Origin of the sequence: Bradyrhizobium sp. S3.3.6 (assembly GCF_040546905.1) — a bacterium.
Taxonomy (GTDB): Bacteria; Pseudomonadota; Alphaproteobacteria; order Rhizobiales; family Xanthobacteraceae; genus Bradyrhizobium; species Bradyrhizobium cytisi.
The window spans coordinates 1-55,720 of sequence record NZ_JBEPOT010000018.1 but is presented as its reverse complement, the minus strand read 5'-3'; the positions used below and the strand labels follow the sequence as shown (position 1 = coordinate 55,720).

Annotated in this window: 55 protein-coding genes (1 of these 55 cut by a window edge); 28 read left to right on the top strand and 27 right to left on the bottom strand. The window is 64.2% G+C overall.

All coding sequences use genetic code 11. The features are described from left to right. From prfA to ABID59_RS34945, 3 genes are all read right to left on the bottom strand, one after another. Positions 1-219: the start of a peptide chain release factor 1 gene (gene prfA, locus ABID59_RS34955; protein WP_148756451.1), read on the bottom strand. Its footprint begins 867 nt before the window's first position; 219 of the gene's 1,086 nt are visible here — the first part of the coding sequence; it begins with the start codon at positions 217-219; the stop codon falls past the left edge of the window. 52 nt (positions 220-271) lie between these two features. Then, positions 272-2,539 carry a phosphoenolpyruvate--protein phosphotransferase gene (ptsP, locus tag ABID59_RS34950; protein ID WP_148756450.1) on the bottom strand — a complete coding sequence of 756 codons (2,268 nt, stop codon included), beginning with the start codon at positions 2,537-2,539 and terminating at the stop codon, positions 272-274. Positions 2,540-2,806: 267 nt separating this feature from the next. Further along, a complete protein-coding gene (locus ABID59_RS34945; protein WP_148756449.1) occupies positions 2,807-4,063 on the bottom strand; it encodes an aspartate kinase in 1,257 nt (418 codons plus the stop codon). A gap of 179 nt (positions 4,064-4,242) precedes the next feature. On the opposite strand from ABID59_RS34945, the gene ABID59_RS34940 reads away from it, so the two are divergent. From ABID59_RS34940 to ABID59_RS34930, 3 genes are all read left to right on the top strand, one after another. Continuing rightward, positions 4,243-4,710 (top strand): PH domain-containing protein, encoded by a 468-nt coding sequence (locus tag ABID59_RS34940; protein WP_148756448.1) that lies wholly within the window; start codon positions 4,243-4,245, stop codon positions 4,708-4,710. Positions 4,711-4,725: 15 nt separating this feature from the next. After that, positions 4,726-5,499 (top strand): bifunctional 2-polyprenyl-6-hydroxyphenol methylase/3-demethylubiquinol 3-O-methyltransferase UbiG, encoded by a 774-nt coding sequence (gene ubiG / locus ABID59_RS34935; RefSeq protein ID WP_187435493.1) that lies wholly within the window; start codon positions 4,726-4,728, stop codon positions 5,497-5,499. A 120-nt stretch (positions 5,500-5,619) separates the two neighbouring features. After that, the gene (locus ABID59_RS34930; RefSeq protein ID WP_354086381.1) at positions 5,620-6,519 is read left to right on the top strand and encodes an EamA family transporter; all 900 of its coding nucleotides are present in this window, start codon (positions 5,620-5,622) and stop codon (positions 6,517-6,519) included. A gap of 13 nt (positions 6,520-6,532) precedes the next feature. On the opposite strand, the gene ABID59_RS34925 is transcribed toward ABID59_RS34930, so the two are convergent. The 5 genes from ABID59_RS34925 to ABID59_RS34905 all read right to left on the bottom strand — a co-directional run bounded on the left by ABID59_RS34925 (position 6,533) and on the right by ABID59_RS34905 (position 9,387). Next, the gene (locus ABID59_RS34925) at positions 6,533-7,015 is read right to left on the bottom strand and encodes a DUF1178 family protein (protein WP_354086380.1); all 483 of its coding nucleotides are present in this window, start codon (positions 7,013-7,015) and stop codon (positions 6,533-6,535) included. After that, entirely contained in the window at positions 7,012-7,890 is an 879-nt protein-coding gene (locus ABID59_RS34920; protein WP_148756445.1) for a carbon-nitrogen hydrolase family protein, read from the bottom strand. The genes ABID59_RS34925 and ABID59_RS34920 overlap by 4 nt, the downstream gene beginning before the upstream one ends. Then, positions 7,887-8,162, bottom strand: a complete 276-nt coding sequence (gene grxC / locus ABID59_RS34915; protein ID WP_148756472.1) for a glutaredoxin 3 — start codon at positions 8,160-8,162, stop codon at positions 7,887-7,889. Before grxC ends, ABID59_RS34920 begins: the two co-directional genes overlap by 4 nt. 47 nt (positions 8,163-8,209) lie before the next feature. After that, positions 8,210-9,007 (bottom strand): ComF family protein, encoded by a 798-nt coding sequence (locus ABID59_RS34910; RefSeq protein ID WP_354086379.1) that lies wholly within the window; start codon positions 9,005-9,007, stop codon positions 8,210-8,212. Between the two features lie 65 nt (positions 9,008-9,072). Further along, entirely contained in the window at positions 9,073-9,387 is a 315-nt protein-coding gene (locus ABID59_RS34905; RefSeq protein ID WP_148756443.1) for an NIPSNAP family protein, read from the bottom strand. Between the two features lie 117 nt (positions 9,388-9,504). On the opposite strand from ABID59_RS34905, the gene ABID59_RS34900 reads away from it, so the two are divergent. Beyond that, a complete protein-coding gene (locus tag ABID59_RS34900) occupies positions 9,505-10,374 on the top strand; it encodes a methyltransferase domain-containing protein (protein WP_354086411.1) in 870 nt (289 codons plus the stop codon). Positions 10,375-10,437: 63 nt separating this feature from the next. Here ABID59_RS34900 and mutT read toward each other — a convergent pair whose 3' ends face one another. The 3 genes from mutT to ABID59_RS34885 form a co-directional block, all read right to left on the bottom strand. Then, positions 10,438-10,848, bottom strand: coding sequence for an 8-oxo-dGTP diphosphatase MutT (mutT, locus tag ABID59_RS34895; RefSeq protein ID WP_148756441.1), 411 nt, complete (start codon positions 10,846-10,848; stop codon positions 10,438-10,440). Between the two features lie 9 nt (positions 10,849-10,857). Next, positions 10,858-12,099 carry a bifunctional glutamate N-acetyltransferase/amino-acid acetyltransferase ArgJ gene (gene argJ, locus ABID59_RS34890; RefSeq protein ID WP_354086378.1) on the bottom strand — a complete coding sequence of 414 codons (1,242 nt, stop codon included), beginning with the start codon at positions 12,097-12,099 and terminating at the stop codon, positions 10,858-10,860. A 143-nt stretch (positions 12,100-12,242) separates the two neighbouring features. Then, positions 12,243-13,154 (bottom strand): peptidylprolyl isomerase, encoded by a 912-nt coding sequence (locus ABID59_RS34885; protein ID WP_148756439.1) that lies wholly within the window; start codon positions 13,152-13,154, stop codon positions 12,243-12,245. A 352-nt stretch (positions 13,155-13,506) separates the two neighbouring features. Here ABID59_RS34885 and secA point away from each other — a divergent pair, with 352 nt between their 5' ends. Then, positions 13,507-16,347: a preprotein translocase subunit SecA gene (gene secA, locus ABID59_RS34880; RefSeq protein WP_354086377.1), complete on the top strand. Its 2,841-nt coding sequence runs from the start codon at positions 13,507-13,509 to the stop codon at positions 16,345-16,347. Between the two features lie 171 nt (positions 16,348-16,518). On the opposite strand, the gene ABID59_RS34875 is transcribed toward secA, so the two are convergent. Continuing rightward, the gene (locus tag ABID59_RS34875) at positions 16,519-16,944 is read right to left on the bottom strand and encodes a MarR family winged helix-turn-helix transcriptional regulator (protein ID WP_148751963.1); all 426 of its coding nucleotides are present in this window, start codon (positions 16,942-16,944) and stop codon (positions 16,519-16,521) included. A gap of 188 nt (positions 16,945-17,132) precedes the next feature. Between ABID59_RS34875 and ABID59_RS34870 the strand changes: the two genes are divergently transcribed. The 7 genes from ABID59_RS34870 (at position 17,133) to ABID59_RS34840 (ending at position 24,631) form a co-directional block, all read left to right on the top strand. Further along, positions 17,133-18,317, top strand: coding sequence for a substrate-binding domain-containing protein (locus ABID59_RS34870; protein ID WP_246229934.1), 1,185 nt, complete (start codon positions 17,133-17,135; stop codon positions 18,315-18,317). A gap of 167 nt (positions 18,318-18,484) precedes the next feature. Further along, complete coding sequence (locus tag ABID59_RS34865) at positions 18,485-19,999, top strand: amidase (RefSeq protein ID WP_354086376.1); 1,515 nt, start codon at positions 18,485-18,487, stop codon at positions 19,997-19,999. 36 nt (positions 20,000-20,035) lie between these two features. Continuing rightward, complete coding sequence (locus ABID59_RS34860; RefSeq protein WP_148751960.1) at positions 20,036-20,893, top strand: branched-chain amino acid ABC transporter permease; 858 nt, start codon at positions 20,036-20,038, stop codon at positions 20,891-20,893. Positions 20,894-20,897: 4 nt separating this feature from the next. After that, positions 20,898-22,112, top strand: a complete 1,215-nt coding sequence (locus ABID59_RS34855; protein ID WP_354086375.1) for a substrate-binding protein — start codon at positions 20,898-20,900, stop codon at positions 22,110-22,112. 6 nt (positions 22,113-22,118) lie between these two features. Continuing rightward, positions 22,119-23,222: a branched-chain amino acid ABC transporter permease gene (locus tag ABID59_RS34850; RefSeq protein ID WP_354086374.1), complete on the top strand. Its 1,104-nt coding sequence runs from the start codon at positions 22,119-22,121 to the stop codon at positions 23,220-23,222. Beyond that, positions 23,209-23,943 (top strand): ABC transporter ATP-binding protein, encoded by a 735-nt coding sequence (locus ABID59_RS34845; protein ID WP_354086373.1) that lies wholly within the window; start codon positions 23,209-23,211, stop codon positions 23,941-23,943. The genes ABID59_RS34850 and ABID59_RS34845 overlap by 14 nt, the downstream gene beginning before the upstream one ends. Then, the gene (locus ABID59_RS34840) at positions 23,936-24,631 is read left to right on the top strand and encodes a branched-chain amino acid ABC transporter ATP-binding protein (RefSeq protein ID WP_354086372.1); all 696 of its coding nucleotides are present in this window, start codon (positions 23,936-23,938) and stop codon (positions 24,629-24,631) included. The genes ABID59_RS34845 and ABID59_RS34840 overlap by 8 nt, the downstream gene beginning before the upstream one ends. A 13-nt stretch (positions 24,632-24,644) precedes the next feature. Here the strand turns inward: ABID59_RS34840 and ABID59_RS34835 are convergent, their stop codons facing one another. The 4 genes from ABID59_RS34835 to ABID59_RS34820 form a co-directional block, all read right to left on the bottom strand. After that, entirely contained in the window at positions 24,645-26,153 is a 1,509-nt protein-coding gene (locus tag ABID59_RS34835) for a L,D-transpeptidase family protein (RefSeq protein WP_502916850.1), read from the bottom strand. 388 nt (positions 26,154-26,541) lie between these two features. Further along, entirely contained in the window at positions 26,542-27,504 is a 963-nt protein-coding gene (locus ABID59_RS34830) for an acetyl-CoA carboxylase carboxyltransferase subunit alpha (protein ID WP_354086370.1), read from the bottom strand. 314 nt (positions 27,505-27,818) lie between these two features. After that, a complete protein-coding gene (gene xerD, locus ABID59_RS34825; RefSeq protein ID WP_354086369.1) occupies positions 27,819-28,799 on the bottom strand; it encodes a site-specific tyrosine recombinase XerD in 981 nt (326 codons plus the stop codon). Between the two features lie 17 nt (positions 28,800-28,816). Next, on the bottom strand, positions 28,817-28,963 hold the full coding sequence (locus tag ABID59_RS34820; RefSeq protein WP_008144572.1) for a hypothetical protein: 147 nt from the start codon (positions 28,961-28,963) through the stop codon (positions 28,817-28,819). Between the two features lie 170 nt (positions 28,964-29,133). Between ABID59_RS34820 and ABID59_RS34815 the strand changes: the two genes are divergently transcribed. The 3 genes from ABID59_RS34815 to ABID59_RS34805 are packed head-to-tail and all read left to right on the top strand — an operon-like array spanning position 29,134 to position 32,252. Beyond that, entirely contained in the window at positions 29,134-29,760 is a 627-nt protein-coding gene (locus ABID59_RS34815; RefSeq protein WP_354086368.1) for a shikimate kinase, read from the top strand. Beyond that, positions 29,757-30,926, top strand: coding sequence for a 3-dehydroquinate synthase (gene aroB / locus ABID59_RS34810; protein ID WP_354086367.1), 1,170 nt, complete (start codon positions 29,757-29,759; stop codon positions 30,924-30,926). The genes ABID59_RS34815 and aroB overlap by 4 nt, the downstream gene beginning before the upstream one ends. A 21-nt stretch (positions 30,927-30,947) precedes the next feature. After that, positions 30,948-32,252, top strand: coding sequence for an HlyC/CorC family transporter (locus ABID59_RS34805; protein ID WP_148751950.1), 1,305 nt, complete (start codon positions 30,948-30,950; stop codon positions 32,250-32,252). 119 nt (positions 32,253-32,371) lie between these two features. Here ABID59_RS34805 and ABID59_RS34800 read toward each other — a convergent pair whose 3' ends face one another. Next, positions 32,372-32,647: a BolA family protein gene (locus tag ABID59_RS34800; RefSeq protein ID WP_148751949.1), complete on the bottom strand. Its 276-nt coding sequence runs from the start codon at positions 32,645-32,647 to the stop codon at positions 32,372-32,374. 188 nt (positions 32,648-32,835) lie between these two features. Here ABID59_RS34800 and ABID59_RS34795 point away from each other — a divergent pair, with 188 nt between their 5' ends. After that, a complete protein-coding gene (locus ABID59_RS34795) occupies positions 32,836-33,474 on the top strand; it encodes a J domain-containing protein (RefSeq protein WP_148751948.1) in 639 nt (212 codons plus the stop codon). Here the strand turns inward: ABID59_RS34795 and ABID59_RS34790 are convergent. Both ABID59_RS34790 and ABID59_RS34785 read right to left on the bottom strand, forming a co-directional pair. Continuing rightward, positions 33,471-34,514 (bottom strand): HWE histidine kinase domain-containing protein, encoded by a 1,044-nt coding sequence (locus ABID59_RS34790; RefSeq protein WP_354086366.1) that lies wholly within the window; start codon positions 34,512-34,514, stop codon positions 33,471-33,473. The two genes, ABID59_RS34795 and ABID59_RS34790, sit on opposite strands and share 4 nt — an antisense overlap. A 157-nt stretch (positions 34,515-34,671) precedes the next feature. After that, complete coding sequence (locus ABID59_RS34785) at positions 34,672-35,775, bottom strand: citrate synthase/methylcitrate synthase (RefSeq protein ID WP_354086365.1); 1,104 nt, start codon at positions 35,773-35,775, stop codon at positions 34,672-34,674. Between the two features lie 80 nt (positions 35,776-35,855). Between ABID59_RS34785 and ABID59_RS34780 the strand changes: the two genes are divergently transcribed. From ABID59_RS34780 to atzF, 3 genes are all read left to right on the top strand, one after another. Continuing rightward, on the top strand, positions 35,856-37,082 hold the full coding sequence (locus tag ABID59_RS34780; protein WP_354086364.1) for a citrate/2-methylcitrate synthase: 1,227 nt from the start codon (positions 35,856-35,858) through the stop codon (positions 37,080-37,082). Positions 37,083-37,164: 82 nt separating this feature from the next. After that, positions 37,165-38,559, top strand: a complete 1,395-nt coding sequence (locus ABID59_RS34775; protein WP_354086363.1) for a cytochrome P450 — start codon at positions 37,165-37,167, stop codon at positions 38,557-38,559. An 89-nt stretch (positions 38,560-38,648) separates the two neighbouring features. Continuing rightward, entirely contained in the window at positions 38,649-40,031 is a 1,383-nt protein-coding gene (gene atzF / locus ABID59_RS34770; RefSeq protein WP_354086362.1) for an allophanate hydrolase, read from the top strand. Here the strand turns inward: atzF and ABID59_RS34765 are convergent. The 5 genes from ABID59_RS34765 to ABID59_RS34745 all read right to left on the bottom strand — a co-directional run bounded on the left by ABID59_RS34765 (position 40,028) and on the right by ABID59_RS34745 (position 44,332). Continuing rightward, complete coding sequence (locus ABID59_RS34765; protein ID WP_354037521.1) at positions 40,028-40,753, bottom strand: Crp/Fnr family transcriptional regulator; 726 nt, start codon at positions 40,751-40,753, stop codon at positions 40,028-40,030. The two genes, atzF and ABID59_RS34765, sit on opposite strands and share 4 nt — an antisense overlap. Positions 40,754-40,822: 69 nt before the next feature. Continuing rightward, entirely contained in the window at positions 40,823-41,701 is an 879-nt protein-coding gene (locus tag ABID59_RS34760) for an ABC transporter ATP-binding protein (RefSeq protein ID WP_354086361.1), read from the bottom strand. After that, complete coding sequence (locus ABID59_RS34755) at positions 41,689-42,468, bottom strand: ABC transporter permease (protein WP_354086360.1); 780 nt, start codon at positions 42,466-42,468, stop codon at positions 41,689-41,691. The genes ABID59_RS34760 and ABID59_RS34755 overlap by 13 nt, the downstream gene beginning before the upstream one ends. Next, positions 42,465-43,466 carry an NrtA/SsuA/CpmA family ABC transporter substrate-binding protein gene (locus ABID59_RS34750; RefSeq protein WP_354086359.1) on the bottom strand — a complete coding sequence of 334 codons (1,002 nt, stop codon included), beginning with the start codon at positions 43,464-43,466 and terminating at the stop codon, positions 42,465-42,467. The genes ABID59_RS34755 and ABID59_RS34750 overlap by 4 nt, the downstream gene beginning before the upstream one ends. A gap of 203 nt (positions 43,467-43,669) precedes the next feature. Next, positions 43,670-44,332 (bottom strand): DedA family protein, encoded by a 663-nt coding sequence (locus ABID59_RS34745; RefSeq protein ID WP_148751939.1) that lies wholly within the window; start codon positions 44,330-44,332, stop codon positions 43,670-43,672. A 297-nt stretch (positions 44,333-44,629) separates the two neighbouring features. On the opposite strand from ABID59_RS34745, the gene cobS reads away from it, so the two are divergent. The 5 genes from cobS to ABID59_RS34720 all read left to right on the top strand — a co-directional run bounded on the left by cobS (position 44,630) and on the right by ABID59_RS34720 (position 50,457). Beyond that, entirely contained in the window at positions 44,630-45,628 is a 999-nt protein-coding gene (cobS, locus tag ABID59_RS34740; protein ID WP_148751938.1) for a cobaltochelatase subunit CobS, read from the top strand. A 92-nt stretch (positions 45,629-45,720) separates the two neighbouring features. Further along, complete coding sequence (gene cobT / locus ABID59_RS34735; protein ID WP_354086358.1) at positions 45,721-47,622, top strand: cobaltochelatase subunit CobT; 1,902 nt, start codon at positions 45,721-45,723, stop codon at positions 47,620-47,622. Next, on the top strand, positions 47,619-48,689 hold the full coding sequence (locus ABID59_RS34730; protein WP_354086357.1) for an esterase-like activity of phytase family protein: 1,071 nt from the start codon (positions 47,619-47,621) through the stop codon (positions 48,687-48,689). Before cobT ends, ABID59_RS34730 begins: the two co-directional genes overlap by 4 nt. Before the next feature lie 143 nt (positions 48,690-48,832). Next, entirely contained in the window at positions 48,833-49,945 is a 1,113-nt protein-coding gene (locus tag ABID59_RS34725; RefSeq protein WP_354086356.1) for an NADH:flavin oxidoreductase/NADH oxidase, read from the top strand. A gap of 104 nt (positions 49,946-50,049) precedes the next feature. Beyond that, positions 50,050-50,457 (top strand): hypothetical protein, encoded by a 408-nt coding sequence (locus ABID59_RS34720; protein WP_354086355.1) that lies wholly within the window; start codon positions 50,050-50,052, stop codon positions 50,455-50,457. A 7-nt stretch (positions 50,458-50,464) separates the two neighbouring features. Here the strand turns inward: ABID59_RS34720 and ABID59_RS34715 are convergent, their stop codons facing one another. The 3 genes from ABID59_RS34715 to ABID59_RS34705 all read right to left on the bottom strand — a co-directional run bounded on the left by ABID59_RS34715 (position 50,465) and on the right by ABID59_RS34705 (position 53,034). Continuing rightward, complete coding sequence (locus ABID59_RS34715) at positions 50,465-50,710, bottom strand: PilZ domain-containing protein (RefSeq protein ID WP_187434928.1); 246 nt, start codon at positions 50,708-50,710, stop codon at positions 50,465-50,467. A 314-nt stretch (positions 50,711-51,024) separates the two neighbouring features. Continuing rightward, positions 51,025-52,359, bottom strand: coding sequence for a T6SS phospholipase effector Tle1-like catalytic domain-containing protein (locus ABID59_RS34710; protein ID WP_354086354.1), 1,335 nt, complete (start codon positions 52,357-52,359; stop codon positions 51,025-51,027). Between the two features lie 330 nt (positions 52,360-52,689). Continuing rightward, complete coding sequence (locus ABID59_RS34705; protein ID WP_354086412.1) at positions 52,690-53,034, bottom strand: hypothetical protein; 345 nt, start codon at positions 53,032-53,034, stop codon at positions 52,690-52,692. Positions 53,035-53,233: 199 nt separating this feature from the next. On the opposite strand from ABID59_RS34705, the gene ABID59_RS34700 reads away from it, so the two are divergent. From ABID59_RS34700 to zorA, 4 genes are all read left to right on the top strand, one after another. After that, the gene (locus tag ABID59_RS34700; protein ID WP_354037508.1) at positions 53,234-53,509 is read left to right on the top strand and encodes a hypothetical protein; all 276 of its coding nucleotides are present in this window, start codon (positions 53,234-53,236) and stop codon (positions 53,507-53,509) included. Continuing rightward, entirely contained in the window at positions 53,506-53,802 is a 297-nt protein-coding gene (locus ABID59_RS34695) for a hypothetical protein (RefSeq protein WP_148751929.1), read from the top strand. The genes ABID59_RS34700 and ABID59_RS34695 overlap by 4 nt, the downstream gene beginning before the upstream one ends. Positions 53,803-54,047: 245 nt before the next feature. Then, a complete protein-coding gene (locus ABID59_RS34690; RefSeq protein WP_148751928.1) occupies positions 54,048-54,326 on the top strand; it encodes a DUF1488 family protein in 279 nt (92 codons plus the stop codon). A 273-nt stretch (positions 54,327-54,599) separates the two neighbouring features. Further along, on the top strand, positions 54,600-55,640 hold the full coding sequence (gene zorA / locus ABID59_RS34685) for an anti-phage ZorAB system protein ZorA (protein ID WP_354086353.1): 1,041 nt from the start codon (positions 54,600-54,602) through the stop codon (positions 55,638-55,640). The last annotated feature ends 80 nt before the right edge of the window (positions 55,641-55,720 follow it).

Genomic DNA, 55,720 nt, shown 5'->3' with positions numbered 1-55,720 from the left:
GGCATCGGTCGCAGGATCGGCGATCAGCGCCTCGGTGTCGGCGAGTTCCTTGAGCGCCGACCGATAAGTCTTCACCGCCTCGATCAGCGGGGTGATCTCGGCGAGCTCACGCGTGACCTGCACGTAGCGCTCGGAAGAGAGCTGTCCCAGCGATTCGGCCTCGAGCGAGGCGTGATGCGCGAGCAGGACGTCAAGTTTGGCTTCGGGGAGTGACGACATCGGTTTGGTCTCAAAAGGCGGAGGGGAGGCGAGGCGGCGAGCGGCAGGCCCGCTACAACGCCAAGCCTTCGGCCTCGGCAAATTCCGTCAATTTCTGCCGGATCGAGACGCTGCCGGTCGGCGCATCCAGCAGCGGCCCAAGCATCGCTTCGGCCTTCTTGGCGTCGAGGTCAATCACCATCGCCTTGACCGGGCCGAGCGCGGTCGCTGATAGCGACAGCGAACGGTAGCCCATCGCGATCAGCGCCAGCGCGCCGATCGGCTTCGAGGCCATCTCGCCGCAGAGCGACAGTGATTTCTTCGCGGCGAGCGATTTTTGCGCGATGTCGCGTAGCGCGCGCAGGATCGGCGCCGACATGGTGTCGAAGCGTTCGGAGACCTTGGCATTGCCTCGGTCGACCGCAAACAGGAACTGGAACAGATCGTTGGAGCCGACCGAGATGAAGTCGACCTTCTTCAAGAGCTCGTCGAGCTGATAGAGCAGCGCCGGCACCTCGACCATGGTGCCGATGTCGATGCGTTCCGGCAGCGTGTGGCCGTGCTGGCGCAGATAAGTCAGCTCGCGCTCGACCAGCGCCTTCGCCGAATCGAACTCGGCGACCTCCGAGATCATCGGGAACATGATGCGCAGCGCGCGGCCGCCGCCGGCGCGCAAGAGCGCGCGGATCTGGCCACGCAACAGGCCGGGACGGTCGAGCCCGAGCCGGATCGCGCGCCAGCCGAGCGCGGGATTCTCCTCGATCACCGTCTCCATATAGGGCAGCGCCTTGTCGCCGCCGATGTCGAGGGTGCGGAAGGTGACGGGTTTCTGGCCCGCGGCATCCAGGACGGTGCGGTAGAGCGCGAGCTGATCGCTGGTGCGCGGCAGGCTCTGGCCGACCATGAATTGCAGCTCGGTGCGGAACAGGCCGATGCCGGCGCTGCCGGTGTCCTCGATATGCGGCAGGTCGATGGCGAGACCGGCATTGATCAGCAGCTCGACCTTCTGGCCGTCCTTGGTGACGCAAGGCCGGTCGCGTAGCGCCAGATATTGCGCCTGGCGCCGGGCGCGGAAGCGGACGCGCTCGGCAAAGGCCGCCTCGATCTCCTGCGACGGCCGCACATAGATCGTGCCCGACGTGCCGTCGACGATGACGGCGTCGCCGGGATCGGCGATGCCCGGCGCATTCGGCACCTCGCCGACTGCGGGAATGCCGAGCGCGCGCGCCACGATCGAAACGTGGGAATTGGCGGTGCCTTCCTCCAATATGATGCCGCGCAGGCGCTTGCGGTCGTAGTCCAGCAGCGCCGCCGGTCCCATCGCGCGCGCGATGACGATGGCGTTGTCGGGCAGTTGCTCGCGCGAGGGCGCGTGGTCCTGGCCGACCAGCTGCCGCATCAGGCGGTAGCCGAGATCCTCGAGATCGTGCAGCCGGTCGCGCAGATAGGGATCGGTCACGCGCAGCATGCGGGCGCGGGTGTCGGACTGGACGCGTTCGACCGCGGCTTCCGCCGTGAGGCCGGTGGCGACCGCCTCATGCAGCTTGTGCGACCAGCCCTGGTCGTTGGCGAACATGCGGTAGGCTTCGAGCACGTCGCGATGCTCGCCGCCCTCGGCGACGTCGCCGCGCTCAAGCATCCGGTCGAGATCCGAGCGCAGCTTGGCGAGCGCGGTGTCGAGCCGCTTGATCTCCTTCGGCAGATCCTCGGCGATGTAGTCCTTGATGACGACGCGCGGCTCGTGCAGCACGACATGGCCGAGCGCAATGCCTTCCGAGAGGATAGCGCCGGCCTTCTGCGTGGAATGGCGCGCGGCCGGCTCGAGGCCAGGCTGGGCGAGCGCGGACAATTCGCCCGACGCAATCAGCTCCGCCAGCACCATGGCCGTCGTCTGCAGCGCCTCGAGCTCTTCCTCGACATAGGTGCGCTTGGCGCGATTCTGCACCACCAGCACGCCGAGGGTATTGCCGGCGCGCAGGATCGGCACGCCGAGGAACGAGTGGTAGATCTCTTCGCCGGTTTCGGGGCGGAACGAGAAGGCCGGATGGCTCTGTGCGTCGTTCAAGTTGAGCGGCGTCGCCTCGCTGGCGACGAGACCGACAAGACCCTCATGGGCACTCAGCACGGTATGGTGCACGGCCTCGCGGTTGAGGCCTTCGGTGGCGTAGAGCTCGAGGGTGTTGTCGACGCGCAGCACGTAAACCGAGCACACCTCGGCCACCATGTTGGCGGCGATCAGCACCACGATCTTGTCCAGCCGCTCCTGGGCCGAGACCTGCTCCGCCATGGTTTCGCGGAGCCGTCTCAACAAGACGCGGGGACCTCCCGACGCGCTCCGCATGAACCGTCAATCTCCTCCGTCTGCCCGACCCGGCGATATTGGCCGGCGGCTGGCCTAAAATTCCAGAAAAACAATCAAATTGTCCGTCCGGCGCAGGCGCAAGCCACCGCTTGCACCGAATCAGCAGCCTGAACTGGGACACAGTCTGCGGCAGCCCACCCTGTTCGCCGTATAGCGAATTGAGGCTTGTTTTGCCAAGCAAAACGCCTGCCAAACGCGAAGGTGTGTACACTTCGCGTTTGCTGCAACCGCTAAGAGAAAATTAGTCTAAACCTGATCGAGGCCGTAGAGTGTATGCAGGGTGCGCACCGCAAGCTCGGTATAGGCGGTGTCGATCAAAACCGAGAATTTGATCTCGGAGGTTGTAATGGCCCGGATGTTGATGTTCCGTCCGGCGAGGGCCGAAAACGCCTGAGCGGCGACGCCGGCATGGCTGCGCATGCCGCTGCCGATCACCGAGATCTTGGCGACGTCGGTGGCGGTATCAAGCCTGATATAGCCGATCTTGGCCTTGGCGGCGGTAATCGTGTCCTTGGCGCGGTTGTAGTCGGCGGCCGGCACCGTGAAGGTGAGGTCGGTGGTCTTGCCGTCCTCGGACACGTTCTGAACGATCATATCGACGTTGATATTGGCATCCGCGAGCGGGCCGAAGATCGACGCCGCCACGCCGGGCTTGTCCTCGATCTGGCGCACCGAGATCTGGGCCTCGTCCTTCGAAAAGGCGATGCCGGTGACGACGTGGCTTTCCATGATCTCCTCCTCGCTGCAGATCAGCGTGCCGGGCGGCTGGTTGGCATGCGGGTCGATGTCCTCGGGCTTGTCGAAGCTCGAGCGGACGAAGATCGGCATGTTGTGGACCATGCCGAGTTCCACCGAGCGCACCTGGAGCACTTTCGCGCCCTGGGAGGCCAGTTCCAGCATGTCTTCGAACGCGATCTTGTCGAGCCTTTTGGCCTTCGGCACGATTCGCGGGTCGGTGGTGTAAACGCCGTCGACGTCGGTGTAGATGTCGCAGCGGTCGGCCTTGACGGCGGCGGCGATCGCCACGGCCGAGGTGTCGGAGCCGCCGCGGCCGAGCGTGGTGATGCGGTTGGTCTTGGGATCGATGCCCTGGAAGCCGGCGACGACCGCGACCTCCTTGCGATCCCTGAAACGGGTGATGATCTCGCTGCCGTCGATGTCCTCGATCCGGGCCGAGGCATGGGCGTCGCTGGTCTTGATCGCGATCTGCCAGCCCTGCCAGGAGCGGGCCTGGATACCCATGCCCTGGAGCACGATGGCGAGCAGGCCCGAGGTCACCTGCTCGCCGGAGGCGACGACGGCGTCGTATTCGCGCGCGTCGTGCATCGGCGAGGCCTCGGTGCACCAGGCCACCAGCTCGTTGGTCTTGCCCGACATCGCCGAGACGACCACAGCCACTTCATGGCCGGCGTCGACCTCACGCTTCACATGGCGTGCGACGTTGCGGATACGTTCGATGTTGGCGACGGACGTGCCGCCGAATTTCATCACGAGGCGGCTCATGACGACGCGTGCATTCCCTCATAAGGATCAGTATGGTGACCCGCAATGGACGGGTGCTTGCGGACACCGACCGCGCGTATACATAGCGGCGGGGCCGGGGGCAAGCGGGTTCCTGCGGGGGCAGGCTTGAGGTCGCCTTTGGGGGCGTCGCCTTTGGGGGTAATGGGTTAACCGAGATCATGGCGCGTTATATCGACGAGATCCTGCAGCCGGGCGAGCGGGTGCTGTATTCGACCAATGCGCACTGGATCTTCTATTTTCCGGCGATTGTGGCCTGGATCGTAGTCTTGGCGCTGTTCGTGGCGTCCCGGCAAACCATTGTTGAAGGCCTCGTCCTGCTCTGTCTCGTCGCGTCCGGCCTCGTGGCTCTGGCAGCGCTCTACTGGACCGTGAAGGGCTGGTTCCATCGCTTCACCACCGAGACCGACGTCACCAACCTCCGGGTTGTGCACAAGACCGGCTTCATCAAGCGCCGCACCTTCGAGATGGCGCTGGACAAGGTCGAGAGCGTCGACGTCGATCAAACCATTCTTGGACGAATTCTCAACTACGGCGACGTGACCATTCGCGGCGTCGGCGAGGGCATTGAGACGATCAAGACCATCGCCTCGCCACTCGCCTTCCGTAGTTCGATCACCACGCGGTAGGACCGCGCGTAACCCATGAGCATGCAGCAAGATACTTCCGCAACCGCACCCCGCGCGCCGGGCTCGACCGTCGATGCCGCCGAGATCGCGAAATTCTCAAAGCTCTCGGCCGAATGGTGGGACCCCAAGGGCAAGATGGCGCCGCTGCACCGGATCAATCCGTTGCGGCTCGGCTATATCCGCGACGCCGCCTGCCGCAAGTTCGAGCGCAATGTGCGCAGCCTCAACTGCCTCGGCGGCCTCCGCGTGCTCGACATCGGCTGCGGCGCCGGCCTGTTGTGCGAGCCGCTGTCGCGGCTGGGTGCGCAGGTCATCGGCGTCGATCCGTCGGCCAGCAACATCGCCGCGGCGAAGCTGCATGCCGACAAGAGCCATCTGTCGATCGACTATCGCTGCACCACGGTGGAGGAGATCGATCCGCGCGAGCGTTTCGACATCGTGCTGGCGATGGAGGTGGTCGAGCACGTCGTCGACGTCGGCGTCTTCCTGAAGCGCTGCGCCTCGATGCTGAAGCCCAACGGCCTGATGGTCGTGTCTACCCTCAACCGCAATTGGAAGAGCTTTGCGCTCGCCATCGTCGGCGCTGAATACGTCCTGCGCTGGCTGCCGCGCGGCACCCACGAGTGGAACAAGTTCGTCACCCCCGACGAGCTGACCAAGTATCTCCTCGACAACCGCCTCGTCATCACCGAGCAGACCGGCGTGGTCTACTCCCCCTTCGCCGACAAATGGACCCTCTCGTTGGACATGGACGTGAACTACATGGTCGTGGCGGAGCGGATGGTGTGAGGGGGTGAGCGAGGCGCGAGCATCGCTCCTATGACGTTGCGCCGATTGACCTGTTGCCGCGCCCTCGGCAGTTTGCAGTCATCTACCCCGTAGTGCAGTCACCCCCCGCTCACACACCCCATGTTCACCGTCACCAGCCTCTGGATTCCCTTCACCGTCATTGCTGCGCTCGGCCAGGTCGCGCGCAATGCGATGCAGCGATCGCTGACGAAGCCGCTGGGGACCTGGGGCGCGACCAATATCCGCTTCCTGTTCGGCTTCCCGTTCTCGCTGCTATTCCTAGGGTTTGTGCTGGTCGCGACCGGCGATCGTCTCGGCATGCCGCCGACCGTGTTCTGGCCGTGGCTGCTGCTCGGTGCGCTCAGCCAGATCGTCGCCACCGGGCTGATGCTGCTCGCGATGAACGACCGCTCCTTCGTGGTGACGACAGCCTATTTGAAGACCGAGGCGATCCAGACTGCGATCTTTGGCTTCGTCTTCCTCGGCGATCACCTGACCTGGCTGAAGGTGTTGGCGATCGTGATCGCGACCGTCGGCGTCGTCATCACCGCGCTGCGGCCGGGCGGCGAGAAGAGTTTTGCGGAGCTGAAGCCGACGATCACCGGCCTGGTTGCGGCCGCGGCCTTCGCGCTCTCCGCTGTTGGCTTCCGCGGCGCGATCATCAACGTTCCCGGCGTCTCGTTCGTGACCTCGGCCTCGTTCACGCTGGTGCTCGGCCTGTTCGTGCAGACGCTGATCCTGACGATCTATCTGCTTTGGCGCGCGCCAAAAGTGCTTCAGTCGATCCTGGGGCTGTGGAGGCCGTCACTGCTGGCGGGCTTCATGGGGGCCTTCGCCTCGCAATTCTGGTTCCTGGCGTTTGCGCTGACGGCTGCCGCCAATGTCCGCACGCTCGCGCTGATCGAGGTGCTGTTCGCGCAAGCCGTGGCGTATTACTCCTTCAAGCAGCCGATCGCGCCGCGCGAGATTTTTGGCATCGTGCTGATCGTGGTCGGCGTGGCGCTGCTGGTGGGATTCTGACGCGCTTTGCGCGTCAATTCCTGTCTTCCGGCAGCGTCGGCAGCGGCGACACCTCGATACCCTCGTCGATCAGCGATTTTGCCTCGTCGGGCGAGGCCTCGCCGTAGATCGGACGGTGCTCCTTGTCGCCGTAATGCATCGCGCGGGCTTCGTTGGCAAAACGCTCGCCGACATTGTCGGCGTTCTTGACGATGTGGTCGCGCAGCTCTTTCAGCTTGGTGCGGAGCTCGCGCTCCTGCGCCATCATCAGCGAGGTGGATCCAGACTGCGCCGCCTCAGGCGTTGGCGTCGTGGTCGGCTCCGGCGGCGGTGTCGCGCTGCCGCGCCCCTTCTTGCCGATGATACGCGGCGCCATGATCGCCTTGTCGACCTTGGCCGAGCCGCAGATCGGGCAGGTCACGAGCTTGCGCTTCACCTGCGAATCATAAGCCGACGAACTCTGGAACCAGCTCTCGAACGCGTGCTTGCGGTCGCAATGGAGCGCGTAGCGGATCATACCGATCCCCGCACCAGGTGCAGATGATCCGGCCCGGCCTTGGGATCGGAGACGCCGAAGCGGCGGCCGTGCTGGAGCGAGGGGATCGCGCGGCGTGCGGTCTCGACCCTGGCCGGGTCAATCTTGGCCATGATGATGCCGGGCTCGACACCGCCCTCGGCGAGAATCTCGCCCCAGGGATCGATGATCAGCGAGTGACCATAGGTCTCGCGCTTGTTCTCGTGCAGGCCGGCCTGCGCAGCTGCGAAGATGAAGCAGCCCGTCTCGATCGCGCGCGACCGCAGCAGGATGTGCCAGTGCGCCTCGCCGGTCTTGCGGGTGAAGGCCGACGGCACGGTGATGAAATAGGCGCCACTTTCAGCGAGTGCGCGGTAGAGCGCGGGGAAGCGCACGTCGTAGCAGATCGTCAGCCCGACGCGGCCCCAGGGCAGGTCGGAGATCACGGCGGTCTCGCCCGGCTGGTAATTGGCGGATTCGCGATAGCTCTCGCCGTCCGGCAGCTCGATGTCGAACATGTGGATCTTGTCGTAGCTCGCGAGCACATTGCCCTCGGGCCCGATCAGGAAGGAGCGGTTGACCGCCTTCTCCGGCGAGAAGCGCAACGCCAGCGAGCCGACATGGATGTGGATCTTCAGCTCGGCCGCGAGCGAGCGATATGCCTTCAGCGAGGCGTCGTCCTCTTCGCTCTGGAGATGCTCGAACAGCGCCTTGCGGTTCAGCTGCATCATGTTGCTGACTTCGGGCGTCTGCACGTAGTCGGCGCCCTTGGCAGCCGCCTCCCGGATCAGTTTCGTCGCCTGTGCGAGGCTCGGCTCGGACATCAAGCCGGTGCGCATCTGCACCATGGCGGCGGTGAAGGTCCTGCTGTCGCTCATGAGGCCGCCTTGACGCTTTCGAGGAGGCCGTCCAGCTTGCCTTCGCGGTCGAGCGCGTAGAGGTCGTCGCAGCCGCCGATATGGGTTCCGCCGATCCAGATCTGCGGGAAGGTCGAGCCCTCGCCGGCGCGGTCGTACATCTCGTCGCGCCATGACGCGTCCTTGGCGACGTCGAATTCCGTGAAGCTCGCCTTCTTGCGGGTCAGAAGCGACCGGGCTGCGGAACAATAGCCGCAGCCCGGCCTGGTGTAGATCTCGACAGCAGCGGTCATGGCGTCCAGCGCTTTCATGTCATGAATTTGTTGAATTATATGGGAGTTTAGCGGCTCTCGACAACCCGGGCAAAGACCAGCACGTCGACCTGGGCTGCCTTGGCGCGCAGCAAGGCCCGCGCGCAGGCATCCAGCGTCGCACCTGATGTCAGGACATCATCGACCAGGACGATGCGCCGGCCCTGGATCTCGGCCTGACGGTCCGGGGATACCTGGAATGCGCCCTGCACGTTCGCGGCGCGCTGGGCTCGCGACAGGCCTATCTGCTGCTCCGTGTGGCGCACCCGGCGCAGCACCTCGCCCCGCACCTTGATCCCGCTCTGTCGCGCGATGATGTGCGCCAGCGCACCGGACTGGTTGTAGCGGCGGCGCCAGGCCCGGCGCCAATGCAGGGGCACCGGCACCAGCATGTCGGCGCCGGCAAGCAGCTCACCGCCCGCGCGTGCCATCCAGCGGCCCATGGCGGGCGCGAGATCCGTGCGGTCCTGGTATTTCAGCGCATGCACCAGCGTGCGCGCGACGTCGTCATAGCGCACCGCCGCGCGTGCCCGCTGGTAGGCCGGTGGACTCGCGATCGCCTCCATCGACAGCATGTCGGGGCCGGGATCATAGACAAAGGGAATACCGAGCCGCGGGCAATAGGGCCGCTCGATGAACGACAGCCTTGCCCAGCACGCCGCGCATACACCCTCGCCATCCACCGGCTCGCGGCAGGAGACGCACAAGGTCGGTAGCGCAATGTCGAGCGCGAGCCTTGGCAGATGCGCCAGCACACCGCGGCAGGCCTTGAGCGCGCCGCGCAGATGGCTGGAAATGGAGCGTGATGGTGATGCCTCGGCGTCCATTGGGCAAGGCTAGCCCCGTCCTGCGCCACGCTCAAGGCAATGGGCTGCTCTTGTCTGTGCCCGGCCTACGGCCCTTTCGGCAGCACGGGCCGGAAGAACGATCGCTCATAGCGACGGAAGCAGCGCGTTTGCCTTGCGAAGTCGATCGCCTTCTGGACGTCCGGATCTTCGGCGCTGTCCTTCCGATACTGTTCGTACGCCGCGAGGCTCGGGAAGCTGAACATCGCGAGGGCGACGTCGCTCGCCCCTTCCGATGGCAGGAAGTAGCCGTGGTGGATGCCGCCGAATCTTGGCACTAGTTCCAGCCACATCCTGCCATAAGCTTCGAATTCGGCGAGCTTGTCCGGGGGGATCTCGTATCGCAGGTAACAGGTGATCATCGTCTGATGCTCCAGTGCGCCACAAAGCTGGCGCGCATTGTTGGCTTGGAACGCGAGGGCCGGTGCGGCGTCCACGAGGAAGGCTAGCGCCACATGCAGTGGATTGCCAGAACCGGCATGATCGGCGTAACCAGCGCCATGGCCACAAACCCACAAACGCCGCCCGCCTTGTTCGATCGTGCTTTGCTGCACGCGCGGCAGCGCCGTGCGCAGGCGCAAGGTGCCGTGACCTTCCTGCTCGATCGGGTGGCCGAGGACATGTCCGACCGGCTGGCTGCGGTGATGCGCGAATTTCACGCGCCGGCTGATCTCTGGACGCCAGGCGAGGGGCTGGCGGCGTTACGAGCGCGACTGCCGTCATTTCAGCAGATCGCGCTTGGCGAAACCGGCGAGGAGAAGCTGCCCTTCGCTCCCGAAAGCCTCGATCTTGTCGTGTCGGCGCTGGCGCTGCAATTCGTCAACGATCTTCCCGGCGTGCTCGCGCAAATTCGCCGGGCACTGAAGCCGGACGGGCTACTGCTCGCCGCGATGATCGGCGGCGACAGCCTGACCGAGCTGCGCCAGGCGTTTGCTGCGGCGGAAGTCGAATGCGAGGGCGGCGTGTCGCCGCGGGTGGCGCCGTTCGCGGATCTGCGGGATATCGGCGCGCTGTTGCAGCGGGCGGGTTTTGCGCTGCCGGTCACCGACGTCGACCGCGTCGTGGTGCGCTATTCCAATGCTTTTGCCCTGATGCAGGATCTTCGCCGCATGGGTGCGGCCAATGTGCTGATCGAGCGGCGGCGCACGCCGAGCCGGCGCGCGACCCTGCTGCGCATGGCCGAAATCTATGCCGAGCGCTTTGCCGACGCCGACGGCCGCGTCCGTGCGACCTTCGATATCATCTGGCTCTCCGGTTGGGCCCCGCATGCGAGCCAGCAGCAGCCGCTGAAGCCGGGATCGGCGAAAGCGAGCCTGGCGGAGGCGGTGAAGAAGGCCGGGGAGAGCTGACACGTGTCCCGGACGCGCTGCAGCGCTCTTGCGCTGCTGCGCTGCGTCCGGGGCAGGCAAGCCTCACATCAGCAAGTCAATCAAATGCGGGATCAGCGGAATGTCCGCCGGCGGCATCGGATAGTCGCGCAGCTTGTTGGCACGGACCCAGGCCAGCTTCTGGCCCTCCCGCGCCATGACCTGGCCCTCCCAGCGCCGGCAGATGTAGAGCGGCATCAACAGATGAAAGGTCTCGTAGCCGTAGCTCGCGAAGGTCAGCGGCGCCAGGCACGGCTCGGCGACGGTGATGCCGAGCTCCTCATTGAGCTCGCGGATCAGGCTCTGCTCCGGCCGCTCGCCCGGCTCCAGCTTGCCGCCGGGAAATTCCCAGAGGCCCGCGAGCGTCTTGCCCTCGGGGCGCTGCGCGATCAGGACGCGCTTGTCGGCGTCGACCAGCGCGCACGCTACCACCAGTGTCAGTTTGAGATCAGCCATCAGCTTCAGCTACGACCTGTAATCGCCGTTGATCGCGACATATTCCTTGGTGAGGTCGCAGGTCAGCACGCGGTCGCGGCCCTTGCCGAGGCCGAGCGTCACCTTGATCGCGATCTCCGGGGCCTTCATCGCTTCCGACACCTGCGCCTCGTCGTACGACGGATCGCGCGCGCCGCTCTTGGCGACGCGGATGCCGTTGAAGGAGATCGAGAGCTTGTCGCGGTCGGCCGGCTCGCCGGCCTTGCCGACCGCCATGACCACGCGGCCCCAATTGGCGTCCTCGCCGGCGATTGCGGTCTTCACCAGCGGCGAGTTGGCGATCGACATCGCGATCTTGCGTGCCGAGGCCTTGGTCTTGGCGCCCTCGACAGTGATCTCGACCAGCTTGCGCGCGCCTTCGCCGTCACGGGCAACTTGTTCGGAAAGATTGGCGAGCACTTGGTTGAACGCCTTGACGAAGGACTTCAGGCGCGGATCGCTGGCACGGCCGATCTTTGGTGCGCCGTGCTCCGCGGCAGCGCCGGTGGCGAAAGCCAGCAGCGTATCGGAGGTCGAGGTGTCGCCGTCGATCGTGACGGCATTGAAAGTGTCCTCGACGCCGGCCTTGAGCAGCGCCTGCAGCGCAGCGGGCGCGATCGGCGCGTCGGTGAAGATGAAGGATAGCATCGTCGCCATGTCGGGGGCGATCATGCCGGCGCCCTTGGCCATGCCGTTGATGGTGACCTTGGCCTTGCCGAGCTTCACGGTCGCGGTCGCGACCTTGGGGAAGGTGTCGGTGGTCATGATCGCCTTGGCGGCAGCGAGATAATCGCCAGCCTCAGTGGTCTCGGCGAGGCGTTCCAGCACGCCGTCGAACTTGGTCGCGTCCAGCGGCTCGCCGATCACGCCGGTCGAGGCCAGAAAGATCTCGCTCTCGCTGCAGCCGACGGCCTTGGCCGCGATCTTCGCGGTCAGCGCCGTGGAGCTGCGGCCGGTCTTGCCGGTGAAGGCGTTGGCATTGCCGGAATTGACGACCAGCGCGCGTGCCTTGCCGCCTTTGAGCTTGGCGCGGCACCATTCGACCGGCGCGGACGGGCACTTCGACTTGGTGAAGACGCCGGCGACCGCGGTGCCCTTGTCCATGACCGCCAGCAGCACGTCGGTGCGGTTCTTGTAGCGGATGCCGGCCTCGGCCGTCGCGAGACGGACGCCCGCGATCACCGGCATGGCGGGAACGTTCTTCGGGGCGAGCGGGGAGGCGGTTGAGGACATCGCGAGGTGCCTTGGCTTGTGCCTTGGTGAGGTCTGGATATGCAGATGGCCGGGACATCAAGTGCGAAGACGTGCTTCGCACTTTCGGCCCGGCCATTGCGATGCTTAGATACTCTTGGCGTCACCGAAGTGACAGCGAATTTTTACTTCTTGGCGGGGGGCGCCATCTTGCTGTCGGAAGGCTTGGTATCGGCCGGCTTTGCGTCGGCCGCCGGCTGGTCCGTCCGCTCGACCTTGGCTTCGGCGCGGAGCTTGGCGACGTAGTCGGCCTGGGCCTTGCGGGTGACGTACTGCTCGATCTGGGCCTTGACCTGGTCGAACTCCGGCGCCTTGCGGTTGCGCTTTTCCTCGACCTTGATGATGTGCCAGCCGAACTGCGACTTCACGGGATCGGAGATCTTGCCCGGCTCGAGCGCGAACGCGACGGCCGAGAATTCCGGCACCATCTGCTCCTTGGTGAAGAAGCCGAGGTCGCCGCCGTCGGCGGAGCCGGGATCCTTGGACTTCTTCTTGGCGAGCTCGGCGAAATCGGCGCCCTTGTCGAGCTCGGCCTTCACCGCCTTGGCCTCGTCCTCGGTCTCGACCAGGATGTGGCGGGCGCGCACTTCCTGCTCGCCGGTGATCTGCTTGGAGGCCTCCTCGTAGACCTTCTTCATGGCGTCGTCGTTGGTCGCGGCCTTGCCTTCCTGGGCCAGCAGGCTGTCCATCAGCAGGCGATTGCGGGCGAACGCCATCCGCTTCTTGAATTCCTCGCCGTCGGCGACCTTCTTGTCCTCGGCGGCCTTGGACACGATCTTCATGTCGATCAGGAACGACAGGACATTCTCGTCCTTGGTCGCGGGATCCATCTGGGCGAGGCTCGGTCCGAGTTCCTCCTCGGCCATGGCGACGTCGCTCTTCTTGATGTCAACGCCATTGACCTTCGCCAGGACCGGATCGTCGGCGGCCCGGAGCGGACCAGCGAACGCCAGGGACAGCGCCAGGGCAAAGCAGCCAGCCAGGGCGGACGCGTGGCGGAAACGCTGGCCGGTGGTGACCGGGAACGAGGTGGTCATGCAAAATCCTTATGTTGAAGCAGGGGCTGCTTAAGCGGGGCGGACACTCGCCCAATTCAGGGGGGCTTGGCAACGCGAAAAGTCTGTCAAAATGATGAATTAGCCGCAATGCGCCTGCCGTTGACAAGGCCCTGACCGGGCCATATCTCTGCCCGGTCGCGACCATGGCGATGGCGTTTATTTTGCTGCGTTTTTGGCCGTTGAACCCAGACTAGCCCAATTCCCACCCATCTGGCGGATGACCCCCGCAGTCCGGGCTCTGACGCCGACAGGCGTCACGGTGAGTTGATAGGCAGGCGGGTGACAACTTCTTGGCTGCAACGCGGTTAAATCGCGAACACAGGAACTAGGCATGATCGGCGCGCTCGCCCGCAAGTTTTTCGGCTCCGCCAACGACCGGCGGGTGAAGGGATATCAGTCCCGCGTCAACGCGATCAACGCGCTGGAGCCCGAGGTCTCGAAGCTCTCCGACGAGGCGCTCAAGGCCCGCACCGCTGACTTCAAGAAGCAGCTTGCCGAGGGCAAGACGCTGGACGATTTGCTGGTGCCAGCCTTCGCCACCGTGCGCGAAGCTGCCAAGCGCACGCTCGGCCAGCGCCATTTCGACGTCCAGCTGATCGGCGGCATGGTGCTGCACGAGGGCGACATCGCCGAGATGAAGACCGGCGAAGGCAAGACGCTGGTGGCAACGCTCGCGGTCTACCTCAACGCGCTCGCCGGCAAGGGCGTCCACGTCGTCACCGTCAACGATTACCTCGCCCGCCGCGACTCCGCCTGGATGGGCCAGATTTACGGCTTCCTCGGCCTGACCACCGGCGTGATCGTCCATGGCCTCGACGATGCCGAGCGCAAGGCGGCCTATGCCTGCGACATCACCTACGGCACCAACAACGAATACGGCTTCGACTATCTCCGCGACAACATGAAGTACCGGCTCGAGGACATGGTCCAGCGGCCGCATTTCTATGCGATCGTCGACGAAGTCGACTCCATCCTGATCGACGAAGCGCGCACGCCGCTCATCATCTCCGGCCCGCTCGACGACCGTTCCGACTTCTACAACACCATCGACTCGTTCCTGCCCAAGCTCGACAAGAGCGACTACGACGTCGACGAGAAGCAGCGCACGGTGACGCTCACCGAAGCCGGCATGGAGAAGATCGAGAAGCTGCTGCGCGATGCCGGCCAGCTCAAGGGCGAGTCGCTCTACGACGTCGAGAACGTCTCCGTCGTGCACCACATCAACCAGGCGCTGCGCGCCCACACGCTGTTCACACGCGACAAGGACTACATCGTCCGCGACGACGAGGTCGTGATCATCGATGAGTTCACCGGCCGCATGATGCAGGGCCGCCGCTATTCCGAAGGCCTGCACCAGGCGCTGGAAGCCAAGGAGCACGTCCAGGTCCAGCCGGAGAACCAGACGCTCGCCTCGATCACCTTCCAGAACTATTTCCGGATGTACGAAAAGCTCGCCGGCATGACCGGCACGGCGCTGACGGAAGCCGACGAGTTGTTCGACATCTACAAGCTCGAGGTCGTGGAGATCCCGACCAATCTGCCGGTCGCCCGCCTGGATGAGGACGACGAGGTCTATCGCACCCAGAACGAGAAATACGCTGCGATCCTGGCCGAGATCGAGCGCGCCAATGCGCGGCTGCAGCCGGTTCTGGTCGGCACGGCCTCGATCGAAAAGTCGGAGGTGATTGCCGAGTACCTCAAGAAGCACGGCTACCGGCAGATCGACTTCGGCAACGAGAACTCGATGCAGAAGCTGTACGCCGCGGCGCGCGCCAACAAGCCGGCAAAGCTGTTCGCGGTGCTGAACGCGCGCTTCCACGAGCAGGAAGCCTACATCGTTGCCGAGGCCGGTGTTCCCGGCGCGATCACGATCGCGACCAACATGGCCGGCCGCGGTACCGACATCAAGCTTGGCGGCTCGCTCGACATGCGGATCCAGCAGGAGACTGCTGATATCGCGGACGAGGCCGAGAAGGCCAGGAAGATCGAGCAGATCAAGGCCGACATCGAGCACTTCCGCGAGATCGTCCTGAAGGCCGAGGAGACCGTCGAGATCGAGCCGGCAAAGGGCTCGAAGCCGGCCAAGACCGTCAAGAAGCCGGGCGGCCTCTACATCATCGGTTCGGAGCGGCATGAATCCCGCCGCATCGACAACCAGCTGCGCGGCCGTTCCGGCCGTCAGGGCGACCCCGGCCGTTCGAAGTTCTTCCTGTCGTTGGAAGACGATCTGATGCGCATCTTCGGCTCGGATCGCCTCGACAGCATGCTCCAGCGTCTCGGCCTGCAAGAGGGCGAGGCCATCATCCATCCCTGGATCAACAAGGCCTTGGAGAAGGCGCAGCAGAAGGTCGAGGCCCGCAACTTTGACATCCGCAAGAATCTGCTCAAGTTCGACAACGTCCAGAACGACCAGCGCAAGGTGATCTTCGACCAGCGCGTCGAGCTGATGAAGGACGACAGCGTTGCCGAGACCGTCACCGACATGCGCCACGCCTTCATCGACGATCTCGTTGCCAAGCACGTGCCCGAGCATGCCTATGCCGAGCAGTGGGATGTCGCCGGCCTGAACGAAGAGCTGAAGCGCGTGCTCGATCTCGACCTGCCGGTCCAGGACTGGGCCAAGGAAGAGGGCATCGCCGACGAGGAGTTGCTCAAGCGCATCGAGACCCGCGCCGACGAGCACATGGCAGCCAAGGTCGGGCAATGGGGTCCCGACGTGATGCGTTACGTCGAGAAGACCATTCTGCTGCAGACGCTCGACCATCTCTGGCGCGAGCATCTGATCATGCTCGACCATCTGCGCCAGGTCATCGGCCTGCGCGGCTACGGCCAGCGCGATCCGTTGCAGGAGTACAAGACCGAAGCCTTCAATCTCTTCCAGGAGATGAGCGCGCACCTGCGCGAGGCCGTTACCGCGCAGCTGATGCGGGTCGAGATCGTCCCGCCGGAGCAGGAGGCGCCCATCCTGCCGCAGATGGAAGCGCACAAGCTCAATCCGGATACCGGCGAGGACGAAATGGCGCTCGCCAGCGTCACGCTGGCCCCGCAGGCCACGGATGCCGCGCTGCGCGATCCGAAGAACCCTGCCAGTTGGGGCAAGATCGGCCGCAACGAGGACTGCCCCTGCGGCTCAGGCAAGAAGTACAAGCACTGCCACGGGCGGTACGCGTAAGCGGTTTAGCTCTCTGTCGTGCCCCGCGAAGGCGGGGCATCCAGTACGCAGCGGCCTCTCGGCTCAATCACGACCCTCTCGGAATACTGGATCGCCCGATTAAATCGGGCGATGACAGGTGTGCGTGTGGCGCGCAATTCTCGTAGCGGCGAGAAAGCGTAAAGCCGCCCCTCAATTCGAGCTATCGATCAAGCTCTCCAGCAGCCGCTTGAGCTCGCTGGTCGGCTTGTCGCCGTAGCTCTCCAGGATGTGCTCCTCCTGGTCGACCGCGAGCGAGTTGAGCTTCTTGCACAGCACCTTGCCGCGGTCGGAGATGAACATCAAAACCTTGCGGCGGTCGTTCGGGTCCTGCACGCGGTAGACCAGCGTGTCGGAGACCATGCGGTCGATCATCTTGGTCAGCGTCGGATGGTTGAGCAGCACAGCGTCCGCAAGCTCGCCCATCGAATGGCCGTCGCCATCCGACAGCACTTTCAGGATGCGCCATTGCTCGACGGGAACCCCCTCCTTGCTCAACCGCAGTTCGAGCTGCCGGTTGATCTCCCGGTTTGCTTGCGCGAGCAGGTAAGCGAGGTGTTCGGTGATTGGAGCGTTCATTTTTGCCACGGCTAAGACTTCGTCTTGACCCAAATGAGTGAATGTCTTGCAATCAATGCTGCTTCTATATGCACTTCAATTCTTGAATATTCAATATTTTCAAAATAGGATGATTGCACAACAAAAGGGCGGGTGCCGCGGCCGCCTGCTCAATGTGCTTTCAGGTCTGGTACCAGACAGGAGTTGGCGTGCGCGCGACGGTAAACTTCCCGGCACACGGCGGTCCGGCGTTGCCGCCGTCCTTGCTGTTCAGGAATCTGTCGTCATCGGCGGCTGATGGTGCGTTGTCGCCCAACGATCATGCCTTTCTTCGGCGTCGCGGTACGAACAAGCTGCGCGTCGGCTGCTTCATCTGCTGCACCGGCTCGCCCGGCATCTGGGGGCCATGCGCCACCAACACCGCGCAGCTCGCGGTCGCCGAGATCAACAAGCGTGGCGGCATTTTGGGGCGCGAGATCGAGCTGTCGATTTATGATGCCGGCGGTCCGCTCGACAGTGTCCTGAACCGCGCCGAGCAGGCGGTCGTCGACGACGAGATCGATCTCGTCGTCGGCATGCACACCAGCGCGGTTCGTGTCGCGCTCCGCAAGATCACCACGGCAAACCGGATCCCCTACATCTACACGCCCGTCTATGAAGGCGGCGAACTGACGCCAGGCGTCATGGCGATCGGCGAAACGCCGCGCTGGCAGAGCCGTCCTGCGATCCACTGGCTGGCCGACGTCAAGAACGCGGCGCGCTGGTACCTGATCGGCAGCGATTATGTCTGGCCATGGCAATCGCATCGCGCGGTGAAGCGTTACATCAAGGAAACCGGCGGATGCGTCGTCGGCGAGGAGTTCGTTCCTCTTGGCGAGGACAACCACGAGCCGCATCTGGAGCGGATCCGCGCCGCAAGACCGGACGTCGTCCTGATCTCGCTGATCGGCACGGACAGCATCACCTTCAATCGCGCCTTCGGCGAGTGCGGTCTCGCCGCGACGACGTTGCGGCTGGCCGGCGCGATGGACGAGACGGTGCTGCTCGGCATCGGCGCAGACAACAGCGAGAACATGTTCTGTGCCTCCGGCTATTTTCCCGGTGTCGGGTCGCGCGCCAATGACGATTTTCAAAGCCGTTATCGCCAGATGTTCGGACCGAACGCCGCGCCGATCGGCTCGCTAGGCCAGTCCAGCTACGAGGGCCTGCGTTTCCTTGAAGCCGTCGCGAACAAGGCCGGTTCGTTGGCGATGGGGCCGATGCTCGCGGCGGGGCGCAACATCGATTACGGCGGCGCGCGCGGCCCGGTGGTCGTTCGCAACGGTCACGCCCGGATGCAGATGTATCTCGCCGAGGCCGATGGCCTCGACTTCAAGCTGATCAAGCCGGTCTGACGCCACGCGTGGCAATCAGCGCATGATCCGCTCTAAAATAATACTTGAAAAGGAAAATATTTCCGTCTCTAGTATCAACGCGATGCCGATTGGCCCGCGCCGTGCAGGCCCGAGCCCAGCGGCTGTCCGTTCAAAGCCAGGGATCAAGAAGCCTCAAGGAGCGCGCCGTGACAGTTGTCCTTCCCACGCCAGCCCAACTTCGCAGCGTCGCCGAGCAGTGCGGTCTCGCACTGACCGACGCCGACGTGACATCGTTCCGTGGCCTGATGCAGGGCTCGATCGATGCCTACAACCTCGTCGGCGCGATGCCGGACGAGGTGCCGGAGGTGAAATATCCGCGGACGCCGGGCTACCGGCCGTCGGCGGAAGAAAATCCGCGCAATGCCTGGTATCGCAAGTCGAGCGTGAAGGGCGCCCCGGCTGGCAAGCTCAAGGGCAAGACCGTCGCGCTGAAAGACAACATCATGCTGGCCGGCGTGCCCATGATGAACGGCTCAACGACGCTGGAAGGCTATATCCCCGATTTCGACGCCACCGTCGTCACGCGCATCCTGGATGCCGGCGGGGAAATCCTCGGCAAGACCCACTGTGAATCCTTTTGCATGTCCGGCGGCAGTCACACCAACGCGGTCGGCGCGGTGCATAATCCCTACAAGATGGGCTATTCGGCCGGGGGCTCGTCCTCGGGCAGCGGCGTTGTCGTTGCCTTGGGCGAAGCCGACATGGCGATGGGCGGCGACCAGGGCGGCTCGATCCGCATGCCGTCCTCGTTTTGCGGCACCTACGGCATGAAGCCGACCTGGGGCCTCGTGCCCTACACCGGCATCATGCCGATCGAGATTTTCGTCGATCACACCGGTCCGATGACGGCGACCGTCGCCGACAACGCGCTGCTGCTCGAAGTGCTCGCTGGCGATGACGGCTACGATCCCCGCATCAAGGCGCCGAAGGTGGAGGAATACACCAAGGCGCTCGGCCAGGGCGTCAAGGGAATGAAGATCGGCATCTTGAAGGAAGGCTTCGAGCAGGCGACTGCCGAGGCCGCCGTCAATGAAAGCGTGCGCGAGGCCGCAAAGCGTTTCAAGGATCTCGGCGCCACTGTCGAGACCGTCTCTATCCCGATGCATCTCGCCGGTCCCGCGATCTGGACACCGATCGGTACCGAGGGCATGACCCAGACCATGATGTATGGCGACGGCTACGGCTTGAGCCGGTCCGATCTCTATTCGACTTCGCTGATGGACTTCCACCGCGGCTGGCGCCGGCAGGCGGACTCGTTGTCCGAGACGACAAAGCTGTTTCTGTTGCTGGGCACCTACATCAACAACACCTTTGGACCACGCTACTACGGCAAGGCGCTCAACATTTCCCGCCGCCTGACTGCGGCCTACGACAAGGCGTTCCGCGAATACGACCTTTTGCTGCTGCCGACGACGCCAATGAAGGCGACCAAGCTGCCGGAACCGACGGCCAGCCGCGAGGACTACGTCGCCCGTGCCCTGGAGATGATCTCAAATACCGCGCCGTTCGACATTACCCATCATCCCGCGATGTCGTTGCCCTGCGGCATGGTCGACGGGCTGCCCGTCGGCCTGATGCTGGTCGGCCGCATGTTCGAGGAATCCACCATCTACCGCGCCGCGCACGCCTTCGAGCAGATCGGCGACTGGAAGAAGATGTGAGAGAGGAATTAGTGCAGACGAACGGAACAGCATCGCATGGCTAACGCGTTCGTCGCGGCTTTCGAGATCCTGAGCTTCGGCGCGATCATCGTCCTGATCGTGCTGGGGCTCGGGATCATCGCCAGCATGATGGGCATCTTCAACTTTGCGCAGGGCGAGTTCGTCCTGCTCGGGGCCTACATCACCTATCTCGCCTACGCCAAGGGCCTGCCGATCTGGACCGGCATGGTTGCAGCGCCTTTCCTGGTCGGTGCGCTCGGCTTCGTGCTGGAGGCGCTGATCATCCGCCGCTTCTACGCCGCGCCGATCGTGGCCATGCTCGGCACCTACGCGCTCGGCCTCATCATCCGCGAATCCGTGCGCGGCCTGATCGGCGGCTTCTATCTCACCGTGCCCGAGCCGATCGGCGGCTCGATCGACATCGGCACCATGCATATCTCGGCCTGGCGCTTCACCATCATCGTCATCACGCTGCTGGTGATGGTCGGCTGCTATCTCCTGCTGTCGCGCACGAGCTTTGGTCTGCGCATGCGCGCCACGCTGGAGAACCCGTCGCTGGCGCGCGCATCCGGCATTTCGACGCCTCTGATGTATGGCGCCACCTTTGCTTTCGGCTCCGCACTGGCCGGCCTTGCCGGCGCGCTGATCGTGCCGGTGTTCAGCCTCTATGCCGATCTCGGCATCCGCTTCCTGATTCAGGGCTTTGTCGCCGTCATGGTCGGCGGCGTCGGGTCGTTCATCGGCCCCGTTGCCGGCGCCGGCGTGATCGGCACGCTCAGCGCCGCGCTGCCCTGGGTCATGGCGCCCGTGGTCGCCGATGTCCTCGTTTTCGTTCTCGCCATTGCCTTCATCAAATTCCGGCCGCAGGGCCTCATCGCTGGAAAAGGGGTTTAGTCACATGTTCGATCGTCAGCTTTCGCGCCGCCGCTTCCTCTCCAATTTCGCTTTCGCCTCCGGCGCGGTCGCAACCGGGGTGGGAAGCTGGGTGATTCCGGCGCCGTGGGCCAACGCGGCCGAAGCGCCGATCAAGGTCGGCATCGCAACCGATCTCACCGGTCCGATTGCGTACGCCGGCACGGCGGACGCCAACGTCGCCAAGATGCTGGTCAAGCAGATGAACGATGCCGGCGGCCTGCTCGGCCGACCGCTCGAGCTCTATATCGAGGACACCGCGTCGAATGAATCGGTCGCTGTCGGCAACGTGCGCAAGCTGATCCAGCGTGACAAGGTCGACATGGTGCTCGGCGGCATCACCTCGTCGATGCGCAACGCGATCAAGGATCCGATCGTGGCGCGCGGCAAGACGCTCTACATCTATCCGCAGCTCTATGAAGGCAAGGAGTGCACGCCCTATCTGTTCTGCACCGGGCCGACCCCGGCGCAGCAGTGCGACGAATTCATCCCCTGGCTGATCAAGAACGGCGGCAAGAAGTTCGCGCTGCCCAGCGCCAATTATGTGTGGCCGCACACGCTCAACGTCTATGCCCGCAAGGTGATCGAAGCCAATGGCGGCGAGGTCGTGTTCGAGGAATATTACCCGCTCGACCAGGTCGACTTCTCCGCGACCGTCAACCGCATCATCTCCAACAAGGTCGACGTCGTCTTCAACACCGTCATTCCGCCGGGCGTCGGCCCGTTCTTCAAGCAGCTCTATGAAGCCGGCTTCCTCAAGAACGGCGGGCGCCTGGCCTGCGTCTACTATGACGAGAACACGCTGAACATCAATCAGGCCGCCGAGATCGAGGGCCTCGCGAGCTGCCTCGACTATTTCAAGGTGCTGACCAAGGAGAGCCCGTTCGACGCAAAAATCCAGGCGGCCTACGAGAAGGACTTTCCGGGCAACTTCCTGTTCGCCGCCGGAAGTGCCGCGACCGGCACCTATCGTGGTCTGAAGCTGTGGGAAGCTGCGGTGAAGGAAGCCGGCAAGGTCGACCGCGACTCGGTCGCCGCCGCGCTCGATCACGCCAAGATCGCGGAAGGGCCGGGCGGACCGGCCGAGATGGTGCCGGGCAAGCGCCACTGCAAGATGAAGATGTACACCGCGGTTGCCAAAGCCGGGAACTACGAGATCGTCGGACGCAGCGACGGTCTGGTCGATCCCAAGGAATGCTAAGGTCAAATGCCGAAGTCGATGGGCGCAGTGAAACAGGTGATCCCCGCCGAGATTGGCGGGGAGACGGACGTGGCAATGGCTGAACGCGAAACGGCGGCGCAAGCTGCCGCGGAACGAAAGATCCTGCCATTCGTAGAGGGCGTGGCGCTCGTCGCCGCGCTCGTCGCGCCATTTGTGCTGCAGGACTACCTCACGGTGTTTGCAACGCGCGTGATCATCCTGGCGCTGTTCGCGCTGTCGTTCGACCTGGTCTGGGGCTATGCCGGCATCATGAGCTTTGGCCAGGCCCTGTTTTTCGGCTCGGCCGGCTATGGTGTCGCGCTGCTCGCGCGCGATCTGGATATCACCAACATCTTCCTGGTGCTGCCTGCGGGCACGCTGATCGGCCTCACCTTCGCGTTGCTGCTCGGCGGCTTCCTGCTGCTGGGCCGGCACCCCTCCAGCGTGATCTTCGTGTCGCTCGGCACACTGACCGGCTCCTACGCTGCCGATCGCCTTGCACGCGGCTGGTATTATCTCGGCGGCCAGAACGGCATTCCTTCGATTGCGCCGATGACGCTCGGCGGTTACGAATTCTCGGAAGGACCGGCGTTCTATTATCTCGTCCTCGGCATCCTCATCGTCGTCTACCTGCTCTGCCGCTTCCTGATGCGCTCGCAGTTCGGTCTCGCGCTTGCGGGCCTGCGCGAGAACGAGCAGCGCATCGCCTTCTTCGGCTACAAGGTGCAGCATCTGAAGGCGATCATCTTTGCGATCGGCGGCGCCATCGCAGGGCTCGCCGGGAGCCTTTATGCGTTCCACGAAGGTTTTGTCTGGCCCAATATGGTCGGCGTCGTGGTCTCGACGCAGGTGGTGCTCTACGTGCTGTTCGGCGGCTCGGGCACGCTGATCGGTGCTGTCATCGGCGCGGTCATCGTCGAGGGCGTCAGCTTCTGGCTGTCGGACAATTATCGCGACATCTGGCCGATCATTCTGGGACTGTTGCTGCTGCTCGTGATCCTGTTCCGGCCGCTCGGCCTGATCAGTTTTGTCCTCGGCGAGCGCGAGCGGGTCGGCAGCTTCGGTGCCAAGCCCAAGGAGACTAAGGAGAAGCGCAATGCCGCTTCTTGAAGCCGCGGGCATCTCAAAGATATTCGGCAAGCTCACCGCGCTTGATGACGCAGCACTCACCGTCGGCGAGAACGAGTTTCACGGCCTGATCGGCCCGAACGGCTCCGGCAAGAGCACGCTGATGAAGTGCATTGCCGGCGCCGAGGTGCCGACACAAGGCAAGGTGAGCTTCGTCAACACCGACATCACAGCGTTCACGCCGACCGAGCGGGCGCGGGCCGGCATGAGCCTGAAATTCCAGATCACGAGCGTGCTGCCGTCGCTGACGCTCTACGACAACATCCTTCTCGCGCTGCAGGCGCAGTCCTCGCTGCTTGACCTCGTGTTCTCGCGCACCAGGAATGCGCTGCATGATCAGGTCATGACCATGCTGACGCAGTTCCGTCTCGCCGACCGTGCCTTCGATGCGGCGGCCGCGCTGTCGCACGGCCAGCAGCAATGGCTGGAGATCGCGATGGCGCTCGCCGGCAAACCCAAACTCCTTTTGCTGGACGAGCCGACCGGCGGCATGAGCCTGGAGGAGCGTCGCGTCACCGGCGAATTGCTGCAGCCGATCAAGCGGCATTGCTCGCTCGTCATCGTCGAGCACGACCTCGATTTCATCCGCGACATCTGCGATCGCCTCACCGTGCTCGACCAGGGCAAGGTGCTGGCATCGGGCACCGTGTCCGAGATCCAGGCCAACAAATCCGTTCAGGAGATTTATCTGCGCCGTGCCTGAATTTTTGGACATCAAGCATCTCGACGCCGGCTATGGCCGCAGCCAGGTCCTGTTCGACGTCAATCTCGGCATTCCCTGGCGCGGCGGCGTCGCGGTGCTCGGGCGCAATGGCGCGGGCAAGACCACGCTGATGAAGACCATCGTCGGCGAATTGCCGGCGTGGAAGGGCGAGGTCGGCTTCGATGGCCGCGACATCAGCCGCCGCCGGCCCGAGGAGCGCGTCCGCGCCGGCATCGGCTACGTGCCGCAGGAGCATTCGGTGTTCGCGCGCCTCTCTGTGCGCGACAATCTCGCCGTCGGCTCGCTCCTCAACAAGGATGCCACCGCCGTCGACCGCGTGCTGGCCATCTTTCCGAAACTCGGCCAGCGCCTCGACCAGCCTGCCGGCACGCTCTCCGGCGGCGAGCGTAAGATGCTCGCGATCGGCCGCGCCATGCTCGGCGATCCAAAACTGCTGCTGCTGGACGAGCCGACCGAAGGCGTCTGGATCGGCGTGATCGAGGAGATCACCGAGCGCCTGATCGAGCTTGCGAAAGAGATCGCCGTCATCATCGTCGAGCAGCACCTCGACCTCGCGCTGCGCGTCGCCGACTACGCCTACGTGCTCGACCGCGGAAGGGTCGCGCTGCAAGGCGCGGCCGGCGAGGTGAGGGGCAATCCGGAATTGATGCGGTATCTGGCGCCGTAAGCGAAAAGCCCGCTTACTTCACCGCGCCAAACCGGCTGTCGAACGAGTTCGACGACACCACAGGTGCTGCACCGGCCATCTGCGCGCCGTCAGCCGCACTATCTCTCACCGACGGTTTCAGCGCGGGCCGCGTTGCTGCAACCTTGGTCTCGGCAGGCTTTGCCGGCTCAACGGGCTTTGCGGCCGCCACAGCATTATCCTTGGACTTGTCGTGGCCGGGCACGAACCGCGTTACTGCGGCTTTCAGCCTGGAGGCCGTGCTCGGCGCTGCGGGCGCGGGGGTCACCGACGCGGTCGCTTGCGGCGCTGAGGCGGTCGCCGTCGTGTCCGCAGTGCCGAGGCCCATCTTGCGGCCGAGATTGGAGAAGAAGCCGCCGGATTTCTCGGCCGAGGCGACGCGGGTGTTGGTCGCGGGTGCGACCGCAACGACAGGTTCTTGCTGCGGAGCTGCCGCGGCGGGCTCGAGGTTCGGCTTCGGTGGGTTGACGGTGCCTGGGATCGTGCCCGGCGCCTTCGACATCGCCAGCATCTGCAGCGTATTGCCTTCGGCGCCTTCCGACAGGCCGGTCGAGCCTTCCGGAATCTTCGCGGCAAAGATCTTGTTCATGCCGCCGTCGATACCGGTGTTCATGCGCGCCACCGGCGTACCCTTGGAGACGAGCTTGTTGTATTCGGCCTCGTCGCGCTGCTCTTTCTCGCGCACGGCGCTGGCGATGTCCTCGGGGATCACATAGGCCGGGCACTTCGCCGAGGCATCGAACACGGGATCGCGCTTGGCATCGGGTGCCTTCGCGGCATCGAACACGTACTTCTTCTCGCAGAAGTCGACCTTCGGCTCCTGCCGCGTCACCTCGAAATGATCATAGCCTTCCTTGATCATCTTCCAGAAGGCCATGTTCGGATTGTTGCGGTGCTTGGCCATGTTCACCGGCGTCATCTTGAACGGATACGCCTGGAACTGGAACGCCTTCTGGCCGCCGAAGAAGGACTCGCGCCCCAACGAATAGATCTCCGCGATCTGCTCGTCCGTCATCGCGTAGCAGCCGCGCGACGAGCAATCGCCATGCACCATCAGCTGCGAGCCGGTACGGCCGAGCGCCTTGTCGAACGCGTTGGGGAAGCCGGTGTTGAACGAGAGGTAATAGGCCGACTGCGGATTCATCTGGCTCGGATTGATCGAGTAGAATCCTTCTGGCGCCTGGCGATCGCCTTCGCGCACCTTCGGACCGAGGTCGCCCGACCAGCGGCAGATCGGATAGGTCTTGAGCAGTGCGAACTGGCCGGAGCGGGTCTGCTTCCAGATCTCGAGCTCGGCCTCCGACTTGAACAGGCGGATCAGGATCGGCGATTGCAGATCCATGTCCTTCTCGCCCATCGCGGCGACGAGCTTTGGCGAGACCGGCTGGTTGGCCTTGGCGTTGGTCGCGAGCGAGACCTGGTCGGTGTCGCAGCCGGCCAGCACAATGCTGGCGGCAAGCGCGACCGAAGCCAAAAGCGCACGAGCAAGCGAGCTAGCAGTCAAGACGAACCCCACAACGTTCCGGGCAAGAAGCGCGAACCCCGATCTTTGAAGCATGGCCTGACCGGATGTCCGGACTTGATTCAGACCAAGCCCCAGCGCTGATGCCCTGAAGCCATTGATTAAAATTCTAACCTCCGCGCCTGGGGGTCGCAACCCGACCGGGGATCACGAGCCCGTTGGCCGACAGGCGTGGTCAACAGAGACTTAAACTGGGCCGGAACTGGGACTGAATTGGGCTTTGCAGCCAAACCACTACTGAGATCGCCGATTTGGGCAAAAAAAGGGTTAATGCGGGGTTATCGGGGCGGTCCGGGCGAGGCCCAGTAGGGTGGGCAAAGCGAAAAGCGTGCCCACCATTCCCTGCCGTCCGACCGGCTGGTGGGCCGAATCAACCCAGTTTCCGACCGATATCGAGGAATTTCTGCCGGCGCTGCTTGCGGATCGCGTCGCCGTCCAGGCCTCGCAGGTCGTCGAACGCCTTGGCGATGGCGTCGCCCGTGGTGGCGATCATGGCGGCGGGGTCGCGGTGGGCGCCGCCGACCGGCTCCTTCAGAATACTGTCGATCACCCCGAAGCGCAGCATGTCCTGGGCGGTGATCTTCATGTTGTTGGCGGCTTCCTGCGCCTTGCTGCCGTCGCGCCAGAGGATGGAGGAGGCGGCTTCCGGCGAGATCACGCTGTAGATCGCGTGCTCCAGCATCAGCACCTTGTTGGCGGTGGTGATCGCAATCGCGCCGCCCGACATGCCCTCGCCGGTGATGATGGCGACATTCGGCACGGTCAGCGCCATGCAGGCATCGGTCGAGCGCGCGATCGCCTCGGCCTGGCCACGCTCCTCGGCGCCGATGCCGGGATAGGCGCCGGCGGAATCGGCGAGCGACAGCACCGGCAGGCCGAACCGCTCTGCCATCTCCATCAGCCGCACGCATTTGCGGTAGCCTTCCGGCCGCGCCATGCCAAAGTTGTGCTTGATGCGGCTCTCGGTGGAATCGCCCTTTTCCTGGCCCATCACGCAGATCGCTTCGCCGCGGAAGCGGCCGAAGCCCGCGACCAGCGCCTCGTCCTCGCCGAATTTGCGGTCGCCGGCGAGCGGGGTGAATTCGGTGATCAGGCCCTTGATGAAGTCGTTGAAATGCGGCCGCTGCGGATGCCGCGCGACCAGCGTCTTCTGCCACGGCGTCAGGTTCTGATAGAGGTCGGCCAGCGCCTGCGCCGCCTTGTCCTCGATCCGTCCGATCTCCTCGGCGATGTCAGTGCCGGAGGCAGCTAACGTCCTGAGCTCGTCGACCTTGGAGTCGAGCTCGGCGACGGGCTTTTCGAAGTCGAGATAGCTGCGCATCTGGTCTGGCATCAACTCAATATAGAGGGACGGGGCGGAGAGGCGAAGCGAGGTTGGCTTCTCATAAAGAAGTGTAGCTTCTTCAAGCACTTGACTTGTGCGCTCCCGGGGGCGCGCCAAATCGCGAATGAGGCCACGGCTCTTTCTGCGGAGATGTGGCCGAAGTCAAGGCGGTTTCGCGGCTGTCGTCCCGACCGGATCTCGTGTCCCGGACGCGCTGCAGCGCTTCTATAGCGCTGCCGCGCAGAGCCGGGACCCAGCGAGCATGGCCCCGGCTCTGCGTCGCATCGTTTCACGTTGCGCCGCGTCCGGGGCACGAGACCTCCTTACTTCTCCGCCAGCGGATGCAGATCGCGCACCAGGCTTTTCAGCCGCTCCTCGACCACGTGGGTATAGATCTGGGTCGTCGAGATGTCGGTATGGCCGAGCAGGGTCTGCACGATGCGCAGATCCGCGCCGTTGTGCAGCAGGTGGCTGGCAAAGGCGTGGCGCAGCACGTGCGGGGAGACCAGCCGCGCCTGAAGCCCCGAAGCCACCGCGAGCTCCTTGAGGTCGCGGGCAAAATGCTGCCGCGTCAGATGCCCGCTCTCGCCGAACGAGGGGAACAGCCATTTCATGGTCGCGACACTGCCCTTCGTCTCGCCCTTTTTGTTCTCCTTGGCCGCCTCCGTCGCGCTGAGATAATCCGCCATCGCCTGCCGCGAGGCCTCATTGAGCGGCACCAGCCGTTCCTTGTCGCCTTTGCCGCGCACCACGATCATGCGGGCGTCGCGCTTGGCCGCCGTGCGCGGCAGCGACACCAGCTCGGAGACGCGCAGGCCCGTCGCATAGAGCACCTCGAGCAGGCAGTAGAGCCGCAAAGCGCGCAATCGCTGTGACGGCGAGGCGTCCGCCGCCTCGCTCATCTCCTTGGCGCGGCGGAGCATGCGGTCGACATCGGCGATCGACAGCACCTTTGGCAGGCCGCGGCCGCGCTTGGGCCCGGACAGGATCGCCGCGGGATCCTCAGTTCTGATGCGTTCATTCAGGAGAAAGCGGAACAGGTGCCGCATCGCCGACAGCCGCCGTGCGACGCTGGAGGATTTGAAGCCGCGCGCATCGAGGTCGCCAAGATAGTCGCGGAGTGTTTGCGTTTCGGCGTCCACAAAGCTGTGGCCGGCGCGGCCGAGAAACTCGGAGAAATCGGCGAGGTCGCGGCGATAGGCGTCGAGCGTGTTGGGGCCGGCGCCCTGTTCCGCCGCGAGCATGTCGAGGAACAGGCCGGTGAGCTTGGCGTCGGAGGGCTTGCTGGCGGAGGATTTGCGCATGCCCCGGAGGCTAGCTCCTATTTCTTGAGAAATTTATCCGGCGGGATCGTCACCGTCATTTCCCGCGGCTTCGGATTGACGAAGTTGGCCAGCGCGAACACCACGCCATAGACGATGCCGGCGAGCACGGCGACGACCGTCAGGAAGCGGAACAGGCTGGGCATCGGGCAAGGTCTCGACGAGGGTCTCAAACGGGCAAATTAACCAATGAAATCATCCAACATGTTCGCCGTTTCGTGGCAAGAGTCCTCTGGCGAGGGCCCCGGGGTGGTCGTATACGTGGCCAGGATGCCGCCTTTGGCGGCAGATTGAGCGAGATCCAGAGCAAGATCCAATGTCCGACGCCGCGTTGCCAGCACAAGCGAGCCCTGAGGCCGACATCCTGTCGGCGCTGGGGGCACGTTCGATCGTGCTGGTCGGCATGATGGGCGTCGGCAAATCGACCATCGGCCGGCGATTGGCGACGCGGCTTGGCCTGCGATTTCTCGATGCCGACGTCGAAATCGAGGTGGCCCACGCCGGTATGACCATCCCGGAAATCTTTGCAGCCCACGGAGAGCCCTATTTCCGTGACGGCGAGGCCCGCGTGATCGCGCGCCTGCTCGAGGGCGGGCCGATCGTGCTGGCGACCGGCGGCGGCGCCTTCATGCGCGAGGAGACGCGGAGCCGCATCGCGGCAAAGGCGATCTCGATCTGGCTGAGGGCCGATCACGACGTCATCATGCGCCGCGTGCGCCGCCGCGCCGACCGGCCTCTGCTTCAGACCCCCGACCCCGAGGGAACCGTGACGCGCCTGCTCACCGAGCGCGAGCCGGTCTATGGCAAGGCCGATCTCACCATCGCCTCGCGCGATGTGCCGCACGACAGAATCGTCGACGAGACCATCGAGGGGCTGCGGGCCCATCTTTGCGGCGAGAGCGCGTCTCAACCTCCAGCCGACGTCGCGAGTGCCGTTCGATGACCGCGCCCCCAAAGCATTCCGACCCTGTCAATGTCGATGTCGCGCTGGAGAATCGCGCCTACGACATCGTCATCGGCCGCGGCGTGCTGTCCTCGCTCGGCGAGCGGGTCGCCGCTTTGCGCCCCGGCGTGCGCACGGCTGTTGTCACCGATCGCACCGTTGCAAAATACTGGCTCGAGCCGACCGAGGCCTCGCTCGCCGCTGCCGGCATTCCGACCTCGCGCGTCGTGGTCGAGGAAGGCGAGATCTCCAAGACCTATGCGGGTCTGCAAAAGGTCAGCGAAGCCCTGATCGCCGCAAAGATCGAGCGCAACGATCTCGTCATCGCGCTCGGCGGCGGCGTCGTCGGCGATCTCGCCGGCTTTGCGGCGGCGATCCTGCGCCGTGGCGTCGATTTCGTGCAGGTGCCGACCTCGCTGCTGGCGCAGGTCGATTCCTCCGTCGGCGGCAAGACCGGCATCAACTCGCCGCAGGGCAAGAACCTGCTTGGCGCGTTCCACCAGCCGGTGCTGGTGATCGCCGACACCGCCGTGCTCGACACGCTGTCGCCGAGGCAATTCCGTGCCGGCTATGCCGAGGTCGCCAAATACGGCGTGCTCGGCGACGAGGCCTTCTTCACCTGGCTGGAGAAGAACCACGCGGACATCTTCAAGGGCGGCTCGGCGCGCGAGCACGCCATCGCGACCTCCTGCCGCGCCAAGGCGGGTGTCGTCTCGCGCGACGAGCGTGAGACTGGCGAGCGCGCGCTGCTCAATCTTGGACACACCTTCGGCCATGCGCTGGAAGCCGCAACCGGTTTCTCTGATCGCCTGTTTCACGGCGAGGGCGTTGCGATCGGCATGACCCTGGCGGCACAGTTTTCCGCAAGTCTCGGCATGATCGGCGAGGCCGACGCGGCCCGCGTCGAGCGGCATCTCATCGAGGCCGGCCTGCCGACCCGCCTGCAGGACATCGCCGGCTTCGCGCAGGAAGGCCTCGCGGATGCTGACGCGCTGATGGCGCTGATGGCACAGGACAAGAAGGTCAAGCGCGGCAAGCTCACCTTCATCCTGCTGGAGGCCGTCGGGCGTGCCGTCATCGCCAAGGATGTCGAGCCGGCGCCGGTGCGCGACTTCCTGCAGAACAAGCTCGCCCTCAAGGCGCGAGACGCTGCTGAACGGCGCTAAAACAAGGAACCAGAGTGGTTCATGGACTGGCTCGGCTTCACCATCGTCATTATCTGCCTGCTCGTCTCGGGCTTCTTCGCCGCGAGCGAGACCGCGCTGACCGGCGCCTCGCGCGCCAGCATGCTGCGGCTCTCCAGGCAGGGTAATCGCGACGCCGACGTGGTCTCGCAACTGCTCGACATGCGCGAGCGCCTGATCGGCGCGCTGCTGCTCGGCAACAACATCGCCAATATCAGCGCTTCGGCACTGGCGACCTCCATCTTCACGGCCTGGTTCGGCGATGTCGGTGTGCTCTATGCCACCGGCGTGATGACCGCGCTGGTCGTGATCTTCGCGGAAGTTCTGCCCAAGACCATCGCCATCAACGCGCCGGACCGGATGGCGCTCGCGGTCGCGCGCCCGATGCGGTTGACGATGTACGTGCTGGGGCCGCTGCTGCGGGTGGTGGAAGTCATCGTGCGCCTGCTGATGCGCCTGTTCGGCCTTGCCGGCGAGCATCAGGCGATCCTGTCGCCGACCGAGCGCCTGCGTGGCGCGGTCGACCTCTTGCACCACGAGGGCAAGGTCGAAAAGCACGACCGCGACATGCTCGGCGGCCTGCTTGATTTGCGCGAGCTCCAGGTCTCCGATGTCATGATCCATCGCACCGAGATGATGATGATCAACGCCGATTTGCCGGCTGAGGAGTTGGTGAGCGAGGTGCTGGCGACCGAATACACCCGTATCCCGCTCTGGCGCGAGAAGCCCGAAAACATCATCGGCGTGCTCCACGCCAAGGATCTCTTGCGCGCGATCCGCGCTGCCGACGGCGACACTTCACGCATCGATGTCTCCACCATCGCGCTGCCGCCCTGGTTCGTGCCCGAGATGCGCACAGTCTCCGAGCAGCTCAAGGCATTCCGCCGGCGAAAAACCCATTTCGCGCTCGTCGTCGACGAGTACGGCGAAGTTGAAGGTCTTGTGACGCTGGAAGACATTCTGGAAGAGATCGTCGGCGACATCTCCGACGAGCACGACGTGGTGGTCGCCGGCGTGCGGGCCCAGCCGGACGGCTCCGTGGTGGTCGACGGCTCGGTGCCGATCCGCGACCTCAACCGCGCCATGGACTGGCGGCTGCCCGATCAAGAGGCGACGACGGTCGCGGGCCTCGTCATCCACGAGGCGCAATCGATCCCCGACCGTGGCCAGAGTTTCACCTTCCACGGCTTCCGCTTCCGCGTCCTCCGCCGCGAACGCAACCGTATCACCGCACTCCGTATTTCACCGGTCCCGCGCGACGCGGAGGTGGAGGAAGCCAAGCCGCGACGGGCAGGGAAGTCGTTTTGACGCGTGGTGTCATCGCCCGCGAAAGCGGGCGATCCAGTACTCCGCGGCCGCGATTATGTGAACGAACTGCCGCCGCGGAGTACTGGATGCCCCGCCTGCGCGGGGCATGACGGTGGAGATTACGTTCCGCCTTCCCCCGGGGCCTGCGCTTGGATCGCCAGCGCATGCACGCCGCCGGAAAGTTCCGCGGTCAGCGTCGCATTTATCATACGGTGCCGGTCGACCCGGCTCTTCCCTTTGAAGGCCTGAGATACGATATAAACCCGAAAGTGCGTCTCGCCGCTCGGCCGATGGCCGGAATGGCCCTCATGCAAATGTGACTCATCGACGACCTGCAGGCTTTCCGGCGTGAAAGCTTCCTGCAACTTGTTGCTGATAATGTCTTTGGTAGCCATGTTTGCCATTAAGGTACGCGATCGCACTCCGTCAATGCCGATAGGCCGCCTTGGCGGCCGTTCTTGAGCGATAGGCCGCCTGGGGCGGCCGTTCTTAAGAACGCCGAAGCGAAGCTTCGGCTACGGGTTCCAAGCTAATTGCAATGTCAAGACTTGAAGGTTTTTGCATTGCGTAGTCAAAGTCAGCCATGCCGATCGATTCATCAAAGTTCTTCGACTCCATCCGCGTGAAGCCGCGGGGCAAGCAGCCCGAGGTGAAGCCGCGCGATACCGTGGTCGCCTGCGAATGGACCGGGTGTCAGAACAAGGGCGCGCACCGCGCGCCAAAGGGACGCGATAACCAGCGCGAGTACTGGCACTTCTGCCTGAACCACGTCCGCGAGTACAATCAGAACTACAATTTCTTCTCCGGCATGAATGCCGACGCGGTCGCGCGCTACCAGAAGGACGCGCTGACCGGCCATCGCCCGACCTGGAAGATGGGCGCCAATGGTGGCGTCAAGAAGGGTGCGGAAGCCGAGATCGACGGCGCCTTCGATCCGTTCAGCATGTTCGCGGAGCTCAACGGCCGCACCGGCTGGCGGAAGGGCCCTGAGGCCGCCCAGCCCAAGGTCGAAACCCGCAAGGTGATGAACGCCGAGCGCAAGGCGCTCCAGGTCATGGGCCTCGGTCCAAGTGCGACGCTCGCCGACGTCAAGTCCAAGTACAAGGCGCTGGTGAAGCAGCACCACCCGGATGCCAATGGCGGCGACCGCTCCACCGAAGATCGCCTGATCGAGATCATCAAGGCGTATAATTATCTGAAGACGGTGGTGCGGGAGGCCTAACCTACAAGCTCGGGGAAGGCGAATTCGCAGACCAATCCCTCCGGCTTCCACTGCCGGGTGATCCTGCCGCGCAAGGTCCGGATGATACCGTCGACGGCGCCAATTCCGAAGCCATGGCGCGTCGGCTCGTCGACCCACGGACCGCCGCTCTCGGACCAGCGTAGCACGAGAGGCTCTGCGTCGTTGCTTTCCCAGCGAACGTCCAGCCGACCCGCTGGCGTCGCCAGCGAGCCGTATTTGGCGGCGTTGGTGGCCAGCTCGTGCACGGCGACGGCAATCGATTGGGCGAGCGTCGCCGGCAGGCGGATGTCGTCTCCAGCGATGCTGACACGTTCGCCGTCCGGGCTTGCGTATGGCCGGAGTTCCTGTTCGACGATGGTCTTCAGACTGGCACCGGTCCAGCGCGACGCCGAGAACAGCCTCTGCACGTTGGCAAGTGCTCTAAGCCTGCCTTGAAACGCGGCTTGGAATTCTGCCGCGGTCTCGGCCTTGGTCAGCCGCAGCATCGCCTGGGTCACCGCGAGCAGATTATTCGAACGATGATCGACCTCGTAGGCGAGCAGCATCATGCGCTGCTCGGCCTGCTTACGGGCCGTGATGTCGACCAGCATGTTCACCGCGCCAACCAGTCGGCCGCGTTCGTCGCGCAGCGGGGTCGGATATGGCATGAAGCAGATCCGCGATCCGTCCGGCCGTTCGGCCACAGCCTCGACGTCGCGCACCGGCCGGTTCTGCTTGAGCGCGATAGCCATCGGGCATTCATCGTGGGGGAGCGGCGTGCCGTCCGGCAGATAGAGCTTCCAGGTCACGCACCACATCTCGCCGATTTCTGGAGTGCGTCCGGCAAAATCGATGCAGGCTTGATTGAAGAAGGTGATGCGGCCCGTTGCGTCGGTGGTGTAGATCGCGGCGGGCAGCGCCTGAAGCAAGTCCCGGAACCGCCTCTCGGAATCCGCTCCCGCTTCGACCCGGCTCGCTGCATAACCGGCGGCGATCTGGCCAATCCTGGCCTCGTCCGCTTGTCCAAACAAGTCCAGCATTGCGTTCCTCACGGGGAGAGATCAGGCAATGCGCTGGACGCGCATATGTTCCAAGGCGCTCGTCAGGGACGTGCAGACCCACCTCAACCCAGCGAGCGATTAGAACCTCGTCGGCACGACGACGGAGCGGGGCTCCGCCGTCGCCTTGCCCTTGCCCCTAGTTGCCGGACGCCTCCGGCATCGCCCCCACATATGACGAGTTCGGCCGGATCAACCGTCCCGTCCGTTGCTGCTCGCGCGCATGTGCGGTCCAGCCGGCCGAACGTGCCACCGCGAAGATCGGCGTGAACGCCTGCCTTGGGATTGCCAGCGCATCGAGCAGGATCGCGGTGAAAAACTCGACATTGGTCTCGAGCGGCCGCTCCGGATTCCTCTTGCGCAGCGCTGCGCGGATATAGGCCTCGACCTCGCCGGCAAACGGCAGGTCGGTACCGTCAGAGGCGAGCGCCTCGACTGCAGTCTTGAGCACGTCGGCACGTGGGTCGCGCACGCGATAGACGCGGTGGCCAAAGCCCATCATCCGCTCGCCCCGCGCCAGCGCCGCATCCACCCAGGGCTGGATCCGCTCGCGCGAGCCGATCGCATCGAGCATTTCCAGCACCGGTTCCGGCGCCCCGCCATGCAGCGGACCGGTGAGCGCGCAATAGCCGGCAGTGATGGCAGCGAACAGATCGGCCTGCGTCGAGGCCACCACGCGCGCCGTGAAGGTCGAGGCGTTCATGCCGTGGTCGCTGGCGGTGACGAGATAGGCATCGAGCGCGGTGATCTCGCGTGCGGCAGGGCTGCGCCCATGCAGCATGCGCAGCGTATCGGCGGCGTGACTCACGTTCGGATCGGGCGCGATCGGGTCGAGCTCTTTTGCGCGCCGGACCAGTGCGCCCGCGATCACCGGAAACGCGCCGACGATCGTGGCCTCATGCTCCAGCCCGTGCTCGGCGCGCAGGCCCGCGACCGCGGCACGAAAGCCGTCGACGATGCCCATGCCTTGGGTCGCCGGCAAGAGCTCGGAGAGCTGCGCGAAGGCACGTTCGCGTGCCGCGCCCAGGCTTGCCCGGACATTGGCTTCGGTGAGGGTCGTCTTGCTGGCGCCGTTCCAGAGCCGGGCTGTGACGCCCTCAAAGCTCGATTTGGCGGCAAGGCGGCCGACATGCTCGCCGGCGATGATGAGCTCGCCGCGCTCGCCGTCGACATGGCTCAACGCGGTCTCGGCGGCGGGAACGCCGTCCAGCCCGATCTGGCTTTTGGTGAGGTGGATGTTCATGGCCCAAATCTCCTTTGCACTGCCCAAGGGGAAAATCGGACCTCTCGACAGATTGATCAATCTTGATTACATTAATCAATATGAAAAATTCGGACGGTCTCTATCTCTCTGCCCGGGAAGCTGCGGCCGAGCTCGCGATCTCGCCGGCTTCCCTCTACGCCTATGTCAGCCGTGGCCTGATCCGCTCCGAGCCGACGCCGGATTCGCGCAAGAATCGCTACCGCGCCGAGGACGTCCGCGCCCTGAAGGAGCGCCGGGTGCCGTCGCCGGAGCCGCGCGGCTTGCGCAGCTTCGATGCCGATCTGCCGGTGATGGACACGGAGATCTCGACCATCACCGAGGCGGGCGCGATCTACCGCGGCGTCAACTGCGTCGATCTCGCCGAGAACGACACGCTGGAGCACACCGCAACGCTGCTCTGGGACGTCTCCGACGTCGATCCCTTCGCGCCGGACAATCAGCCTGCGATGTCCGACGAGATGTGTGCGATTGCGGAGGCTGCGCGCCGCGCAGCTCCGATCGATCGCGCCATCGCGGTGCTCGCGCTCGCGAGCAGCGCCGATACCCGCGCGTTCACCCGCGCGCCCGATGGCCGCGCGATGGTCGGCGCGCGCATCGTCCGGCTGCTGGTCGCGACCATGCTCAATGCGGAGTCTTCATCCGAGCCGCTGCATCAGCAGATCGCGCGTGTCTGGGCACCCGACAACAAGCACGCGTCCGATCTGATCCGCCGCGCGCTGGTGCTGCTGGCCGATCACGAGCTGAATGCCTCGACCTTCACCGCGCGCTGCGCTGCCTCGACCGGCCTCAATCTCTACGACTCCGTCATCGCCGGTCTCGCGGCGCTGAAAGGCCCAAAACATGGCGGCGCCGGCGTGCTGGCGTCGCAACTCGTCAAGACCCTGGTCGACCGCGACGTCGAGCCGATGGTGCGCGAGCGCGTTGCGCTCGGTGAGCGTTTTCCGGGCTTCGGCCACGGCGTCTACAAGCGCGGCGATCCCCGCGCGAAGTCGCTGCTGAACGCCTTGGCCCGCGCCGGCGCGCCACGCAAATTCACCAAAGAGGTGCCCGAGCGGATCGCGGAAGCGACCGGAGAATTCGTCAATATCGATTATGTGCTCGCCGTGCTCGTGCACGCACTGCGCCTGCCGGGAGGCAGCGAGCTCGCTTTGTTCGCCATGGCCCGCAGCGTCGGCTGGATCGCGCATGCGAGCGAGCAATTGCAGTTCGGCAAGCTGATCCGGCCGCGGGCACGGTATGTGGGGCCGGCGCCGGGACGGAGATCGGCGCTCGTGGAGAGGGCTTAGGGACAGCCAGTGGCTCTAGGAACCAATTGCCACTTATTCCCGTTCCGCTACAGTTCAGGCTTATTTTTCTTCTGATCGCGCCATGTTACATCGCCGCGAATTGGACTATTGCCCGCCTGCGCCACGTCCTTCGCCAGCCCGGCCAGGATTTGTCGAGCTATTAATCAAACTGAGGCGAAACCCGCTTGAATGCTGGAGCGCGGATTTTTTTGAGGAGCCAATAGCCAAGCTTCGCCTGCCGTTCGCTGATGCTTTTCTGGTTCATGACCCCCAAGCCATCAAGCGCGTGCTGATGGATAATTCAAGAAACTATCAGAAAGATACGATCCAACGCCGCATTCTCTCGTCTGGACTGTCCGATGGCTTGTTGAGCGTCGAAGGAGAGCGTTGGGAGCTTCAACGACGAATACTCGCACCCGTGTTCGCTCGCAGAACCGTCAACTCTTTCACGAAGGCCATGTTGTCGGCCGCGAACGGACTGGCCGCAAGATGGACAAGCTTGGAGCCTGGCGCCACGGTCGACGTCGCTGCAGAGATGACTCTGGTCACTTTGAACGTGCTCGCAGTCACGATCTTTTCTGGCGGGATCGGCGGCGACTTCGATGAATTTCGAGTGGCGATGAATGCCTATTTCAGCGTGATCGGCCGCATAGGGATGCTGGATCTGTTCGGCGTGCCCAAATTCGTGCCACGTCCGGGTTATCGCCGCTTGCGTCACACGATGGCTTACTTCGAAGCGGTGATCGATACGATCATACACGCGAGGTACCAAAGGCTTGCGGCCCTTGCCACACACGACGGGCCAGATGATCTTTTGACGCTGCTGTTACGTTCGCTGGATCCGTCGACCGGACGGCAACTCAGCCCGACAGAGGTTCGCTCGAACATCCTCACTTTTCTTTCGGCGGGACATGAGACAACTGCCAATACACTCGCCTGGTCGATCTTTCTGCTTTCACAGGTACCGGAGTGGCGATCGCTCGTCGTGGAGGAAGCACAACGGGAATTGTCGAATCCGAGGGATGACCTGGCCGACCGGCTGATCGTGACTAAGGCAGTGATCGAGGAAACGCTTCGCCTCTACCCGCCGATCGCCGCACTCAGCCGGGCCGCGGTCGATGCCGATGTGTTGGGTGAAATCCCGGTCAAGCCGCGGTCTCTGATCGTGATAGCGCCCTATGTTCTCCATCGACATCGCGGGCTATGGAGCCGCCCGGATGCATTCGACCCTTCCCGGTTTCTACCGGAGGCCCGCGGCCGAATTCCACGTTTCGCCTATATGCCCTTCGGGGTTGGGCCTCGGACCTGTATCGGTTCGTCTTTTGCCCTGCAGGAGGCTGCAATCGTACTTGCTGTCTTGACCCGTCATTTCGAGATGCAGCTGCTGCCGCACGCCGAGGTCTGGCCCCTTCAGCGCATTACGCTACGTCCCGCAAAGGGGCTGCCGATGCGACTCATCCGGAGGAGAGCGCTTTAGCGCGGCGACCGGAGAGGCGCTTAATTGCTTTCCGTATCGTCGGCCCCCGGGCACGCTTCCAGCATCTTCGATCTCCCCGGGAGCAATTCGTGTCGCAAGCCGCCCTGCCTAGCCGAAGCCGAGCCGTTCGCTCGCGCGCCGAACTCACGTCAGCCATTGCAACGGCATACGAGCGCATCGAAAGGGACCAACACCGCAACTGCTGGGTCTATGTGAGGCCGATGGCGGAGGCGCTGGCGGAGGCCGAAAATCTCGCGGGGCGCGGCGCGCAGGGCGAATTCCTACCGCTCCTCGGTGTGCCTTTCGGCGTGAAGGACAACATCGACGTGGCGGGCATGTCGACCACCGCGGCCTGCCCATCATTCGCTCATGTTGCCGAGCGGTCGGCTCGGTGCGTCGAGCGCCTGATCGCAGCGGGTGCCATCTGTCTCGGCAAGACAAACCTGGATCAGTTCGCCACCGGGCTCTCCGGCGCGAGGTCACCTCACGGCGCCTGTCCGAGCGCCGCCGACGATCGCTATGTCGCGGGTGGATCGAGCTCGGGCTCGGCCGTCGCCGTTGCCTCCGGCCATATTGCTTTTTCGCTCGGAACCGACACCGGCGGCTCCGGCCGGATACCGGCAGGTTTCAACGGCATCATCGGGGTCAAGCCGACGGTCGGCCTGGTTTCATCCCGTGGGCTGGTCCCGAACTGCCCGACGCTCGATTGTCCGTCGATCTTTTGCAATTCAGCCGCCGAGGGCAAACTGTTGCTGGGGCTCGTCGAGGGCTTCGACGACGAAGATCCATACAGCCGTCAAGCGCCCGGCCTGTCATCGGTCTTTCCCCGCGAATTCCACTTCGGACGTATTTCCGCTCGTCAGCTGAATTCATTCGGTATGCCCGAATGCGACGCGCTGTACGAACGGGCCTGCGAGAGGCTCGTGCGGTTGGGAGGCCAAGCCATCGAGATTGACTTCACGCCTTTCACTGAAGCCGGCGAAATGCTGTTTTCGGGGCCATGGATCGCCGAACGCTACGCGTCGATCAGCAGGCTCCTCGACATCGATCATGGTGAGCTGCTGGAGGTTACGCGCAAGGTCCTGCGCTCCGCGGCGCAGTTCACCGGGGCGGACGCATTCGCGGCACAACACCGTCTCTTGAAGCTGCGGCGGCAGGTCCGGCTGTTCTTTGAAGAGATGGATGTGCTTGTGGTGCCCACCGCACCGCGTCCCTACACCATTGCGGATATGCTTCAGGACCCCATCAAGCTCAATAACAGCCTTGGTTACTACTCCTACTTCGCCAATCTTCTGGACCTCTGCGCGGTAGCGCTTCCCAATGCAGCGCTCCCCACCGGCATGCCCATGGGCGTCACCCTGCTGGCGCCCGCATGGCACGACCATGCCCTTCTGGATTTTGCATCGCGATGGCAGCCTGACGAAGGCGGAGCTCTGTTCGGTCTCAAGGTCTATTCGCCGGCCGCCGGCTAGACGAGTTCGAGATCGAGGGCGCGCAAATTCAGGATGACGATGAGGCCCCTGTCGTAGCGGATGACGCCTCTCGCCTGCATGCGCGAGAGCTGCACCGTCACCCATTGTCGGGTCGCCCCGATCAGGTTGGCGAGATCGCTGTGGGTGAACGGAATGCCGATCACGATCTGGCGGCCCTGCTGCGATCCGTAGATCTTCGAGAGAAAGATCAGCAGGCGTTGCAACCGCTCGGTCACCGACCGCGTGCCGAGCATCTGCGCCATCGCCGAGTAGCACCTGGCCTTGAACGCCAGCGCATCCAGAAGAGCAACCGCGATGGTCGCCGATTGAAGTGCAAGTTCGCGCAGGGTGGCGCCGGGCAGAAACAGGAGCCGGCTGCGCTCAACTGCAACCGAAGACCACATATGCGCGCCGGCTCCGAACAGGTCCGGCCCGCCGATGAAATTGCCGGCAAACCAGTAGGCGAGCGTCACCTCGCGCCCGGAAGGGGCTGCGTAATAGCTGCGGATCCGGCCGGACTCGATCAGATAGATGCCGTTCTGCGTGTCGCCCTGGCGCCAGATATGCTTGCCGGTTTCCAGCACCTCCTTGCGGCCGATGGCAAGGACGCGACGGCGGTCAGCCTCACCTAAGGGATCGAGGAAGCCTGGCAATGAGCTGACCAGAGTATCGGACTCCGCCAGCATGATCCCGGCCGTAGTCCTGAGAGTTGCCGCTGCCATCTGCCCGCTCCCTCGTAGCCGGGCGATGCCATTCAAGAGCCATGCCAGCTCGCGCTATGAGGACACGCGCTAGGCGACCGTTTCCATTTGCTCGAACGCCTTGCGGCCTTCGCTCCGGATCAGATCGAGGCAGTCCCGCTTGAGGGCGAGATAGGCGGGGTCGGTCAGGATGGCGCTCGAGCGCGGGCGCGGCAGGCCTACGGAAAGATCGCGCAGGATACGACCCGGCCCGGCGCTCATGATCAGCACCCGATCGGACAGGAGAATGGCTTCGTCGATGTCGTGCGTGACGAAAACGATGGTGGCGTTGATCCGGCCGCGAAGTTCGAGAAGGTTATCCTGCATCACCGCCCGGGTCTGCGCGTCCAAAGCGCCGAACGGTTCATCCATCAGCAGGACGCGCGGCTGGTTTGCGAGAGCGCGGGCGATCGCGACTCGCTGCTGCATGCCGCCTGAAAGCGTATGCGGATAGGCGTTGGCGAATTTTGTCAGCCCGATCATTTCGATCAGGTCGTCCGCGATCCGCAGCGCCTCCGTTTTCGACTTGCCGAGCGCGCGCGGTCCGTGCGCGATATTGCGGCGCACCGATTTCCACGGGAACAGATGCGGCTGCTGGAACACCATCCCGATATCGGGTCTGGGTCCCAGCATCGGCTCGCCGGCCACCGTCACCAGGCCTTCGAACGGCCGCTCGAGACCGGCCATCGCATTCAGGAGTGTAGATTTGCCGCAGCCCGACGGGCCGACGAGCGAGACGAATTCGCCCGGCATGACGGCCAGAGACACCCGGTCCACCGCGATAACCTGGCCGCGCGGCACATCGAAGACGATGCTCAGATCCTCGACGCGGATGATCGCCCGAGGCGTTGTTGATGAAGGCGCGGGCGGAGCATCCACCAGCCGGAGCGGCTGGGCCGGACGAAGCGGGTTGTGCATCATCGCCACCATACGGCGCGTTCGGCAATGGCCGCGAAGGAACGATCGGCCACGAATGAGAGCAGTCCGAGCGCCGCCAGGCCTCCCATGACCTGTCCTGTCTGCATGTTCTGTTGCGCAATCTCGATCCGGTAGACGATGCCCGCAAACGCGCCCGCCAGCTCGGCGGCGACCAGCGTGTAAAAGGAGATACTGACGGCGGTGCGCAGGCCGACGACAATGTAGGGAAGCGCACCCAGCAGGACGATCTCCGATAGCATCTGCCGGCGCGGCGTGCCGAGCATCAGCGCGGCGCGAATGAGGCCGCGATCGACCTTCCGCACGCCGATATGGGTCGCGAGCCACACGGTGAAGAACACACCCCAGACGACCAGAAACAGTTTGCCGGCCTCCGACAGCCCAAACCACAGGATCACGATCGGCACAAAGGCGATTGGAGGGATCGGGCGAAGAATGTGGAACAAAGGGGAGAGCAGGCTCGAGACTAGCCTGAACTCGCCTGTCAGGACGCCGAGCACGATCCCACCAGTGGCACCGATCAAAAATCCCGCAGTGACGCGGAAGAGGCTCGCGGAAAGGTCGCCGAAAAACTGGCCGCTATGGATCCAGTCGAGGACGGCGACGGCGACCGTCGAAGGCGGCGGAAACAGCACCGCGTTGACGATCCGAGATCGGGCGATCAATTCCCATACGCCGACGAAGGTGGGCACGGAGAGCACGCCGACAAGCACGCTAAGGCGCCCGGCCGCGTTCGCACGGCTGCGTCTGCCGACGCTCATGGATTGGCCGACAGCGTCACACGTGCGGCATCAAGTGCCTTCAATGGCGCAGTCGCGATGATCTGTAAGAAATCGGGCATCCCGGCCCCGGGCGGATGATTGCCGGTTGCGAGCCGCCAGGCCGCGTGCGTCTTGAGCGTCTCGAGCAGCTTGTCGTCAAGGCGCACATGATAGACGTAGTCCGGCCAGATCAGCGTCAGCTCGTCGCGTTTCATGCCGGTCGCCGTGGCAATGATGTCAATCGCTTCATCCGGATGAGCCTTGACCCAGCCTTCGGCCTCAATGAGGGCAGCCAGGAATTTGCCGATGACCGCAGGGTTGGCCTCCAGATAGGACCGCATCACAACGACGTTGAACGTCTCCGAGTAGAGCCCCTTGGTGTCGAGCAGGACGGCACCCTCGCCGAGAGCTTTCCTTGCATTCGCCACATGCGGCTCCCAGGTATCGAATGCATCAATGCTCCCCGCCGCCAGGGCGGGAAGCATCTCCTGCGGGCGAAGATTGACGAGCGTAACGTCCTTGGCGGTCAATCCGGCCGCCTTTAACAGGACCGCTGTGTAGACCTCGCTGCCCGTCCCGGCCGTGAAGCCGATGCGCTTGCCGCGCAAGTCGGCCTTGGTCCTGATCGCCGCGGACGCGGCCGTCACCGTCTTCAGATCCGAGTATTCCATGCCGGCGACGAAGGCGATCGGCTGCTGGGCCATTGCGGCCGCCGTTACCGGCGCTTCGGCGGTCGTTGCGATATCCGCTCCTCCTCCGACCACCGTATCGAGGCACTGCTTTCCGCTGGTGAAGTTCGAAACGGAGATATCGAGCGCCTGCTTGGCGAACAGGCCTTTGGTCTTGGCGACGATCGCGAGACCCGAAATCGGTCCGAGATTCTGCGCAAGCCGTGCCTTCAGCACATCTTCGGCTTTAGCTCCGACGCCGGAATTCAGGCCGACCGCATACGTCGAGATCGCCAACAAAACCACGCGAAGAGCTGTGTTCGAGCGCATGCAACCACCCCCAGGAACGTCGGCGGCCGCAACGGCCGGCCTGCGATTGGATGAGGGTCATCCGAAGGCAACGCGCCGTGAAGCAATTAATCGACAACTCATCCCGCTGGCAAATATTTGCGCATCGCGGATGCGCAGCGGACCGCAATTTAGGCAACGGAGCGCTCCAGGCGCCCGCCTCTTGTGCTGCCGGCCGAGCCCGTTCAGACCCGCGGCTTCGCCGCTGCCGCGATGCCGTCGCCGTTCCGGCGACGGATGATCCAAACCGTCACGCCCAGCACGATCGCGACGGCGACCACGGTCAAAATCCAGATGTGTTTGACCGGATGCCCCTCGTGCGGCACCCCGAAATATTGGTGGAAGGCCGACACCGCCAGCACGCCCGGCAGCACATGGGCCGGGGCCCAGACCAGGATCGCGGGGATGTTCACCGCGTAGAACTTTGCCGGCGCCATGCCGAGCGCACCGGCGGTCACCGGCACGAAGGCGCGGATCGGCGGCACGAAGCGGGCGAAGAACACCGCCCAGGTGCCGAAGCGGTGGAAGAAGGTTTCGCTCTCCTCGACCACGCGCGGATAATTGGTCATCGGCCAGGTGTTGAGGATCTTGCGCTGCTGCCGGTGCCCGATCCAGTAAGCCGAGCCGTCACCCAGCACGGCGCCAACGGCGGCCGCGAGCAGCACCCATTGCAGCTTCAGGTCGCCGCCCGGAATCAGGGCGCTCAGCGCCAGGATGATGGTCGAGCCCGGGATCACCGACCCCACCACCGGCACGGCTTCGAGAAGCGCTGCCAGGAACAGGGTCAGATAGGCCAGCCACGCGTGGACTGAGACGAAGGATATCAGGGGATCAAGGAATGACGTCACGTCGTCTCTGTAGTGGGCTGGGGCATTCGGGTTCAGACCCTTACACAAGTAGTGAGAGGCGGTGAAAGTGCCATTCGCCTGGGCAGGGCGCCTGTCCGGCGCGAAATTTGGGCGAGATTTGCAGGGCAGCCTTCCCAAAATCGCGTTCCTTGCCTATCTAAATGAAAAGACAATGGAACTTTGATTGGCGCGCGGGCTTCTGCAGGCCCGTGGTCTCTGATAGGTTCGCAATCGCACCCAGCCGCAGCCAACGTGCAAATAACTGGTCTCGGGATCGCCCGGGATCTCGGAGGATTGATGACGACCGCCGCCTTGTCCAAAGTTGAGGAAATTTCCGGTCTGCCCGACATGAAGGTGTCGGTGCGCCAGGTATTCGGGATCGACAGCGATCTCGAAGTGCCGGCCTATTCCGAAGTCGATCCTCATGTGCCCGAAGTCGATTCCGACTACCGTTTCGACCGCGCCACCACGCTTGCCATTCTCGCCGGCTTTGCCCGTAACCGCCGCGTGATGGTGACCGGCTATCACGGCACCGGTAAATCCACCCATATCGAGCAGGTCGCAGCCCGCCTGAACTGGCCCTGCGTGCGCGTCAACCTCGACAGCCACATCAGCCGTATCGATCTCGTCGGCAAGGACTCGATCGTGGTCCGCGACGGCAAGCAGGTCACCGAATTCCGTGACGGCATCCTGCCCTGGGCGTTGCAGCACAACGTCGCGCTGGTGTTCGACGAATACGACGCCGGCCGCCCGGACGTGATGTTCGTGATCCAGCGCGTGCTGGAGGTCTCGGGCCGCCTGACGCTGCTCGACCAGAACAAGGTGATCAAGCCGCACCCGTCGTTCCGGCTGTTTTCGACGGCCAACACGGTCGGCCTCGGCGACACCTCGGGCCTCTATCACGGCACCCAGCAGATCAACCAGGGCCAGATGGACCGCTGGTCGATCGTCACCACGCTCAACTACCTCAGCCATGACGAGGAAGTGGAGATCGTGCTGGCGAAGGCCAAGCACTATCGCACCCAGGAAGGCCGCGACATCGTCAACAAGATGGTGCGCCTCGCCGATCTCACCCGTAACGCCTTCGCCAATGGCGATCTGTCGACGGTGATGAGCCCGCGCACGGTGATCACCTGGGCTGAGAACGCCGACATTTTCGGCGATATCGGCTTCGCGTTCCGCGTCACCTTCCTCAACAAGTGCGACGAGCTCGAGCGTCCCCTGGTCGCCGAGTTCTATCAGCGCTGCTTCAACGCGGAGCTGCCGGAATCGGCCGTCAACGTGGCGCTCAGCTGATCTCTCGATTGAACGTCACCGATAGTTTCCTGACACAAGAGCGGCCGGTGGTTATGGGTCCCGGCCTTCGCCGGGACGACAGATAGGGTCAGATGACCACCTCCAACTCCAAATTCCGCAACACCAAGGAAGCGCCGACCGAGCCGTTCAAGCGCTCGGTGGCGTCCTGCCTGAAGGCGATCGCGAAGTCGCCCGAGCTCGAGGTGAGCTTCGCGGCCGAGCGCCCGGGCCTTGCGCCTGGCAAGGCGCGGCTGCCGGAGCCCGCGCGAAAAATGACCAAGCGGGATGCCGCGATCGTGCGCGGCCACGCCGATTCGATCGCGCTCAAGATCGCCTGTCACGACGCAAAGCTGCATCGCAAGCTGATGCCCGGCAATCCGCAGGCGCGCGGCGTGTTCGAGGCGGTCGAGCAGGCCCGCGTCGAGGCGATCGGCGCGCGCCGCATGGCGGGCGTTGCCAGGAACCTCACCGCGATGCTCGACGATCACTTTCATCGCGGCAAGTTCGACGAGATCACCGACCGCGCCGACGCGCCGCTCGCCGACGCGCTGGCAATGCTGGTGCGCGAGCGCCTGACCGGTATGGCGCCGCCAACGGCTGCGAAGAAGATGGTCGATCTCTGGCGCCCCATTCTCGAGGACAAGATCGGCAGGCGGCTCGACCGGCTTGATAACCTCGTCGAGGACCAGACCAGGTTCGGCGACGCCGTGCACGATCTCTTGACGGCGCTCGAGCTCGGCGACGAGCGCAGCGCCGACAGCGAGGACAATGAGGACGACGACGAGAACCGGGACGGCGACAACGACCAGTCCGGTGCCGAGGGTTCGCCCGATTCCGACGCCGCGCAGGAGATGAGCGCAGACCAGGCGCAGGCCTCGAGCGAGGATATGAGCGACAGCGCGATGGAAAGCGCGCAAGCCTCGACGTCGGATACCCTGGACGACGGCGAGCTCGGCGACGACGAGACGCCGGGCGAGGCGACGCGTCCGAACGCGCATGGCAAGAACGAGCCGCGCGGGCCGGAATATCACGCCTTCGCGCCCAAGTTCGACGAGGTCATCGCCGCCGAAGATCTCTGCGACCATGACGAGCTGGAGCGCCTGCGCGCCTATCTCGACAAGCAGCTCGCGCACCTCCAGGGCATCGTCGCCCGCCTCGCCAACCGGCTTCAGAGGCGCCTGATGGCACAGCAGAACCGCGCCTGGGAGTTCGATCTCGAAGAAGGCATCCTCGATCCCGCGCGCTTGTCGCGCGTGGTGACCGACCCGCATCATCCGCTGTCCTTCATGCACGAGAAGGAGGCGACGTTCCGCGACACCGTGGTGACGTTGCTGCTCGACAATTCCGGCTCGATGCGCGGCCGTCCGATCACGGTCGCCGCGACCTGCGCCGACATTCTCGCGCGCACGCTGGAGCGTTGCGGCGTCAAGGTCGAGATCCTCGGTTTCACCACGCGCGCCTGGAAGGGCGGGCAATCGCGTGAGGCGTGGCTTGCCGCCGGCAAGCCGGCCAGTCCCGGCCGCCTCAACGATCTCCGCCACATCATCTACAAGTCCGCCGACGCCCCGTGGCGCCGCGCGCGAAAGAACCTCGGCCTGATGATGCGCGAGGGGCTGCTGAAGGAGAACATCGACGGCGAGGCGCTCGACTGGGCGCACAAGCGATTGCTGGCGAGGGCCGAGCAGCGCAAGATCCTGATGATGATCTCGGACGGCGCGCCGGTCGACGATTCCACGCTGTCGGTCAACCCCGGCAACTATCTCGAGCGGCACCTGCGCCACATCATCGAGGAGATCGAGACCCGCTCGCCGGTCGAGCTGATCGCGATCGGCATCGGCCACGACGTGACGCGCTACTACCGCCGCGCGGTGACGATCGTGGACGCCGAAGAGCTCGGCGGCGCCATCACCGAGAAGCTCGCCGAACTGTTCAGCGAGACCAACACCGCGCCCACGCAAGCTCCCAATCGCCCGCGACGCAAACTGCATTCGTGAGCACGCATCAATCCCGCCGCGGCTTTCTTGGCCACGCGGCGGCGGGATTTTCCACTCTCGCGCTCCCCCGGCTCGCGCAAGCGCAGTCCGCGCCAAAGCCGGCGCGGGCCGAGCACGCCGTCACCGAGCCCGTCAGCATCGAGGTCAACGCGCGGCCGATTCCCGACTTCGAGCCGCGCGACCGTTCGCGCGTGCGGTTCGGCTCGTTGCAATATCGCAGCGGTCTGGTGCTGACCTCACCGCATCGCGGTTTTGGCGGGCTGTCCGGCTTCCGCTTCCTCGACGACAAGGGCGGGCGTTTTCTCGCGCTGTCAGATCAAGGCACCTGGTTCACCGGCGCCATCCGCTATTCCGGCAGCAAGATGACCGGGCTCGACGACGTCGAGGCCGCGCCGATGCTCAACGCCGAGGGGCGGCCGATCACGGAGAAGCGGCTCTGGTACGACACCGAGTCGCTCGCGCGCGACGGCTCGCTGGTCTATGTCGGGCTCGAGCGCGTCAACCAGATCATGCGCTTCGATTTCGCCAAAGGCGGCACCCGTGCCCGCGGCGAGGTGGTGCCGACGCCGCCCGCGCTGCGAAAACTGCCCTACAACAAAGGCCTTGAGGCGCTGGTGTTCGTGCCCAGGGAGATGAAGGGCCAGCCGCTCGCGGGCACGCTGATCGCCCTGTCTGAAGGCGGCTTCGATGCCGACGGCAATCTGATCGGCTTCTTGATCGGTGGTCCCTCGCCCGGCCAGTTCAGCATCAAGCGCACCGACAAGCAGTTCATCAGCGACGCCGTGCTGCTGCCGTCAGGCGAGTTGCTGATCCTCGAGCGCAAATTCTCCTGGTTCACCGGCATCAACATCCGCATCCGGTCGCTCCCGTTGAAGGCAATATCGCCCGGCGCAGTGGTCGACGGCCCCGTGCTGTTCGAGGCCGATCTCGGCCATGAGATCGACAACATGGAAGGCATCGACGCCCACGTCACGGCGGAGGGCGAGACCGTGCTGACAATGGTGTCGGACGATAATTTTTCGCTGCTCCAGCGCACCCTGCTGTTGCAGTTCACCCTGGTGGATTAGTCGCCTGTTCCGTGACGACGGCCCGTCGTGCCCGCAATGCATGGGGCCGCCAGCGGCCATGCCGCCTGCGCAACTGGCAATTCGCCGTCGGCCTACTAGACTTCATGCAATCGCTTTCATCCCTCCATTCCCGGATCCCCCGCATGAGCGCCCTGTTCTCCCCGATCAAGCTGCGCGGCCTGACCTTGAAGAACCGCGTCGTGGTGTCGCCGATGTGCCAGTATTCGGCCGAAGACGGCGTTCCCACCGACTGGCATTTCACCCACATCAACAATCTCGCGCTGTCGGGCGCGTCGATGTTCTGCATCGAGGCCACCCATGTCGAGGCGATCGGCCGCATCACGCCGGGCTGTCTCGGGCTCTACAGCGACGCCGCGGAGGCCGCGCTGAAGCAGATCCTCACCTCGGTCCGCAAGCATTCCACCACGGCGATCGCGATGCAGCTCGCCCATGCGGGCCGCAAGGCTTCCAGCGCGCGGCCCTGGGACGGCGGCCAGCTGATCCCGCAAAGCGAAGGCGGCTGGCAGCCGGTGGCGCCGTCGGCGCTGCCGCACAAGGAGGGCGAGGCCGCGCCGCTGGCACTCGATGCGAGCGGTCTGAAGCGCATCCGCGAGGCCTTTGTCGACAGCGCCAGGCGCGCGATGCGCATCGGCATCGACGCGATCGAGCTGCACGGCGCGCACGGCTATCTCATGCATCAATTCCTGTCGCCGATCTCGAACAAGCGCACCGACGAATATGGCGGGTCACTTGAAAATCGCATGCGCTTCCCGCTCGAAATCTACGACGCGGTGCGCGCGGTGGTCCCGCACGACAAGCCGGTCGGCATGCGGGTGTCGTCGACCGATTGGGTCGAGGGCGGCTGGGATCTGGCGCAGACCATCGAGTTTGCCAAAGTGCTGAAGGCGCGCGGCGTCGACTGGATCGATGCCTCCTCCGGCGGCGTCTCGCCGCTGCAGAAGATCGCGCTCGGCCCCGGCTATCAGGTGCGGTTTGCCGAGGTCATCAAGCGCGAGACCGGAGTGCCGACCATCGCGGTGGGCCTGATCACGGAAGCCAGGCAAGCCGAGGAGATCGTTGCCTCCGGCAAGGCCGACATGGTCGCGCTCGCCCGCGCCATGCTCTACGACCCGCGCTGGGGCTGGCACGCCGCAGCCGAGATCGGCGGCGAAGTCGAAGCCCCGCCGCAATACTGGCGCTCGCAGCCGTCGACGCAGAAGGCGCTGTTCGGCAAGACCACGTTCGGGGCGCGGTAAGGGAGTAACCGGGCACCTCACGCATCCGTAACTCCCCCAACCTTCCACCCGCGGCAAAACAGGCCTAACCTCCGCCCATCCGGGGGGCATCACGGAGGCCCGGCATGCGATTTGGTGTCCGCAAGACTGCCCATGTGCTGGAACGGATCGGGCTCGCGATGGCGGGCGCAGCCTGCGGGCTGTTCGTCGGCGCCCATGTCGGATCGGCGATCCCGTCGCTCACCACGCAGGGCTTTCTGCTGCTGATGATGCTGCTCGGTGCCGTCGGCTTCTATCTCGGCATCGACACGCCGCAACTACCCTTCGACGCGGCCCACAGCCAGATCGACGCCGCGGAAATTTTGAGCTCCGCCGGCACCCTCTGCGCCACGCTCGCCTCGCTCGCGTCAGTGGCCGTCATCGTGCTGCGGCTCGATCCGCACGATGCGGCCACATGGCTGGTGTTCGCCGGCTGGATCGGGGGCGTCTCGATGCAGATCGTCGCGGGCACAAAGGCGAGGATGCGGGAGTAGTCCCTCTCTAAAACACCACGCCCACGCGCGTGCCGCGCTTCCAGGCGATGCGGCAGCGTTTCTTGGTGTTGACGTGCAGCAGCTCGAACCGGTCGGGAATCTTCACCTGTCCGCCGAGATCGATGCAGGCGCCGCCCGGCGAATAGTCCACCAGTGTACAGACGATGACCGGCGCACGCGCGTCGGTGATGATCTTGGCCTGGCGGGACACCAGGCCTGCGGGTTTCACGCGAGCATGTCGGCGCGGATGCATTGGCACTCTCCTCCAATACCGCGGACAACGCGGTGGCAGGTTGCAATGATGCCGATGAGATGATGCGATCACGTTGAGGTCGCGGTGAGAATTTTAATGAAAAGTAGCGGCGATCGGGGAATGTTGCGGTAGCGGGGTGGGGTGCCGTGGCCGCCTCAGGCACCGCCGGGAGTGTAGCGCGACGCCGTCTCTACACTCTCCGTCATTGCGAGCGCAGCGAAGCAATCCAGTCTGCCACCCGCGGAAAAACTCTGGATTGCTTCGCTTCGCTCGCAATGACGAGAGGAGAGGCCACGGGTTCACACCCCCACCAGTCATCCCGCCACGATCTCCTCCGCCTCGGCGCCCACCCCCGGCGCCACCGGCATCGGCACCGTCACAAAATCCTTCGGCATATTCACCGGCCGATAGTCCGGCTCCACCGCCATCCGCTTCAACACGCTCTCATGCACATGCGCGCCTTCGGGGATCAGCCGCGGCTCGCAATCGGGGATGTAGAAGCCCAAAAACACCTTGCCCAAAAACACCTTGCGCGCCGGCCATTCCTTGTAGCTCGCGCGCTTCGGCAAGAATTCCAGCACGCGCCAGGCCGCGCTCATCGAATTGTGCAGCACGCCCGCCTTGCCGGTAAAAGCCGGCGGGACGTATTGGAACGGCGAGGCCTTGCGCTGGATGCCCCAGGCGAGCTGGTTCACGGTGCGCGGGTTGAAGTTCAGCCCGGCGCGTCCCGCCTCGTCGATCATCCAGAGCAGCGGGTATTTCGATTCCGCGCTCTCGGCCTCGGGATAGCCGCCGCCGACGTCGCAATGCACGCCGGCGAACCACACCTGCAGGATGTCCTGCTTCTCCTTCCTGTGGTCGGGCACGAAGCGGTTGCTCCAGTACTCCTGCGGCTCCTCATACGCCTTGAGGCGAAACATACAGCGCCGCTCGTCGATCGCGATCGCCTGGCGAAAAATCTGAACGCTCGGATTGCGCAGCGTGAAGGCCAGCTCCTCCAGGCTCGGCCAATACAGCCGGTCGGCGCGCGGCACGATCACGCTCGCCACCGTGTCCCAGACGCCGATGAAATGGATGGTCGGCCAGCGCGACGAGGTGATGCGGGCGAATTGCGCGGCGAGATCGAACTGGTCCTTCGGCAGCGGCCCATCCTCGTCGCTGCCGCTGTCCTTGAGGTCCTCGATGTCGTTGCCGCGCCCGAGTCCGGAATATTGCTTGTAGGCGACGAGGCCCGAGCCTGCGAGGTTCGCCTGCTCGGGCGAGATCAGCCCGACCTTGTGGATCAGCCCCGCCAGCACCCGCACGGTGTAGGCGCCGCGCGAGAAGCCGAACAGGTAGATGCGGTCGCCCGGCGCGTAATGCTCGACCAGGAAGCAGTAGGCGTTGAGCACGTTGTCATCGAGCCCGTAGCCGGTGGCGAGCCCCAGCACCAGGTTGATGTCAGCCTTCCACCTGTTCCACGTCGACGGCTCCGTCACCGTGCCGACGCCGGGATCGTAAAACACCATCTGCCGCGGCTCGGTCTTGTCGGTCTTGCGCAGGCAGCGATAGAGCTTCAGGACGTTGGAGATGTTCTCCGAGATCTCGTTGCCGGTGCCGTCGCAGCAGATGACGAGGTTCTTCGGCTCAAGTTTGTGATCGTGCTCCACAGCGCTGCCCCTCCCGCTGATGCTACCGGGACGAGTATAGCGCAAAAGCGCGACAGCGAGGAGACGCGGGCTACGCCCTCGACAACGGCGGTGCGCTCCCTCGCCCCGCTTGCGAGGCACGGCCTGAGTGCACGCCTCGTCCTTCGAGACGACCGCTTCGCGGTCTCCTCAGGATGAGGCTAAGCGGCACCGGTGCCGTCAAAACTACGGCTGCACTCTCGGTCCTCATCCTGAGGGCCCGCCAACGGCGGGCGTCTCGAAGGATAGCCACAGGGGAATCGCTCCCATATGCGATTGCCTTGCCGCAAGCGGGGGGAGGTGAAGAAAGACCTACTTCTTCTTCCCCTGTCCGATCTCCGGCTGCCAGGCGTCCTTGCGGGTCGGGGCCGCGGCGATCACCTTGGTCTTGTCCTTCTTCGGCTTCTTGGCTTCGCGATTGCTGCGTTGCTGTCCCTTGGCCATGATGTTGGTCTCCTGTGCGGGTTTGAGGTCGTCCAGTTCGTCCGATTGCAGCACGCGTCCGCGCGGCGTGCAGACGCGCACCTCCATGAAGCCGTCGCGCAGCAGCTTTCGCGCCATCCGGAGCGCGACATTGGCGTCGCTGCGGCCGTGATGGGCGCTGCCGTATTCGCCGGTCGCCCAGATCAGATAGGGCACGCGGATCGGCCTGGCCATGGCAATGCCCGTCTGAGTTGCGGTGATGCGTCGAGCCTACGCCTGCACCACACCATTAGCGAGGCCTAAAACTAGCGAGGCCTAAAACGCCGCGTACAAGCCGCGGTATTGATAGTGCTGGCTATTGGCGTGCCGAGAGCGCATGGTTGCAACCAAGCTGGCGTCGGCTGGGGCCGCTCTCGCAGGAAGGCAGGCGTGCATGACCATCCGTTCGCGGCGGGAGACCGTCACGTTCAGGCATCCGTTCCGCATCCACGGTATCGATCGGATGCTGCCGGCCGGCAGCTATCAGGTGATCGCCGACGAAGAGACGATCGAGCGCGAGATGTTCTCGGCCTGCCGCCGTGTCGGCACGTCGATCGTCGTGCCCGTGGACGGTGTGCTCGGCTCCATGGAGACGCTGTCGATCCGCGCGCCCGATCTTGCGGATGCGATAGCGTCCGACGCGAGCGTCGCCCAAGAGCCTCGCCAATGACTGAGATTCCCGTCGATCTCGACAAGCACCGCGGCATGGCCGCCCAGAAGGCGACCGACCTGCGCCGTGCGCTGGCCGAGGTCGAGAGCAATGTGAGGCAGCTGCGCGAGCGCGAGGCCGATCTCGAGAACCGCCTGATGACGGTGCCCGCCGGCTCCTGGGCCGAAGCCGCCGTGAAGGCGCGCTATCTCCTCAACCTCTACGCCGCCAGCCTCCCCACCGAAGACACCCGCCACCGCGCGCTGGTGGCCGCCCTGTTCGACGATTTCGCGAGATTAGGCGGGGACAACTGAAGCCGCCGCGAGGACACCTCTCCCGCCTGCGGGAGAGGTCGACGCGCCCCGGGCGATGCGAAGCATCGTCCCGCGCGCGGCGGGTGAGGGCTCTCTCCTCACTGGGGTTCTCGCCTGCAGAGACACCGCCACCCGCATCCGCCTTCGCCAAGGTTCCGGCCGCCAACACCGAGAGATGGCAGCGAACCACCGCCGTCACACCGCGTTCAATTCTCAGCCAGCAACCCGCGTCAAAGGAGCACCCCATGACCCTCACCAGCGGCCGTTTCATCGGCCACGAACAGGACCGCGGGATCGTCCAGTTCTCGATGCAGGACGGGCCTAAGGAAGTCCCGTGCGCGATCTCGACCTCCGCCATGGACGATCTCGAGCGCGGCCCCAAGGCCCGCCACAACGAGCGCGAAGCCCAGTTCACCCGCCTCCGCGACCGCATCGAAGCGCAAGCCGCGAGCAAGTACCGCGCGACCGAGTTTGAGGGCACCCCGCCCGGGATCGTGCTGCGGAGTATTGATTTTCGGGGGTAGGGGGAGAGCGGCTAACGCGTCGCCGGCCACATCACAGCGTCCCATTTGTATCGCGGAAAGGGAAGACGAGCACTTCCTAGACCTGAACTGAAGTTGCCGGGCTATCGGCTAAAGTATTGCGGTGACGGTAAGAAAAGATGTGTAACGTCGATACACAACCAGACCAACATGCATTAGAGTTTGCTGCCTTTGAAGAAATCTTAATGCGGTGTTGTTGCGACGCACAAACGCCGGACGTTCAGTTGCTGAAATCTCACTTGGGTCGGGTCGAGGATGGGCGATCAATTCGGGACTTTTCCGAGTTTTCTTGAGATCGGTGGCTGGACCAGAGAATCGATCCAACCATTATTCAACTTCTTTAAGAATGAAGATGTCGCGCCGGCGCTCGCGTTCGTCATCTTTGGTGCATCCCTACTCTTGTGTGCTCTATTTCTTTTCAACGTTGCCCGTATCCGCATAGCGCTTAAGCGGCGAACGAGGGCGATAGCGAAAATACCTGATCAACAGAATTTCACTGCGTCGATGCCGATAGTCGATCGGTTTATGCTCAGCAGCAGCTATCTACGCCACGCGTGGCAGAAATTCCGAGAGACGCTTATCGAGCCTGATGAAGATCATCCATTGCAGGTCGTCCGTAATGCTGCCCGGCCGCAGCTGTATTTCAATGTGACCGAAGCGGGATTGCGATTTGCAATTTTTAGAGCAATGCCCAATCTTCTCGTGGGGGTCGGGCTCTTGCTCACGTTCTTTGGATTAGTGAGTGCGCTCCATTTCACCACGGACGCGATTAAGAATGCGACGGACTTGGGAGCGAGCCAGGACGCTCTAAAGGACCTCCTGCACGCCGCGTCGTTCAAATTCTATACCTCAATCGCTGGTCTCGGCGGCTCCATAGTACTTACTCTGGTGCTCAGGTATGGGACTTCCAGAATCGAAGCCGGATTCGATGAGCTATCTTTTGCGTTGGAGCGGAAGATGGTCTTTGTGACATCCGAATATCTTGCATTTGAGCATCTGAAGGAAACCAAAGAGCAAACGGCGGGTTTGAAGAAATTCAGTACTGAGATCGCAGTTAGCATCGGACGCAGTATCGACGAGGCCCTATCTAGCGGTTTGCCAAGGCACCTTGCCGATGCGCTCGCGCCTATCGGGAAGAGCCTCGAGGACGTTGCAAGCAAGCTCACTTCCATGAACGAGGGGGCGATAGGTGATTTGGCCGGCAAGTTTGTCGATCGGTTGGATGCTTCGACCGGCGAGCACATGGCTGGGTTGGCACGCACGTTGGAGGAGCTTCGCTCTTCCCTAGAGCGTTAGCCGATCAGGTTGCAAGTACCCTGCGGCCACGAAGTAGTTTGTGGATTCTGCGGGCGTGTAGGTGTCGACGATGCGACCAA

Excerpts from the sequence above, each read along its gene's own strand:
- mutT (WP_148756441.1), bottom strand. The coding sequence starts at position 10,848 with ATGGCTGATCTCAAACTGACACTGGTGGTAGCGTGCGCGCTGGTCGAC.
- ABID59_RS34760 (WP_354086361.1), bottom strand. The coding sequence starts at position 41,701 with ATGGTGGCGATGATGCACAACCCGCTTCGTCCGGCCCAGCCGCTCCGG.
- ABID59_RS34920 (WP_148756445.1), bottom strand. The coding sequence starts at position 7,890 with ATGAGCGACAGCAGGACCTTCACCGCCGCCATGGTGCAGATGCGCACC.
- ABID59_RS34775 (WP_354086363.1), top strand. The coding sequence starts at position 37,165 with ATGTTACATCGCCGCGAATTGGACTATTGCCCGCCTGCGCCACGTCCT.
- ABID59_RS34845 (WP_354086373.1), top strand. The coding sequence starts at position 23,209 with ATGCCGCTTCTTGAAGCCGCGGGCATCTCAAAGATATTCGGCAAGCTC.
- ABID59_RS34860 (WP_148751960.1), top strand. The coding sequence starts at position 20,036 with ATGGCTAACGCGTTCGTCGCGGCTTTCGAGATCCTGAGCTTCGGCGCG.
- ABID59_RS34830 (WP_354086370.1), bottom strand. The coding sequence starts at position 27,504 with ATGCCAGACCAGATGCGCAGCTATCTCGACTTCGAAAAGCCCGTCGCC.
- ABID59_RS34855 (WP_354086375.1), top strand. The coding sequence starts at position 20,898 with ATGTTCGATCGTCAGCTTTCGCGCCGCCGCTTCCTCTCCAATTTCGCT.
- aroB (WP_354086367.1), top strand. The coding sequence starts at position 29,757 with ATGACCGCGCCCCCAAAGCATTCCGACCCTGTCAATGTCGATGTCGCG.
- ABID59_RS34720 (WP_354086355.1), top strand. The coding sequence starts at position 50,050 with ATGCGATTTGGTGTCCGCAAGACTGCCCATGTGCTGGAACGGATCGGG.
- ABID59_RS34725 (WP_354086356.1), top strand. The coding sequence starts at position 48,833 with ATGAGCGCCCTGTTCTCCCCGATCAAGCTGCGCGGCCTGACCTTGAAG.
- ABID59_RS34820 (WP_008144572.1), bottom strand. The coding sequence starts at position 28,963 with ATGCCCAGCCTGTTCCGCTTCCTGACGGTCGTCGCCGTGCTCGCCGGC.
- ABID59_RS34695 (WP_148751929.1), top strand. The coding sequence starts at position 53,506 with ATGACTGAGATTCCCGTCGATCTCGACAAGCACCGCGGCATGGCCGCC.
- ABID59_RS34765 (WP_354037521.1), bottom strand. The coding sequence starts at position 40,753 with ATGGCAGCGGCAACTCTCAGGACTACGGCCGGGATCATGCTGGCGGAG.
- xerD (WP_354086369.1), bottom strand. The coding sequence starts at position 28,799 with ATGCGCAAATCCTCCGCCAGCAAGCCCTCCGACGCCAAGCTCACCGGC.
- ABID59_RS34715 (WP_187434928.1), bottom strand. The coding sequence starts at position 50,710 with ATGCATCCGCGCCGACATGCTCGCGTGAAACCCGCAGGCCTGGTGTCC.
- argJ (WP_354086378.1), bottom strand. The coding sequence starts at position 12,099 with ATGTCCTCAACCGCCTCCCCGCTCGCCCCGAAGAACGTTCCCGCCATG.
- ptsP (WP_148756450.1), bottom strand. The coding sequence starts at position 2,539 with ATGCGGAGCGCGTCGGGAGGTCCCCGCGTCTTGTTGAGACGGCTCCGC.
- ABID59_RS34750 (WP_354086359.1), bottom strand. The coding sequence starts at position 43,466 with ATGCGCTCGAACACAGCTCTTCGCGTGGTTTTGTTGGCGATCTCGACG.
- ABID59_RS34815 (WP_354086368.1), top strand. The coding sequence starts at position 29,134 with ATGTCCGACGCCGCGTTGCCAGCACAAGCGAGCCCTGAGGCCGACATC.
- ubiG (WP_187435493.1), top strand. The coding sequence starts at position 4,726 with ATGAGCATGCAGCAAGATACTTCCGCAACCGCACCCCGCGCGCCGGGC.
- ABID59_RS34945 (WP_148756449.1), bottom strand. The coding sequence starts at position 4,063 with ATGAGCCGCCTCGTGATGAAATTCGGCGGCACGTCCGTCGCCAACATC.
- ABID59_RS34795 (WP_148751948.1), top strand. The coding sequence starts at position 32,836 with ATGCCGATCGATTCATCAAAGTTCTTCGACTCCATCCGCGTGAAGCCG.
- ABID59_RS34910 (WP_354086379.1), bottom strand. The coding sequence starts at position 9,007 with ATGGACGCCGAGGCATCACCATCACGCTCCATTTCCAGCCATCTGCGC.
- zorA (WP_354086353.1), top strand. The coding sequence starts at position 54,600 with ATGGGCGATCAATTCGGGACTTTTCCGAGTTTTCTTGAGATCGGTGGC.
- ABID59_RS34885 (WP_148756439.1), bottom strand. The coding sequence starts at position 13,154 with ATGACCACCTCGTTCCCGGTCACCACCGGCCAGCGTTTCCGCCACGCG.
- ABID59_RS34850 (WP_354086374.1), top strand. The coding sequence starts at position 22,119 with ATGCCGAAGTCGATGGGCGCAGTGAAACAGGTGATCCCCGCCGAGATT.
- cobS (WP_148751938.1), top strand. The coding sequence starts at position 44,630 with ATGACGACCGCCGCCTTGTCCAAAGTTGAGGAAATTTCCGGTCTGCCC.
- secA (WP_354086377.1), top strand. The coding sequence starts at position 13,507 with ATGATCGGCGCGCTCGCCCGCAAGTTTTTCGGCTCCGCCAACGACCGG.
- ABID59_RS34805 (WP_148751950.1), top strand. The coding sequence starts at position 30,948 with ATGGACTGGCTCGGCTTCACCATCGTCATTATCTGCCTGCTCGTCTCG.
- ABID59_RS34785 (WP_354086365.1), bottom strand. The coding sequence starts at position 35,775 with ATGAACATCCACCTCACCAAAAGCCAGATCGGGCTGGACGGCGTTCCC.
- ABID59_RS34930 (WP_354086381.1), top strand. The coding sequence starts at position 5,620 with ATGTTCACCGTCACCAGCCTCTGGATTCCCTTCACCGTCATTGCTGCG.
- ABID59_RS34780 (WP_354086364.1), top strand. The coding sequence starts at position 35,856 with ATGAAAAATTCGGACGGTCTCTATCTCTCTGCCCGGGAAGCTGCGGCC.
- ABID59_RS34705 (WP_354086412.1), bottom strand. The coding sequence starts at position 53,034 with ATGGCCAGGCCGATCCGCGTGCCCTATCTGATCTGGGCGACCGGCGAA.
- ABID59_RS34875 (WP_148751963.1), bottom strand. The coding sequence starts at position 16,944 with ATGAACGCTCCAATCACCGAACACCTCGCTTACCTGCTCGCGCAAGCA.
- ABID59_RS34690 (WP_148751928.1), top strand. The coding sequence starts at position 54,048 with ATGACCCTCACCAGCGGCCGTTTCATCGGCCACGAACAGGACCGCGGG.
- ABID59_RS34700 (WP_354037508.1), top strand. The coding sequence starts at position 53,234 with ATGACCATCCGTTCGCGGCGGGAGACCGTCACGTTCAGGCATCCGTTC.
- ABID59_RS34800 (WP_148751949.1), bottom strand. The coding sequence starts at position 32,647 with ATGGCTACCAAAGACATTATCAGCAACAAGTTGCAGGAAGCTTTCACG.
- ABID59_RS34940 (WP_148756448.1), top strand. The coding sequence starts at position 4,243 with ATGGCGCGTTATATCGACGAGATCCTGCAGCCGGGCGAGCGGGTGCTG.
- cobT (WP_354086358.1), top strand. The coding sequence starts at position 45,721 with ATGACCACCTCCAACTCCAAATTCCGCAACACCAAGGAAGCGCCGACC.
- grxC (WP_148756472.1), bottom strand. The coding sequence starts at position 8,162 with ATGACCGCTGCTGTCGAGATCTACACCAGGCCGGGCTGCGGCTATTGT.
- ABID59_RS34755 (WP_354086360.1), bottom strand. The coding sequence starts at position 42,468 with ATGAGCGTCGGCAGACGCAGCCGTGCGAACGCGGCCGGGCGCCTTAGC.
- ABID59_RS34925 (WP_354086380.1), bottom strand. The coding sequence starts at position 7,015 with ATGATCCGCTACGCGCTCCATTGCGACCGCAAGCACGCGTTCGAGAGC.
- ABID59_RS34900 (WP_354086411.1), top strand. The coding sequence starts at position 9,505 with ATGATCGGCGTAACCAGCGCCATGGCCACAAACCCACAAACGCCGCCC.
- ABID59_RS34790 (WP_354086366.1), bottom strand. The coding sequence starts at position 34,514 with ATGCTGGACTTGTTTGGACAAGCGGACGAGGCCAGGATTGGCCAGATC.
- ABID59_RS34905 (WP_148756443.1), bottom strand. The coding sequence starts at position 9,387 with ATGATCACCTGTTACCTGCGATACGAGATCCCCCCGGACAAGCTCGCC.